The organism is Maricaulis sp. (assembly GCF_048270265.1).
Classification (GTDB): domain Bacteria; phylum Pseudomonadota; class Alphaproteobacteria; order Caulobacterales; family Maricaulaceae; genus Maricaulis.
The window spans coordinates 1-41,864 of the sequence record NZ_JBLWTD010000025.1 but is presented as its reverse complement, the minus strand read 5'-3'; the positions used below and the strand labels follow the sequence as shown (position 1 = coordinate 41,864).

The following is a 41,864-nucleotide window of genomic DNA, read 5'->3' as shown; positions in this document are numbered from 1 at the left end:
CACCGGTGGCAGTCTCAAACTCGTCGCGGGTCAATCAACTGGCCTCTTTGTTCTGGCGTTTCACATGAGCGAGCACCGCCGTCAGGGCGCCCGGGGTGACGCCTTCCAACCGCGCTGCCTGGCCAAGCGTATCCGGGCGAGAGGCGTTGAGCCGCTCACGCGCTTCATTGGACAATCCGCCAACGTCCGCATAGTCCAGATCGGCCGGAATGCGAACTGCCTCGTCGCGGCGGAAGGCGAGGATGTCGGCCTGTTGCCGGTCGAGATAACCGGCATAGACCGCATCGATCTCCATTTGCTCGGCAACGGAACCATCGAACCGGGCCAGATCCGGCCAGATGCGGGTCACATCAGCCCAATTGATATCAGGATAGGCAAGCAGGTCCGCGGCATTGCGGCGGCGGCCGTCGGAATTGACTGACAGACCGAAGCGCTGGGCCTCGTTCGGCGTAATGTCCAGCGAGGCAATCTGCTCTCTGGCCTGGTCGAGCTGGTCTTGTTTCACGTGAAACATTTCCCGGCGCTCAGCGGACGCAGCGCCGAGCTCAATCGCCTTGGGAGTCAGCCGCTGATCGGCATTGTCGGCGCGCAGGATAAGCCGGTATTCGGCGCGGGAGGTAAACATGCGATAGGGTTCGCTGACTCCACGCGTGATCAAATCGTCGATCATCACACCGATATAGGCCTCGGACCGGCTGAGAATAAAGGGCGCACTGCCAGCTGCTGACAGGGCGGCATTGAAGCCGGCCACCAGGCCCTGGGCCGCCGCCTCTTCATAGCCTGTGGTGCCATTGATCTGCCCCGCCAGCCACAAGCCCGGAACGACGCGAACCTGCAGACTCGCATCCAGCTCGCGTGGATCGACATAATCATACTCGATCGCATAGCCGAAGCGTTTGACTTCGACCTGCTCCAGTCCGGGAATGGTGCGCAGGAAGGCGTCCTGGACCGCATCAGGCATCGAGGTCGATATCCCGTTGGGATAGACCGTGTCATCATCGAGACCTTCTGGCTCGAGGAAAATCTGGTGCTCGGACCGGTCGGCGAAACGCACGACCTTGTCCTCGATGGAGGGACAATAGCGCGGGCCGCGCCCGGCGATGGAGCCGCTATAGACAGCCGATTGCTGGAGATTGTCAGCAATGATCCGATGGGTGGCCTCGGTCGTGTGGGTGATCGCGCAACTGATCTGCGGTACCGTGATCCGGTCGGTCAGAAAGGAGAAGGGCACCGGAACGTCATCCGCCGCCTGCTGATCGAGACTGTCCCACGCGATCGAGGATTTGCGCAGACGCGCCGGCGTACCGGTTTTCAGACGGCCCATCCGCAGGCCAAGTCCGTACAGGGTCTCAGCCAGGCCGATGGATGGCTTCTCATCAACACGCCCGGCCGGGATCCGCTCCTGGCCGCGATGGATCATGCCCCTCAGGAAGGTCCCCGTCGTCAGAACGACACTCCCGGCACGATAGCTCCGACCGCCCGCATCAACGACGCCGACACAGCGCCCCCCTTCCAGGATCAGATCCTCGACCGGCGCAGCCAGAATTTCCAGGTTCGGCGTATCAGCGAGGACAGCCTGCATCGCTTCACGATAGAGCTTGCGATCTGACTGGGTGCGGGGACCACGTACTGCAGGGCCCTTCGAGCGATTGAGGAGACGGAACTGAATGCCGGACGCATCCGCGACGCGGCCCATGACGCCATCGAGCGCATCAACCTCGCGGACCAGATGACCCTTGCCCAGACCACCGATAGCCGGATTGCAGGACATCTCGCCAATCGTCTCGAGCTTGTGGGTCAGCAACAGGATGCGGGCGCCAAGACGCGCCGAGGCCGAGGCCGCTTCGCAGCCAGCATGGCCGCCGCCGATAATGATGACATCCCAGGAATTCATGATCACTCATCCGTCCGCGGACCCATGTCCGTCGAAGCCGGCTACATAAGGCTCAAGGCGCCGTGAGTCGAGCCGCAGCCTCCAGTGTTTCACGTGAAACATCGTGCGGTGGCTATTTTCCGATACAGAACTGGCTGAACACCCGGTCGAGAATATCCTCGACATCAACGCGGCCCGTCAGGGATTCCAGCGCCCGCACAGCGAGCCGGGCATCTTCCCCAGCCAGCTCAGGCGCATCGGCGAGCCGTTCACGACACCGAATGAGCGCGGCCTGCGCCGCCTCAACCGCCCGCCTGTGCCGGGCGCGGCTCAGGGCCGGCATTTCGCGCGCACTCAACCGCTCGCGCACGATCGCCTCAATCCGCGCTTCCAGGGCATCAATACCGGCCCCCGTTGTGGCACTGACCCGAAAGCCACCGCTATCCTTGCCGCCCGGAGCCAGATCCAGCTTGTTCAGGACCAGAAGATCGCTGTCCTGCAATCGCCCCTCAAGATCGAGCAATTCCGCCTGCGAGCGCGCATCGGCCACGCCAATGCGCAGATCCGCATGTTCGGCCCGATCCAGCGCCCGCCGAACGCCCTCGGCCTCAATGGCATCGACCGCCTCGCGCAGACCGGCCGTATCGCTGATAACCACCGGGAAACCGGCCATTGTCAGCCGGACCTCGACAATATCACGCGTGGTGCCCGGAATATCCGTCACGATTGCCGCCTCGCGACCGGCCAGACGGTTGAGCAAGCTCGACTTGCCGGCATTTGGCGCACCGATCAGTGCAATCGAAAACCCGTTGCGGACCCGTTCGCCACGCCGCCCGTCAGCGAGGTGCGCTGCCATCGAGTCCAGCAGACCGCTCAGCGGCTGATAGGCCCGGTGCGACAGGGCATCGGGAACGTCCGCCTCGTCAGGAAAATCAATCTCGCCCTCAATCGAGGCCAGAACCGAGATCAGCGCCTCGCGCCAACCTTCATAGAGTTGTTTCAGCGAGCCCGACATCTGCGCCAGCGCCTGCGTGCGTTGACCTTCTGTTTCCGCTTCAATCAGATCCGCAAGCCCTTCAGCCTCCGTCAGGTCGAGCTTGTCGTTCTCGAAGGCGCGACGCGTAAACTCGCCGGCCTGGGCCAGAACACCGCCGGCAGCCTCAATCGACGCAATCGCGCCATCAATCACCGCGGCCCCGCCATGCAAGTGAAGCTCGACACAGTCCTCGCCGGTAAAACTGGCCGGGGCCGGAAACCAGAGCACAAGGGCCTGGTCGAACACCGCACCCTGTGCCGTGTGCAGCTTGCGCAGACTGGCCTGGCGCGGTGCCGGCAGGCCGCCGGTCAGCATCGAGCCAAGAATACGCCCGGCGTCGGGACCGGACAGGCGCACCACCGCAATCCCGGAGCGTCCGGGCGGGGTAGAGAGTGCATAAATAGTTGTTGCCACGTGCTTATTTCTTGTCGCCCGCTGTCGGGGTCACCGCCGCCTGGCGCATCAGATTCATGAAGCTATCGGTCATCTGACCACCATAGGCGCTCCACTGCCGCATCAGGGCATCAGGCTCGAGCGAGTTCATATTCTCTTCCATACGCCGGATCATCTCGTTCGAAAGGCGCTCATTGAGTGCCGTAACGTCCGGGAGACCCAGAAAGGCCCGCGCCTCGGCAGGCGTGCAATCGACTTCAACATTGACCTTCATTTCGATCTCCCAAAGTGTTCAACTCACCTTATCGCACAGAATGGAGGCGCGCCATGAGCGGGCAGGACATAGAGATCGAATCCGAAGATGGCAATTTCTCGGCCTATCTTTCAGTCCCAGCCTCGGGGTCCGGACCCGGTGTGCTGGTGCTACAGGAGATTTTCGGCGTGAATGCGGGCATGCGATCCATCGCAGACTGGCTCGCCGGGGCCGGCTTCACCGCCCTGTGTCCGGATCTGTTCTGGCGCATCGAGCCGGGCATCCAGCTCTCCAGCGAGAGCGAGTCCGGTCTTCAACGCGCTTTCGAACTGTTCGGCCTGTTCAACCATGACACCGGAATCCGGGATATCGCCACCAGCCTGGCCACGCTGCGCGCACTCGATACCTGCACCGGCAAGACCGGAGCCATCGGCTATTGCCTCGGCGGCCTGCTCGCCTACCGAACCGCGTGCCATACCGACAGCGATGCCACGGTTGGCTATTACGGCGTCAACATCCAGGAACGGCTCGAGGAAGCCGCCGGCATTTCCCACCCGCTGATGCTTCATATCGCCGGCACTGACGAATTCGTACCGCCCGAGGCCCAGGCCAGGATTCACGCCGGGCTGGGCTCAAACCCGCTGGTCACCCTGCACGACTACCCCGGCCAGCCACACGCCTTTGCGCGCCCCAATGGCGACCATAGCGATGCAGCCAGCGCCGGGCTGGCCAATCAGCGCACGCTGGATTTCCTGCACCGCTATCTCGATTGAGCCGCGGCTCATTTCCGGCCTGACGCTCAATCAGCCGAGCTGGCAATCTCCCAGCCCGGCCGGGCCGTCATGCGGCTGAAATAGGATTTCAGATTGTCCGGCGCCTCGCCGAACTGACGGATTAGCTTGAGCAGGTAAAACATGTAGGTCATCGAGATGTCGGCAGCCGTAAAACGGTCCCCGGCAAGGAATTCCCGGTCGGCGATGCCATGTTCCGAGGCGAAATCCAGCAATTTACCGGTCTCATACTTCGCCCACTGGGCCAGGTTTGCGTCCCGTTTGTCCTCGGGAAGCAATTGCGTGTGCGCCAAAAGCAGGGAAACTGGCATGATCATGCCGCTTTCGCCGAAATGCAGCCAGTGCAGGAAGCGCCCGTAATCCGCCTCATCAGGCGTCACCTCAAGCGGGCTCGGGCCGTACCGGCCGAGCAGATACTGCATGATCGCGATCGAATCGAGCACGACCTCATCACCATCCTTCAGGGCCGGAACCTTCCGCAATGGATGGATCAGGGCATAGCTCTCATCACCGGCTGGCCGCGTCGCGAACTGCACTGTGTTGAGCGCGTAGGGCAGGCCCATTTCCTCGAGCAGCCAGCGCACCCGAATCGAGCGGGTATGGGGGGCGTGGTAGAGCGTCAGATCAGGCGTGCGCGACATGAGATGGTCCTCCGGAAAACATGTCCAATCCAAACGCGAATTGCCTCACAGGCAAAGCCATCTCTTGCGCATCACTGACATGCACCGCCCTGGCCGCTGTTGAACAAACACAAAAAAGCCCGCCAGAACAATGTCCTGATGGGCTCTTTGTCATTTGATGGCAGGATCAGGTATTCATGGAATCGAAGAACTCGTCATTGGTTTTGGTCTGACGGAGTTTCTCGAGCAGGAATTCGATCGCATCCTGGGCACCCATCGGATTGAGGATGCGGCGCAGGACATACATTTTCTGCAATTGCGATTTGTCGACCAGAAGTTCCTCTTTCCGTGTGCCGGATTTGAGGATGTCGATCGCCGGGAAGACACGCTTGTCGGCGACCTTGCGGTCGAGCACGATTTCCGAATTGCCCGTACCCTTGAACTCTTCGAAGATGACCTCGTCCATGCGGCTGCCGGTATCGATCAGTGCCGTTGCGATGATGGTCAGCGAGCCGCCATGCTCGATATTCCGTGCCGCACCGAAGAAACGTTTCGGCCGTTGCAGCGCATTGGCGTCCACACCGCCCGTCAGCACCTTGCCAGAGCTCGGCACGACGGTGTTGTAGGCCCGGCCAAGGCGAGTGATGGAATCGAGCAGGATGACGACGTCACGGCCGTGTTCGACCAGGCGTTTGGCCTTTTCGATCACCATTTCGGCGACCTGGACGTGGCGCGTGGCCGGTTCATCGAAGGTTGAGGAGATCACCTCGCCCTTCACGGTACGCTGCATGTCGGTGACTTCTTCCGGCCGCTCATCGATGAGCAGAACCATCAGATAACAATCGGGGTGATTGGTCTCGATCGCGTGGGCAATATTCTGAAGCAGAACGGTTTTACCGGTCCGCGGCGGCGCAACGATCAGACCGCGCTGGCCCTTGCCGAGTGGCGCCACGATATCGATCACCCGGCCGGAACGATCCTTGACCGTCGGGTCGGCCAGCTCGATCACGAAGCGGGATTCGGGATAGAGCGGGGTGAGGTTGTCGAAATGCACCTTGTGGCGGGCGCTTTCGGGATCCTGGAAATTGATCGTGCTGATCTTCAGCAGCGCGAAATAGCGTTCGCCATCGCGGGGACTGCGGATTTCGCCCTCGACCGTATCGCCCGTACGCAGACCGAATTTGCGGATCTGGGTCGGTGAAACATAGATATCATCCGGGCCGGCCAGATAGTTCGCTTCCGGCGACCGCAGAAAACCAAATCCGTCTTGGAGAACTTCAAGCACACCGCCGCCGTGAATTTCGACACCGCGTTCAGCGAAGGCCTTCAGGATGGCAAACATCATCGCCTGCTTGCGCAGCGAGGATGCGTTCTCGATTTCAAGCGCTTCCGCGAATTCGAGCAATTCGGTCGGCTTTTTGAGCTTCAGGTCCTGCAGCGTCATGCGCTGCAGACCTTCGAGCAATGCCGGCGTGTTTGTTTGGTCGGTCATGATCAATCTGTTTTTTCAGGCAGGGGAATCCGATTCCCGGACGGGAACAGGCTGGAACAAGCAAACCGGGTGCCAAGGTATAAACATGGTCCCGAAGAGTGAGGATTGGGCAAGCGCCGTTTGGAAAGGCTGGCTTGACCGAAAAGGAGAGGATCCACGTGTGGAGTCGTGCAAGGCTTGCCACGCAGAACTGCGACCGTCAAGCGTCCGGTCGCTCCGGCGCCTAGCGCAGGGCCACCACAGCGATGACAACGATCAGGATCGCGGCCAGGAATGGCATCTCGTTGAGGATACGATAGCTGCGGTCCGGCCAGTCATTGCTGCCGTCCTGAAAACGCTTGTAGCGCAGGGCCAGGACGTGATGCAGCCCGGTCATGATCGAGACCAGAAGGAATTTCGAGAACCAGGCGAAGCTCACAAACACAGCCCAGCTCCCGGCGCGTTCGGCATTGGCCCAGACCAGGAGCAATCCGAACACCCAGACGGCAATCATCGCCGGGTTCATGATGATCTTCAACAGGCGGGTTTCCTGGAGTTTCAGGGTCGTATCCAGCTCGCCGCCGGGAATGGCGCCGCAGTGATAGACAAACAGGCGCGGCAGATAGAGCAGGCCCGCCATCCAGGCGATGACTGCCAGGATATGCAGGGCACGAAGCCAGTCATAAGCGGCGAGAATCATGACGGTTCAAACCTCGTTCAAGACGTTCGGACAGGCTGGACATGAGGCCGGGCAAAGCCGGACCCCGCCAGCAGGCGCCAGCCCCTTCGGCGATGCAAGCGCCTGTTCGATCATTGCGGCCAGCGCCTCGATGAAGCCTGGGGTCGTTCCCAGCGCGGGCACACGCGTATAGCCGGCGACCCCGCTGGCCTCTCCCAATTCGGCATATTCCTCATCGAGCTCGACCAGTGTCTCGATATGCTCGGACACGAAGGCGATCGGCGTCAGCAGGACATGCCTCGCATCGGCGCCAGCCTGGCGCACGGCATCATCGGTCGAGGGCCCGATCCATTTCATCGGCCCCACCCGGCTCTGGTAACAGACCTGCCAGTCGGGAAATTCAGGCAGCAAGGCGGCAACCGCTGCTGCGGTTTGTTCGATCTGCCACTGATAGGGATCCCCGGCCTCGATCACCTTCTCCGGCAAGCCATGGGCGGAGAACAACAGGCGGGTGTCTTGGGGTGAGCCGGCATCCTCCCAGCTCTTGCGGATGGCGTCGGCGTGGGATTTCACAAACCCGGCTTCCACCGGATAGCAACAGACCGTATGGGTTTCCGGCCCGCCTGCCTTGCGCCAGGCCCCGAGCGAAGAGCCGGTCGTCGTCGTCGAGAAATGCGGATACAGCGGCAAAAGCACGGTTTCGTCCGGCTGCCAGTCGGCAACCTCCTGCGCCACGTCTTCGGTGAACGGATGCCAGTACCGCATGGCCGGCCAGATCCGGATGTCGCGGCCAGGAAAACGTTCCGCCAGCCGCGGTTCCAGCGCCGCGATCTGTGCATGGGTTTCAGGCAAAAGCGGAGACCCGCCGCCCATCTTCGCATAATTGGCGCGCGCCGATTTAGCCCGCAGGGTCGAGATCAGCCAGGCAAGCGCCTCGCGAACCGGTGTCGGAGCGCCAATAATGGCCGGGTCGCGAAACAGATTGCGCAGAAACGGCTTTACCGCATCCGGGCCATCCGGGCCGCCCAGATTGAACAGGACGATTGCTAGTTTTTCACCCGGTCTGGCCATGGTCTGCTCCGTCACTACGCAGACTGGCGGATACGTGCCAGCAATTGCTCAACATGGGCGATCGGCACGTCAGGAGTGATACCGTGGCCGAGGTTGAAAATATGGGGATGTCCTTCCCAGGCCTTCAGCAAGCGATCGATCTCGGCGTCGAGCATGGATCCGCCAGCACGCAAGACCGACGGATCGAGATGGCCTTGAACCGGGAGGCTTTCCGGCAGCACGGAACGCGCCCATTCCGGTTGCACGGCGGTATCCAGCGCCAGCGCCGTCACCCCGGTTTCCCGGGCATAGCGGGGATACAAGGTGCCCGCACCGCGTGGAAATCCAATGATAGGCACGGTGATCCCGGCAGCCCTGACCTGATCGACAATCCGTTTCGTGGGCCGGATGATGACGCGCTCGAACAGCGGTTCGGGCAGGCCTTCGGCCCAACTGTCGAACAGCTTTAGAACCTCTGCGCCGGCATTGGCCTGCATGACGAGATATTCCGCGGTTGCATCGGCGATCCGGTCAAGCATGCCGTCAAAGGCTGCCGGATTGCTCCAGGCAGCGACACGAGTCGCATAGCGATCCTTGGATCCGCCACCTTCAACCATATAGCTCGCCACCGTCCATGGTGAGCCGGCAAAGCCGATCAGCGTCGTGTTTTCAGGCAATTGCGGTTTGACGAGACGCAGTGTCTCACCGATCGGAGCCAGAACTTCAGCGACCCGTCCCTGGTCGAGACCTTCAAACCCTGCCGGATCGAAGGGTTCAAGTTTCGGACCTTCGCCTGTCACAAACCAGACCTTGCGGCCCAGGGCGATCGGGATGAGCAGAATATCGGCGAACATGATCGCCGCATCGAAGCCGAAACGCCGGATCGGCTGAAGTGTAACCTCGGCAGCCAGTTCGGGCGTAAAGCAGAAATCGATGAAATTGGCAGCTTTCGCCCGGACCTCACGATATTCGGGCAGATAGCGTCCCGCTTGCCGCATCAGCCAGACCGGAGGTGTGGGTCGGGTCTCGCCAGCGAGAACGGCGAGAAGCGGTTTTTTGGAAGTGCGTGTCATTCCGCCTGATTAGTCTGCTCTGACGGATCATTCAATGCGGCCCTTTCACCCATATAGATATATGTTTTTTTAGAGTCGTAATTGTAGGGCCGTGAAAATCGGGGAGCTGGATGTTTCTCCAGTCATACCTGAAAACTCTATCCACGATTTGCCGGATCATTCCGTTGGACGCGCATAAGTGTTACAAATCGGTCTGAACGATAAAAAACAACAATTTAGACCGAATACATCTGTTGAATTCTGAGGGGATTATTGTTGAAATACGGCTCGAAATCACCCGTCTCAAACCGGTTTTGCACACCGTGACGGATGTGGATAGACGTGTGGGTAGTACCGGGTCATACCCGGTGAAACCCACAATCGGGGAAGCCCGGATCCAGGGCTGGGGACAATTGCCCCAGTTATTAACAAATCGTAAACGCTCTTGAGGCCGCTATCATCATGTCCACCACATCGAGGCCACGGCTGAACACATCATTCCATATCCACATGGTCTCCGATTCGACCGGTGAAACCCTGATGGAAGTGATGCGCGCCTCGGTCGCGCAGTTCGAACACACCAATCCGCTTGAGCATCTCTATGCGCTGGTGCGTTCCTCCCGGCAGCTTGATCGCGTGCTTGAAGAGATCGAAGGCTATCCCGGTGTGGTGATGTACACCATCGTCAATCCGGACTTGCGGCGCGAGCTGGAATCACGTTGCGCGGATCTCGGCGTGCCGGCGATCGCGATCCTGGATCCCATGCTGGCAACACTGAGCACCTATCTCGGCCGGGCCATGGCTAGTCGTGCCGGGGCGCAGCGGGCGCTTGATGCCGACTATTATCACCGTATGGACGCACTCAATTTCGCCATGGCGCATGATGATGGCCAGGGCGATAATTTCGAGAATGCGGACATCATCCTGCTTGGTGTCAGCCGGACATCAAAAACCCCGACCAGCATCTATCTGGCGCATCGCGGCTATCGCGCTGCCAATATTCCCCTGGTTCGCGGCGTGCCGGCCCCGGAATTTCTGTTTAAGTTGCGCAATCCCCTGATTGTCGGTCTCACGGCATCGCCGGAACGGATTGTCCAGATCCGCCGCAACCGCCTGCTGACCCTCAATGAGGACCGCTCGACCGATTATATCGATGATTTTGCGGTGCGTGACGAGATCGTCGAGGCCAAGCGCCTCTATGCCAAGCATGGCTGGCCCAATATCGATGTCACGCGGCGTTCGGTGGAAGAAACCGCCGCCAAGATCATCAACATGCTCAATGAGAAGCGAGGCCGCCAATGAGCCGCTTGATCCTGGCCTCGGGCAGTCAGATCCGCCGCCAGATCCTGCAGGACGCCGGGATCGGCTTCGCGACGATCAAGTCGGATGTCGACGAAGATCAGCTGAAAGCCGAACATTCCGGCCTGTCTCCGGCCGAAATTGCGCTATTGCTGGCCAATGCCAAGGCCGGCCAGGTCTCGGCGCAACACCCGGACGCCTTTGTACTCGGCGCTGACCAGACCATGGAGCTTGATGGTCAGTTGCTCGACAAGCTGCCGCGCCGTGATCTCGCCCGGGAACGCCTGCAGGCAATGCGGGGCCAGCCCCATCAGCTGCATGCCGGCCTCGCCCTGGTGCGGGGCGGCCAGCCGGTCTGGCAACACCAGCAGACCTCGACCCTGTGGGTCCGGGCCTTCAGCGATGATTTTCTCGATCATTACCTGGCCAAGGCCGGCGATGAATTGACCGCCAGCGTCGGTGCCTATGCGTTCGAGGGCCTGGGGGCACAATTGTTCGAGCGTGTTGATGGCGAGTTTCATGCCGTCCTGGGCTTGCCACTTGTTCCGTTGCTGGGCGCATTGCGCCAACAGGGAGTCCTGCTGTCATGAAACCGACCGGGGCTGCCCGGATCGCCGGCGTTGTCGGTGACCCGATCGCACATTCACTGTCGCCGAGCTTGATGTCGGCCTGGATCGAGGCGGCCGGAATCAACGCGGTCTATACGCCCTACCGGGTTGAGAGCGAACAGGCCGAGGCCTTCTTTCGCGTGCTTGCCCGAACCAATTGCGCCGGGCTCAATGTCACCCTGCCCCACAAGCAGACGGCCCTCGCAGCCAGTGACGATGCCAGCAAGGCCGCGCGCGCTATCGGTGCTGCCAACCTGCTGACATTCCGGGATGGCCGCATTCATGCCGACAATACGGATGCGGCGGGTTTTCTCAATGCTCTCAGGGCTGGCGGTGTCGACCCATCGCGGGGCCCCGCCCTGATCCTTGGCGCTGGCGGAGCGGCCCGCGCCATTCTCTATGCGCTCGTTGAAGCCGGTGCGCCCGAGATCCGGCTCAGCAATCGCAGCCGGGCCAATGCCACGGCCATGGCTGCTGATCTGGCGCCCGGCGTCCGGATCCATGACTGGGAGCGGCGCGATGAAGCGCTTGCCGGAGTTGCCCTCATCGTCAACGCGACTTCGCTGGGCCTGTCCGGAAGCGGGGATCTGGTTTTCGACTGGAGTCGGGCGCCCGCCGATGCCGTGGTTGCGGACAGTGTCTACAAACCGCTCGAGACCGGTTTCCTCAGGGATGCCGCGGCCCGGGGTCTGAAAACCATTCATGGCCTTGGCATGCTGATCGGCCAGGCCCGGCCAAGTTTTGAAGCTTTCTATGGCGTGTCACCACCGGAAAGCGTCGCGGCCGAAGACTATCTGGTCTCGCTGCTGGAGGCGTCACGATGATCATTATTGGCCTGACGGGCTCGATCGGCATGGGCAAATCGGCGACCGCCGAGCTGATCGGCGAAGCCGGCATCCCGGTTTTCGATTCCGACGCCAGCGTCCACGCCCTGTACGCGAAAGGCGGCAAGGCCGTGGCTCCGATTGCGGAAGCCTTTCCCGGCGTTGTGGTCGATGGCATGGTCGACCGGACGCTCCTTTCGGCCGCCCTGCACGAAGACCCGTCGGGTTTTGCCCGGCTCGAGGCGATTGTTCACCCGCTGGTGCTGGAGCAGCGTGAGGCCTTCCTGCACGAAGCCCATCGCAACGGGGCCGATCTGGTTGTCTTCGACATTCCGCTCCTGTTCGAGACCGGCGGCCACGAGCATGTTGACCATGTGCTGGTTGTCCACGCCCCGGAAGCCGAGCGCCGCGAACGGGTTCTGCGGCGGCCGGGCATGACGGAAGCGAAACTCGACGCCATAATCGCGCGGCAACTCGATGATTCGAGCAAGCTGGCGCGTGCGGATTACCGCGTCGAGACCTCGGGCGGACTTGAGGACGCCCGGCGTCAGATCGATGTCATCCTGAAAGCCATCCGCGGACAGATCGAGGAAACGGACCAATGATCCGCGAAATTGTTTTTGATACCGAGACCACCGGTCTCTACGCCAACGCAGGCGATCGCGTGACCGAGCTGGGTTGCGTCGAGGTGATCGATTTCATCCCGACCGGCAAGACCTGGCACACCTATGTCAATCCGCAGCGCTCAACGCCCAAGGAAGTGGTCGAGATCACCGGCCTGACCGACGCTTTTCTGGCCGACAAACCGCTGTTTGCCGATGTTGCCGGTGAATTCATGGAGTTTGTCGGCGATGCGGGCCTTGTGGCCCACAATGCGCCTTTCGACCGCGGCTTCATCAATATGGAGCTGGAGCGGCTTGGCCATGCCAGCTATCCGGAGGACCGTTTCAAGGATACGGCCCGCATTGCCCGCGCCAAATTCCCGGGCTCCTATGTTTCCCTCGACGCCTTGTGCAAGCGTTTCGACATCTCGCTGGAAAGCCGCGACAAGCACGGCGCCCTGATCGATGCCTTGCTGCTGGCTGAGGTCTATCTGGAACTGTCCGGTGGCCGTACGCGGGCGCTGGATCTCAGCGGCCAGGGCGAAACGGGCCCGGGCGAAGTCGTGTTTCCGGCGCGTCAGCCGCGTCCGCAGGCGCTGCGCCAGCTCCTGACAGAAACAGAGCGCGCCGCCCATGCTGCCTTCATTGAGGAGCTGGGCGAAAACGCGCTCTGGAACAAGTTGAAGATCGGCCGTAGCTGATCAATCGGGTCTAGTTGCTGGCTTCTGGGGAGCCATTGCCATTGGTGTCGGCGCCAGGCGCTGCAGCGGCCCGTTTCATGATTTGCTGGCGATAGAGGCTGGCAAAATCCACAGGGTCCAGCATCAGCGGCGGGAAGCCGCCATCGCGGGTGGCATCGGCCAGGATGCGGCGGGCGAACGGGAAGAGCAGGCGCGGGCACTCGATCAGCAGGAAGGGCTCGCGATCAGCATCGGCGATATTGGCCAGCTGGAACAGGCCGCCATAAGCCAGCTCGGTGATGAAAACGACATCATTGTTCTCGCGCGCTGCCTTGGCATTGATATTGAGGACGACCTCAAAGGTGCCTTCGCCAAGCGAACGGGCCTGCACATCAATCGCGAGATCGATCGCCGGGGCCTGGGCATTGCGCAGGGTCTCGGGCGCGCCGGGGTTTTCGAACGACAAATCCTTCACATACTGAGCAAGGATGCGCAGCTGTGGCGGCTGTGGCGGTGTGTTTTCGGCAGGCGTAGCTGGAGCGTCGGTCATGAAAATCCCCAAAGGACGGGCGTCGGTGATACGATAGCGGCCAATATGGCCACACGAAACGAGGCGCGCCGGTTAACATGCGGGCCGGACCGGAGCAAGCATGCTGGGTTTCAGCGAGAAGGCTGACGGCTGGACAAATAGCGTCTATATCTGGTCAACACTCCCTACCGACCCCGTCGAGCGGCGAAAATCACATGATTGAACTTCTACCCACCGTCATTTTCGCAGGCATCGCGATTTTCATCGCGATCCGCCTCTATTCGACCCTCGGACGTCGCGACGGCCATATGGAAGCGCCACCGGCCAGCGACCCGAATGGACGTCCATCCCTGTCCGGAGTGCCGCAGCCGCATCTGCGTCCCGCTTTCGAGGGCCGCGCCGCGGCCGGGCTCGAGGCGATTGCCGCCGTTGACCCGCGCTTCAACCCCGAGACATTCCTCACGGGTGCCCGGACCGCCTACCAGATGGTCGTCGAGGCCTTTGCCAAGGGTGATCTGGGAGCATTGCGGCCCCTGCTCGCCGACAAGGTCTATCAGCGTTATGCCGACGCGATCCAGGCCCGGACCGAGCGCAAGGAAAGCGTTCGTACCGAGATCGAGCGGATCAAGTCGGCAGAGATCGTCGAGGCCTCGCATGACGGTGCGACAGCCCGGATCAAGGTCGCCTTCGAGGCTGAAATCGCAACGGAAACCCTGGGCGATGCCGGCGAGCGTATTTCCGGGGATATCGGTACGCTGAATACGGTCCATGAAAACTGGGTGTTCGAACGGCGCACCGATACCAATAATCCGAACTGGGTGCTGACCGGTGTGGCGGCGGTATAGCCCGGCCGCACTGCTTGCCCTGCTGCTGGTCGCAGCATGCCAGCCCGCCCCGTCTCCGGCCCCCGAGCCGCCGGAAGAACCGCCTGTAGAACAAGCGCTTCCCACCGGATTGCAATTACTTCCCGCTGACTGGGACGCAATGGCCGGCTGGACCGGCGCCGATCTGCGTCCGGCGCTGGGCGCTTTCCTGCGGTCCTGCGCCCGGCTCGACAATCGCGCCGACAGCGAAGCGCTGAGCCCGCGTGCGCCCTGGGCCGGTCTTGTCGGTGACTGGCGCGCGGCCTGTACCGCGGCAGCGATGACGGGCGATTCCTCCGAGGCAGCGCAGGCGACCTTTGAAGCCTTCTTCGCCCCGGTGCGGGTGATTGCGCTGGATGAGGATGGCGAGGTGGCGGGCGAGACCGGCCTGCTGACCGGCTATTACGAACCCTATGTCGAGGTGCGCGACATGGCCGGCGGAGAATTCAGCCAGCCCTTGCGGCGGCGGCCCGGCGATATGGTCTCGGTGGATCTGGGTCTGTTTGAATCCGATCTGGCGGGGCGGCGCATTGTTGGCCGGGTGAATGACGGGTCTCTGGTGCGGTATTATAATCGCGCCGAGATCGAGGCGGATAACCGCGGCGAGATTTTCGCCTGGGGCCGCCCGATTGACGTGTTTTTCCTGCAGATCCAGGGCTCCGGCCGCCTGGTCGATCCTGAGGGTAACCAGACCCGCGCCGCCTTCTCGGCCCATAACGGCCTGCCCTATCGCTCGATCGGGCGCGAACTGATCGAACGCGGCGAGCTGGAGGCGCATGCCGCCTCGAAAGCTGGCATTGAAGCCTGGCTGATGACCCATGGGGCGGAGGCGACGGCGGAATTGTTCGCGGTCAATCCGCGCTATGTTTTCTTTGAAACACAGGAGCTTACCGACCCGTCGCTGGGACCGCGCGGTTCCTCCGGCGTGGCGCTGACGCCGATGGCCTCGATCGCGGTCGACCCGGCCTTTCATGCCTGGGGCGTGCCGGTCTGGCTGAGCGCTGATTTGCCCGATTTCCCTGCCTGGACAGGGCTGGTGGTGACCCAGGATGGCGGCGGCGCCATCAATGGCCCGCTGCGGGCGGACTTCTTCTGGGGCTGGGGTGAGGCGGAGGAACGGCGCGCCGGCACCACGCGGGCCCAGGCGCAATGGACTGTTTTGCTTCCGGTTTCCGTCGCCCAGCGCATCATTGATGCAACGCCGCCGGCCTGAGCGATGGCGCGCAAACGTTCCCTGCGGCCGGAGGAAAAGGCGATCTGGCGCAAGGTCGCCGGCTCGGTGAAGCCGATCGCGCCGGACCGGCTCGACCGGCTTGATGATCCGGAAGCTCTTGAACCTACGCAGGAAAAACCGGTGCCGGAGAGCAAGGCATCGTTGCGGCATGGCCATTTTCCCCATCCCCATACGACGCCGAAACATCCGCCCCTGCCGGTGGATCGCGGCGGTGAAAAACGGCTCCGGCGGGGCAAGGTGGAGATTGACGGGCGGTTGGACCTGCATGGTCTGACGCAGGATATCGCATTGAGAACCTTGCGGAATTTCCTCGCCATGGCCTATCGCGACGGCTATCGCACCGTGCTGGTGATCACCGGCAAGGGGTTCAAGGCGCGTGAGCGGGAGAGCGAGCCCTGGGACTATCATGACGAGCCCGGGGTCTTGCGGCGCAAACTGCCGGAATGGCTGGGAAATCCGGAATTTCGTCAGTGGGTGTCAGGGTATGCGGTCGCGCATTTGCGCCATGGCGGCGGCGGCGCCTTCTACGTCACCATGCGGCGGGTGAAGCGCTAGACCGGCGTGTGGCGCAAGCAACCCTTGGTGTGCCCCGGAGCTGCTCCGCATTCACCGTTCAGCGTCATCGGGTCTGCCACCCGGTGACCGCAGCCCCTAAGGCCGTGTGGTAGGAGTCGAATCCTGCAGCGGAACGTCTATGACGACTATATCTCCGGCGCGAAACCGCGGCCGGATTCCGGCTGGTCGCTTTTTCGAACCGGAAAAGGGGTCAGAGAATGAATTTCGACAGATCGGTATTCTTCGCCAGATTGCCGACATGCTCCGCGACATAGTCGGCGTCGATGACAATCGTCTCGCCATCGCGGTCGGAAGCGGAGAATGAAATCTCCTCGACCAGTTTTTCCATCACCGTCTGCAAACGCCGCGCGCCGATATTCTCGACCGAGGCATTGACCTCGTGCGCGAGCGAGGCGAGCGCGTCGATCGCCTCGTCAGTGAAATCGAGCGTGACGCCCTCCGTGCCCATCAGCGCGACATATTGCGTGATCAGGCTGGCTTCCGGTTCGGTGAGGATGCGTTTGAGATCGGCTTCGCTGAGCGCCTGTAGCTCGACGCGGATCGGCAGACGGCCCTGCAATTCGGGCAGCATGTCGGATGGTTTGGCCAGGTGGAAGGCGCCCGAGGCGATGAACAGGATATGGTCGGTCTTCATCACGCCATGCTTGGTGGTCACCGACGTGCCCTCGATCAACGGCAGCAGGTCGCGCTGGACGCCCTCGCGGGAAACATCGGCGCCGCGGGCATCGGAGCGGCCGACAATCTTGTCGATCTCGTCGAGGAAGACGATGCCGTCATTTTCCGCCAGCCTGATCGCATCGGCCGTGATGGCGGCATCATCGAGCAGTTTGTCGGCTTCCTCGGCCAGCAGGGGCTCATAGGCCTCCTTGACCTTCATGCGCACGGTTTTCTTCTTCTTGCCGAAACCCTTGCCCAGGATCTCGCCGAGATTGATCACGCCGGCGCCGCCACCGGGCATGCCGGGAATATCCATCATCGGCATGCCGCCGGCATCATTGAGCTCGATCTCGACATCCTTGTCGTCAAGCTCGCCATCGCGCAGGCGTTTGCGAAAGCTCTCGCGCGTCGCCGGGCTGGCACCGGGACCGACGAGTGCATCCACCACGCGTTCCTCAGCCTGGCTTTCGGCCTGGGCCTTGACGGCCTCGCGGCGATTTTCGCGCACCAGGGTGATCGCCACCTCGACCAGGTCGCGGGCGATCTGGTCGACATCGCGGCCGACATAGCCGACCTCGGTAAACTTGGTCGCTTCGACCTTGATGAAGGGCGCCCCGGCCAGCTTGGCCAGGCGGCGCGAGATCTCGGTCTTGCCGACGCCCGTGGGCCCGATCATCAGGATATTCTTCGGCATCACCTCTTCGCGCAGGCCCGGTTCAAGCTGACGCCGGCGCCAGCGATTGCGCAGGGCGATCGCGACCGCCTTCTTGGCATCGCCCTGGCCGACAATATGCCGGTCGAGCTCGGAAACAATCTCGCGGGGGGTAAATTCGGTCATGACAGGTTTCGCATTTGGCTTGGCTTCGCCCACCATGTAATCAGGCTGCAGCCGCGAAACCAGTGCTGAAAGGCATTTGCCGACATGTCAAACGCTCCGCAACGCCCCCGCTTCCACCTCGCCTTCCCCGTCGACGACCTCGACAGGGCGCGGCGCTTCTATGGCGGCATCATGGCCTGCCCCGAAGGCCGCTCAAGCGAGACCTGGGTCGATTTCGATTTCTACGGCCACCAGATCGTCGCCCACCTCGCGCCCGGGGAATGCCAGCCGGTCGCCACCGGCGGGGTGGATGGCAAGGCGGTGCCGGTGCGCCATTTCGGCCTGCTGATGGCCTGGGACGACTGGGAAGCCCTGGCCGAACGCTTCCGCGCCGCCGGCGTGGATTTCATCATCGAGCCCTATGTGCGCTTTGCGGGCGAGCCGGGGGAGCAGGGGACGTTTTTCCTGAGGGATCCGGCGGGGAATGCGCTGGAGTTCAAGTGCTTTCGGGATGAGGGGGGGATTTTTGCGCGGTGAGGGGGAGGGGGTGTGCAGAAGCGGCTACAATGGGAAGAATTTGGTGAACTTAGTCAGTCCCAAAGTAACTCTTCCCAGTGATGCTTGCCTTATCAAAACTGTGTCGAGTGAATACCGTTGCTTTCGGCCTCACAAAGCGGTTGCAGAGCCCCTGCGACGATATTGGGCTTTTGGCAGCCGCTCGATGCGCTTTGCGAGGTTAGGGCGTAAGCAGATCATTGAGTCTCGTCCAATGGTTCGAGAAGGGAGCCATTAGGTTAGGATGCAAGCCGACAATTCGTAGGGGCTCATTAAAGCCAGTGAACACCTGTTAGTTCATAGTGAAACTGGTCGTAGAGCTCTGCTTCTTGTGGGGTCAGCTTGCCATCTGCGCGAATTAGTTCATGAGCCGAAATCAGAAACCGCTCCAAGACATCGACAGGCTCTGACCGAAGGCTATCTAACGCCTCATTCATTTGGCGGGGCGTCGGTTTCAATCGCCGGTAGGTCCTTCCCAAGCGGTCACATTCCTCTAGTGAGAGATTGTCGCTTAGTTGTTCGCAATGTCGGCAAAGCACACCCAATTCATCCGGGTGCATATATCCGTCGCATCGCGATAAGCCAGCCAGAAGGATCGCATGGGGTCTCGCTCTGTCACGGGCCGCCCGCAACCTGGAAGAATCGACATCCGCCACTGGCGCCTTAGCTGTGACGTCTAGGTCCAGTGTTTCGAGCAAAAATGGTGCCGGATCGTGAACCTCTCCATCGTAGTCAATGCAGCATTGGATTCGGTCTATCCTGAATAAGCGTGGCGCGTTCCGGTGATGGCAGATAGCCCAGAGGGATGGGTCTCCGTGATCATTGTACTTCACCGAGAGGACGGAAATCGAGCGGCGTGATTCCCTGTTCTTGGTATCAACGTATTCGATCATGAAGGACTGCCCCTCGAACGCGACCTCCCTCGCAAAAGGTTGTGTTTCCTTGGCATCTTCCTCGGGGAGCACCACGGGCTGAGGCTCAAGAGCCCGGTCGCCGTTGGGCCGCCAACCAGCGTAGAATTTCCCCCAATCCATTCCCATTGCAGTCACCTCGATCTTCGGAGGCCTCACTCTAACGGGAAGTTGCTCGAAAAACACTATTCAATTGAGCGCTCTCCCGCTCGTGCGACACCCTGAGAAACCCCTTGCCAGCCAGTGGGCCACCGGGGTTCAGCGCCGTCAAGGCCGCCTTTGGCGCCGCTTCGCGGGTCTACGCCTTGACGGCGCTGAACCCCGGTGGCGGGATCTCGGCATGGGTTTTGGGTTGAGGTGTGGCGCCCGGGCAATTGTCTGGTGTTCCCTCTTTGGAAATTCAGCTAGTCTGAACCCATGAGTTGGGAAGAGATAGCTTTGCACGAATCGCCATGCGCTTGTGGCGCAGGCTTGGTCGAAACCTCGGTCGAAATGGACGACTGGAATAGGATTCGTCGATATACCCGCATTCACTGCGAGCCCTGCCGAAAGGCGCAGGAGGAAATTCAAAGTCAACGAGATGCCAACAACCGCCAGCGTGAGACATTATTGGAGGAAGCGAAGGCCATCGCCGGTGACCGCTACCTCGCAACCTGGCTCGGCCAGTTTGAGGGGCGGACCAAGAAAGATATATGGCAATGCATCACGAAGGGTGAGGGTTACCCGGTACTCCAAACGTTTTACAAGCACGTTCGGGGTGAAGGGCTGCAACGATATCTAACTCGCTGGTTTGAGGATCATATCTTGATCGCGCTGGAACAGATGAGCGTAACGGATGCAGAATTGATTGGCTTGCTCCAACGCCGCGATGCCATTCCCCAGTACCAAGAACCCCATCCTTGGCAGTAGCGGTGAGTTCGCGCTTGCGCGGCTAGAAAATGGCCACACCACCCCGCTTCCCCCGGACTTGTTCCGGGGTCTGCCGGGGTTGGATGAGTTCGCTCGATTTTTGTTGGCAGGCCCCGGAATAAATCCGGGGGAAGTTTGTGTAGGGTTCTTGGGGTGGCGCTTGTTCGAAGCGCGTCGCCACCCGGCACCAAAACCAACCACCCCTTGTCATCCCGGACGGATGCCCGGACGCGGAGCGATCCGGGCGTAGATCCGGGACCTACCCGCTGTTCCAGCTGGATGCACGGGTAGGTCCCGGCTCTGCGCCCCGCCTTCGCGGGGCATCCGGCCGGGATGACAAAGGGGGGGATTTTGGGGGCAGAGGCTCCCGATTTGTCCACCACCCCGCTTCCCCCTAGTCTCCCCCCACGCCAAGGGAGCACCAGGCATGGACCGGTTTTCATTTGTGATGGTGTTGCTGTCGATCATTGTCGGGCTCGGCGTGACCGAATTGCTGACCAATGTGGCGCGGCAGATCCGCAATCGGGCGCGGTCGCGGTTTTACTGGTTGCACAGCGTGATGGTGGCGCTGGTCTTCATCGCCCTGCTGCAGCAATGGTGGGAGGCCTGGGACCAGCGGCTGGTCGAGACGTGGAGCTTTCCGATCCTGCTTTTGATGCTGGGCGGGCCGATCGGGCTTTACATCATCTCGCATCTTCTGTTTCCCGACGATGCGGAGGGGGTGGATTACGACCGGCATTATTTCGCCAATACGCGCCAGACCTATCTGCTCGGCGCCGCCACCGTGGTGTTCGCGACGATCTACCGGCCGCTGAGCTTTGGTCACGGGCTGGTCGATATGGACAATCTGTCCTCGGCCTTCATCCTCGCCGCCTTCCTGGCGCTGGCGATCTGGAAGGCGCGGATGCTGCACCAGATCCTGGTGCCGCTCCTGTTCGCGGCGCTGGTGCTGGATGTGCTGGTGTTTCACTTCGCGCTTTAGGCGACCACGGCGGCGCGCGCGAGCCGTTTGATCTCGCTGACATAATCTTCCTGCGCCCAGCCGCAATCGATGACCAGATGCTCCCAGTTTCGCACCGAAAGCAGGGTCCAGACCAGATCCGTGGCGCGGACGGGGGCGAGACCGGGGCGTAGCCGGCGGTCGCGGGCGATGGCCTGGATGGCGGCGTCGCAGCCATGGCGCATCGCGGCCATGCGGTCAGCCCAGGCGGCGCGGGCGGCCTCGTCGGTCGCGGCCATCGCCATCAGGGCGCTGCCGACGCCATGGATCACCGGAATATAATTCCCCCAGGCCTCGATATAGGCGTCCAGACGCGCCGGCCCGCCCGTGGTGGCGCGGCTTTTGGCGAGGCGTTCGTCAATGTCCGACGCCTCGTCGATGAAGCGCGTGGTGGCGATCAAAAGCTCGGTCCGGTTGGGGAAATGCAGATAGACGGCCTGGCGGCTGACCCCGGCGGCGCGGGCAATATCGCTCATCCGCGCCGGCGTGTCGGGGCCCTGCTCCAGCAGGGTCCAGCAGGCGTTGAGGATGCGGGTTCGGGTTTCTTCACCGGCTTTGGACATGGGGCAGTTTTCCGATTCACGCTTGACACGGTGTCAAGGTAACGCATATAGCGGCGATGTAAACTTTACACGGTGTCAAGAAAGCACCCCAATCGAGGAAATCGCCATGTTCAATTCCAAACCAACCATCCGCCCCGCCGCCAGCGACGCGTCGCAGGCCGGCAAGAAGCCCGGCCTCATCCTGGTCATCGGCGGCAGCGGCAAGACCGGCCGCCGTGTCGCTGAAGGCCTGATGCGCCTGGGCCATGCCGTGCGCATCGCCTCGCGCAGCGCCGCCGCCGCCTTCGACTGGGACAAGCCGGCCGGCTGGGCCGCTGTGCTCACAGGCGTCAGCGCCGTCTATCTCACCTTCGCGCCCGATCTGGCCGTGCCCGGTGCCGGCGAGGCGATCACCGCATTTGTCGCTGCGGCGAAATCGGCGGGTGTGCGCCATATCGTGCTGCTCTCCGGCCGCGGCGAGGATGAGGCCCAGGCCAGTGAGCGCATCGTGCAGCAATCAGGCATGGACTGGACCATCGTGCGCGCCAGCTGGTTCAACCAGAATTTCACCGAGGGCGAATTCGTCCACATGGTGCGCGCCGGCGAGATCGCCCTGCCGGCCGGCGATGTGCGCGAACCCTTTGTCGATGCCAATGATATCGCCGAGGTCGCCATCGCGGCCCTGACCCGGCCGGGCCATGCCGGCGAGGTCTATGAGGTCACCGGTCCGCGCCTGCTCAGCTTTGCCGAGGTCGCCGCCGAAATCAGCCGGGCTGCGGGCCGCGAGGTGCGCTTTACCGATATCCCGCAGACGGTCTTTGTCGACGGGCTGGTCGCGGCCGGTCTGCCGGAAGTGATGGTCTGGTTGCTCGATTACCTGCTGGCCACCGTGCTCGATGGCCGCAATGCCCGGCTCGGCGATGGCGTGCAGCGCGCGCTGGGGCGGCCGCCCGTGGACTTCATCGATTTCGCCCGCGATGCCGCCCGGTCCGGCGTCTGGTCAATGGCGGCCTGAGGCTTGCGGCCCTGTCTGCAAAGGAGAACAAGATGTCGATGACCCTGATTGCCTTCGCCTGCCTCTTGCTGGCCCTGACCAGCGCCCTGGTGGCGGGTGTCCTGCTGGCCTTTTCCGATTTCGTCATGCGCGGTCTGGCCCTGGCCAGGCCCGCCGGCGGGATCGAGGCGATGCAGGGCATTAACCGCACGGTGTTGAGGTCGGTCTTCCTGACCGCCTTTGTCGGGCTGCTGCCAGCGGTCTACGCCCTGGCCGCCTACGCCCTGTTCGCCCTCGACGGGCCGGGCCAGATCCTGATCTATACGGGCGCGATGATCTATCTGATCACCGTCTTCCTGGTGACAGGCTTCGGCAATGTGCCCATGAACCGGCGCCTTGCCGGATATGATCCCGAGGCTGAGGGCGCCCGCCTCTACTGGCAGCGCTACCTGACGCGCTGGACCGGGCTCAATCACCTGCGCGTCGCCGGCTCGATCGCGACCTCGCTCTGTTTCGCCGCCGCGCCCTGGCTGCTGAGCTGAGGGCAGGCGGCCGGGCTATTTCGCCGTCAGCGTCTCGATGGTGAGGTTTTCATTGGTGTAGATGCAGACCTCGGCCGCGATCGCCATGGCCTTGCGGACGATGACTTCCGGGTCCGGCTCATAGTCGAGCAGGGCGCGGGCGGCGGAGCTGGCATAATTGCCGCCGGAGCCGACAGCGACGACGCCATGTTCCGGTTCCAGCACATCGCCGGCGCCGGTCAGCACGAAGGTGGCGGTCGTGTCGGCGACGATCAGCATGGCGTCGAGCTTGCGCAGATAGCGGTCGGTGCGCCAGTCCTTGGCAAGTTCGACGCAGGCGCGGGCCAGCTGGGAGGGATATTGCTCGAGCTTGGCTTCGAGGCGTTCGAACAGGGCGAAGGCGTCGGCGGTGGAGCCGGCGAAACCGGCCACAACCTGGCCGTCGGCAAGACGGCGGACCTTCTTGGCATTGCCCTTCATCACCGTCGGGCCGAAGGAGACCTGGCCATCACCGGCGATCACCACGGTCTTGTCCTTGCGCACGGCGAGAATGGTGGTGCCGCGCCATTGCGTGGCGTCAGTGGATGAGGGTCTGGACATCGGCGTCTCCGTCAAACTGTAGACACAGATGTGGCGGTAGCGGCCGCGCCGATCAAGCCCTCAGCCCATCAGGCCTATTCGGCAACAGCGCGCTTGGCCGAACCTTCCAGGGTGTATTCGACGAAATCGCTGGCCGGCATCGGGCGGGCAAACAGGAAGCCCTGGGCCAGCGTGGCCCCCTCGGCGCGCAGCATTTCGAACTGCTCCTGGGTCTCCACGCCCTCGGCGACGGTTTCCAGCTTCAGCGCCTTGGCCATGGCGAGAATGGTCTCGACCACGATGCAGGCGTGCGGATCGGTCGTCATGTCGCGCACGAAGCTCTGGTCGATCTTGAACACGTCGAACGGCATGCGCGTCAGATAGGAGAGCGAGGAATGGCCGGTGCCGAAATCATCGATGGCGAAATTGACGCCGCGATCACGCAGGGGCTGAACCTGGACGATGGCGCGCTCGGGATTTTCCATCGCGATGGATTCGGTGAGCTCCAGCTCGAGCAGGTGCGGCGGCAGGTCGGCATCAGCCAGCGCAGACAGAACAGACTCCGAGAAGCCCTCGCGCTCGAACTGCATGGCCGAGACATTGACCGCGACAGGGATCTCGATCCCCAGCGTGCGCCAGCGGGCCGCTTCATGACAGGCGGCGCGCAGCACCCAGTCGCCGATCTCGCCGATCAGGCCACATTCCTCGGCAGCCTCGATAAAGGCGCCCGGAGAGAGCAGGCCGGCGGTCGGATGTTGCCAGCGGACCAGCGCCTCGGCTCCGGCGACGGCGCCGGTCTTCATGTCGATCTTGGGCTGGTAGAAGACGACCAGTTGATCCTGGTGCACGGCATCGCGCAGCTCGTTTTCCAGCACCAGGCGTTCGAAGGCGGACTGGTTCATCGCCGGTTCGAAGAAACGGGCCGAGGAACCGCCATCGCGCTTGGCGTGGGCCATGGCGAGGTCGGCGTGACGCATCAGTGTTTCCGGGTCGGCACCATCCTGCGGGAAGACGGCGATCCCGATCGACACACCCAGGAAGACCTGGTGACCGGAGATCTCGAAGGGCAGGCGAATGGCATCGACCAGCTTGTTGGCGACCCGAGCGGCGTGCGCCGGGTCTTCGATCGAAGGCAGCAGAACGGTGAACTCATCACCGCCGAGACGGGCGACCAGGCTCCGCTCGGTATCGCCGCCAGCCGCAAGGTCGCAACCGCGCGCCACTTCCGACAGGCGCCGCGCCACCATTTCCAGCATGCGGTCGCCTTCGCCTATGCCCAGGCTGTCATTGACGCGCTTGAACCGGTCGAGGTCGAGGAAGAGTACGGCACCGGTGTCACCGTCCTCGACTGCCTTGCGCGAGACCCGTTCGGTCTCCTTGCGGAAGCGTTCGCGGTTGGGCAGTTCGGTGACCAGGTCGACATAGGCCAGCCGGTGAATACGTTTGAGATTGCCGTCGAGGCGCGCAAACATGCGGTTGAAGGCATTCGCCAGCACTTCCAGCTCATCGCCGGTATGCACATCAATGCGCATGTCGAGCGTCTTGGAAGAGGCGAGCCGCGCCGCGTCGGTCAGCGTCTGCACCGGTTTCAGCGCGCGGCCCACGATCAGGGCGGCCAGCGGCAGGAAAATACCCAGCGCGAAGAGGGCGATCAGGGTCTGGCGCCGAATGGCGGCATTGCGCGAACGGGTGAGTTCAACCAGCTCCTGGCGGGCAAAGACAACCCCGACCAGGCGGCGTGACTCGGTATAGACCGGCACGGCGACCTCGAGCGTCGTTGCGCCAAGGGCAGCGCGGCGATCGCCGGCGCCCAGTGCCATGACAGCGAGGTCGGAAGTGTTGAGGCGTTCGGAGGCCTCGCCCTCATTATAGGCCCGACCCAGCAATTCGCGGCGATTATTGATCGCATAGACTTCCGAGAGATTCAGGGAGGCCTTCATCTCGGTCAGGTATTGCTGGACAAAATCGACGTCATTGCTCGCCACGGCATTGGCCAGTCGATCGGCGGTTGACTGCAACCGCGCGACCGAGCTTTCGGCCAGCAGATTGCGGGTCTCCCGTTGCGCCGAGATGTTCTCGAGCGTCATCAACATCAACGTCGTGGCAAAAATCAGCATACCGGTGAGAAGCGTGAACTTCATCACCAGGGATCGCATCACTCGCGAAATCGCCTTGCGGATGGGCGCCATGTCTACCCCTGATTACAGCCCTTTCAGGCCGTACCTACACCGTCAAACACTCTGGCAAGACACAAGGTCGGCCAGTTCTCAGCGTGCAGGATGGGGGCAACCACTTGAATTGTGGTTAAAATGCCGGAGTTCTTTCATTAAGATTTGAATCGAATTCACGCGCGACCCTTATTCAAAAGGGATTCCGGCATCCTCGGCGAGTGATTTCAGACTGCATTCGGGGCGTGCACCGAAGTGAGAAATGATTTCCGCGGCACAAATCGCGCCCATTTGACCGGATTCTTCCAGGCTTCTGTCCTGGGCCAGACCGAGCAGGAAGCCGGCGGCAAACAGGTCGCCCGCGCCTGTGGTGTCAACCAAATCGGCGACCGGCTGGGCCCCGATCCTCACTGTTTCCTCGCCACGCAACAAGATGGCGCCATGCTCCCCGCGAGTCACCGCGGCGACGGCAACATCCTTGCGGCACATTTCGATCGCGGCGTCGAAGTCCTCGGTCTCGTAAAGGGCGGTGATCTCGGCCTCGTTGGCGAGCAGGATATCGATGTGGTGGGCGACGAGATGGCGGAAGGCGGCGCGGTGACGGGCGACGCAGAAAGTGTCCGACAGGGTCAGCGCCGTCTTGCGGCCCGAGGCTGCGGCGAGTTCGGCAGCGCAGACATAGGCGCGTTTTGCCTCTTCGCGATCAAACAGATAGCCCTCCAGATAGACAATGCTCGAAGCCTTCAGCGCCTCGGCACCTGCCTCGACATCCTCTTCGGTGACCAGGGCGGCAGCGCCCAGGAAGGTCGACATCGAGCGGCCGGCATCGGGGGTGACATTGATCAGGCAGCGCGCCGTCGCCGGTCCGCCAACCAGCGGGGTGGAGGCAAACTCGACACCGATGGCGCGGATATCATGGCTGAAGATGGCACCCAGCTGGTCATCGGCGACCTTGCCGATATAGGCCGCCCGGCCACCCAGGGAGGCAATCCCGGCCACCGTGTTGGCGGCGGATCCGCCGGAGGCTTCCTTGCCTGGCTGCATGCGCTCATACAGGGTCCGCGCCCGTTCCTCATCGATCAGCGTCATCGCATCTTTGGCGATGCCCTCGGCGGCGAGAAAGGCGTCGGTGGCCGGCGACAGCACGTCGACAATGGCATTTCCGACGGCAAGAACGTCAAAGCGGGTCGCGGTCATGGCGGGTCTTTCGATCGTTAGGGTTAAGCCGGCGGGGGCACCGGATCATCATTCTGGCTGCAGCCGGGTTAACCCTGCCGGCCCGGGACAGCAAGACCTGCGGGCACCCAAATCCCGGGCCGGCGCCTCGCCCAGCCGCAAAACCGGCTCCCGCCGGCGGCGCAAATGCGCTAGGAGCGCCCCATGAAACAAGTCGCCTTTCTCTCCGCCGCCTGCATGCTCCAGGACAATCCCGAAGCCCGCAAGGATTTCTGGGAACATGATCTCGAGATATCCGCCCTCGCACCAGCCTGTCTGGACGCCGGGATCGAGCTGACCACCCATATCTGGGACGATCCGGATTTCGATCCGTCGCGCTTCGACGCGGCCGTGATCGGCACCTGCTGGGACTATATGCAGCGGCCCGAAGCCTTCGAGGCGGCGCTGACGGATATCGCGGCGAAGACCCGCCTGCTCAACCCGCTCGAGATTTATCGCTGGAACCAGCGCAAGACCTATCTCAAGGATCTGGCCCAACGCGGCGCGCCGATGATCCCCACCCTGTGGGCGGATCGCGCCGACGCGGCGACGATTGCCAACGCCTTCGATGCGCTGGGCAGCGATGACATTGTCGTCAAGCCCGTGCTCGGCGCCGGCGCCTGGCGGCAGGCAAGGATCCGGCGCGGCGAGGCTCTGCCAGACCCGGAAAATCTGCCAATCGCCGAATGCATGATCCAGCCTTTTCTGCCAGCCGTGTCTCAAGAGGGCGAATACGCCTTTTTGTTCTTCGGCCGTGAATTCTCCCATTGCGCCCGCAAGTTACCGGCCAAGGGTGATTACCGCGTGCAGTCGGAATTCGGCGGGCGTGAGGAGATTCACCATCCCGGCGAGGACGAGCTGGCGCTGGCGCGGTCCGTGCTCGACTGCGTCGAGGGCGATCTGCTCTATGCGCGTATCGACATGCTGCGCGGGCTCGATGGCCAGCTGGCCCTGATCGAGCTGGAGCTGATCGAACCCTATCTCTATCCCGAACAGGGCCCCGAAATGGGCGCTGCCTTCGCGCGGGCGCTCAAGGCGCTGATTTAGCCGCGAAGCGCCATAATCTGGCCGTCAGAACCGGCTTGGATGTGCCCTGGTTCTGCAACGGGGTTGATGATGCGTGTTCTTGTCCTGGTTCTGGCCGCGCTCGGCCTCGTCTCCTGCGCCACCACATCGACCGGCACGGTCAGCGAGCCGCGCTGGACGCAAATCGAGATCGCCGAAGGCGCCTGTTACGGCTTCTGTCCGATCTACACCATCACGATCACACCCGATGACCGCTACCAGTTGATTGGAGAGCGTTTCACCCGCCATGACGGCGCGAGCAGCGGGACGCTGGCGGCCGGAAGCTTTCAGCGCATCGCCGAAATCCTGCAGACCCATGATGCCGCGTCCCTGCCCGCTGATATCACGATGAATAACCCGGCCACCTGTGGGCGCGCCATGATGTCGGACCTGCCCGATTTCCGTCTTGGCCTGACGGGTCCGGATGGCCGCCAGGATATCGTCTGGTATCCGGGCTGTGCGGACTCGCCCTATCGCGAGGCCCTGTCGCAGATCCGCGATCAGGTGCGCGAAGCCTATGATTACGAGACCCGGGTCGCGCCGAAGCGCTAATCTGGTTCGTAGCTGAGAGATTCGCGAGCTTCTTTTTCTTGTCTTCTTTTTTCGGCCCAAAATAGTCGAGTGCGGCTCCTCCACTCGTCATGAAGTCGTTTGTGGTCGGACAGCAGTTCCAGCCATTCCCGACTGGATTCAAACTCGCCAATGTGCCTCTGGGCGTAGGCCGTGAGTTTGGCCTTGGCGTGGTATCGCATCGCCGCGATTTCGTTTGTTCGTTTTTGCAATTCGCTGATGTTCATTTCGAGTCTCCTTTGTCCTTCCATTTCGAGAACCCCCATAGGTTCGCGAATGGTCCTCCCGACGACAACGCACCGAAGTGATTTCCAGCCCTGCCTAGGAATATTCAGATTTGGGCGGCGAATTTTCGAGTTTATTGACGGAAGTTCGCGCAGGTTGCTACGCCCTCTTTCCCGATAAATTGGGGAGGAATGTGCATTTTGAATTGGTGGCTCTCAGCGCAGCGCAGAATTTTTCGGCGCCGGCGTCTTGTCCTTGAAGCGGCACAGATCCGCGATCGGGCAGCGCCAGCATTCCGGCTTTCTCGCCTTGCAGATATAGCGCCCGTGCAGGATCAGCCAGTGATGCGCGCCCTTCATGTATTGGGCCGGCACGATCTTCATCAGCCGCGCCTCGACCTCTTCGGGCGTCTTGCCGGGCGCCAGTCCGGTGCGGTTGCCGACGCGGAAGATATGGGTGTCCACCGCGATGGTTTCCTCGCCGAAGGCCTCGTTGAGCACGACATTGGCGGTCTTGCGCCCGACCCCGGCCAGCGCTTCCAGTGAGGCGCGGTCATGGGGCACCTGGCCGCCATGGCGGTCGACCAGTTGCTGCGACATCAGGATGACGTTCTTGGCCTTGTTGCGGAACAGGCCGATCGTCTTGATGCGGTCGCGGACATGATCCTCGCCCAGCGCCAGCATTTTCTCCGGCGTGTCGGCTTCCTGGAACAGGAGCTTCGTCGCCTTGTTGACCCCGACATCGGTCGCCTGGGCCGACAGCGCGACGGCGACCAGCAGGGTGAAAGGGTTCACATAATCCAGCTCGGTCTTCGGATCGGGGCGGTCCTGGGCCAGGCGGGCGAAGATATCGAGCGCCTGCTCGCGGGTGAGGCCGCGCGGGGCACGTTTGACCGGTTTCCTGGCCGGCGTTTTGGCCGAAGTTTTCGTTGGCGTCTTGCTCATGGCGTCCTGTCTAGCGCAGGCCGACCAGCGGCGTCATGCCGTTTCTTGCGGTGCGCCGCCTATCGCGCCGTGGCGATCAACAGCCAGATCGCGACTCCGACCAGCAGGAGCGAGAGTGCGCGCTGGAAGATGCGGTGCCGGGCCGGGTCGTTGAGGAAACGGCGCGCACTGCCGGCCAGCACCACAATGGCGATATGGATGGCCGTGGCGATGCTGACGGAAACTACGGCCAGCAGGCCCGCCTGGACCGCAACCGGCCGGGCCGGGTCGATGAATTGCGGAAACACGGCGACATAGAAGAGCGCCGCCTTGGGATTGAGCGCATTGATCAGAAAGCCGCGGGCGAAATAGCGCACCTTGCTCTGATGCTCCGGGGTCTCCTGCCGGGCATTGGCCTGGCGCCAGCCTTCCAGGCCGAGATAGAGCAGGAAGCCCACCCCCGCCCAGCGCAGGCCCTGATACAGCCAGTCATAGCGATCGATCACGGCGCCAAGCCCCAGCGCCGCAGCTGCCGCGATCACCGTCAGGCCCAGCGCCACACCCGCAACGGCCGCGAAACCGGCGCGCCGGCCCTCACTGACGCTGAGCACGGCCAGCCAGGCCATGTTGGGGCCGGGCGTCAGCTCGATGACGAGGACGGTGAAGGCGAAGGCCGCAAGGGTGGCGAGATCTAACATGGGCCCTGATTACGCAAGCTGTGCCGATCCGTCACCTGTCCGGGTGGGTGAGTTGGGTATTGAAAGCAGGTTTGCGCGCGTGACCAAGAAATTTTCTATAGCTCCCTCCCATAGAATCGATTGGAGTTATGATCTGGAGTCCGGCAGGGTCTTTCCACAGCGTTGAAGCGTACGCGTCGATATTCACCTCGAACCACGATCGGAAAGACCATGGACGGCGAGAGCAAATGCCCGATGATGGGCGCATCCCAGAGACACACAGCGGCCGGTGCGGCCAATAATGGCGACTGGTGGCCTGAACAGCTGAACCTGCAGATCCTGCGGCAGAATTCCAGCCTGGCCAATCCGCTGGACCCGGATTTCGACTACGCCCGGGCCTTCAAGAGCCTCGATCTCAAGGCGGTCAAGAAAGACCTCTACGCCCTGATGACCGACAGCCAGGACTGGTGGCCGGCCGATTGGGGCCATTACGGTCCCTTTTTCATCCGCATGGCCTGGCACAGCGCCGGCACCTATCGCATCAGCGATGGCCGCGGCGGCGCCGGGTCCGGCTCGCAGCGCTTCGCGCCGCTCAACAGCTGGCCTGATAACGTCAATCTCGACAAGGCGCGCCGCCTGCTCTGGCCAATCAAGCAGAAATACGGCCAGAAGATTTCCTGGGCCGACCTCATGGTCCTGGCCGGCAATTGCGCCCTGGAATCCATGGGCTGCCCGACCTTCGGCTTCGCCGGTGGCCGCGTCGATATCTGGGAGCCGGAACAGGACATCTATTGGGGTCCCGAGAGCACCTGGCTCGGCGATGAGCGCTATAGCGGTGACCGCGATCTGGAAAACCCGCTCGCAGCCGTGCAGATGGGCCTGATCTACGTCAATCCGGAAGGCCCGAACGGCAATCCCGACCCGGTCGCCTCCGGCCGCGATGTCCGTGAGACCTTCGCCCGCATGGCGATGAATGATGAAGAGACCGTGGCGCTGGTCGCCGGTGGTCACACCTTCGGCAAATGCCATGGTGCCGGCGATGCTGCCCTCGTCGGTCCGGAGCCGGAAGCGGCGCCGATCGAGCAGATGGGGCTGGGCTGGAAGAGTGAATTCCGCAGCGGCAAGGGCATTGATGCGATCGGCAGCGGTATTGAAGGCGCGTGGAAAACCAATCCGACGCAGTGGGATATGGGTTATCTCAACATCCTCTTCAAATACGAGTGGGAGCTGTCGAAAAGCCCGGCCGGCGCCCATCAGTGGCATCCCAAGGATTGCGAAGAGGCCGACATGATCGTCGACGCCTTCGATCCCTCGAAGAAGCACCGGCCGATGATGACCACGGCCGATCTCTCCCTGCGCTTCGATCCCGTCTATGAGCCGATCGCGCGCCGCTATCAGCAAAACCCGCAGGAATTCGCCGACGCCTTTGCCCGCGCCTGGTTCAAGCTGACCCATCGCGATATGGGTCCGGTTTCCCGCTATCTCGGGCCGGAAGTGCCCGGCGAGGAGCTGATCTGGCAGGATCCGGTACCAACACCGCCGAAGAAGACGCTGAAGGACCGGGAAATTGCCCGGCTGAAGGCTGAAATCCTGGCGTCCGATCTGAGCGTGTCCGAACTCGTGCGCACGGCCTGGGCCTCGGCCTCGACTTTCCGCGGCTCCGACATGCGCGGCGGCGCCAATGGCGCACGCATCCGCCTCGCACCGCAAAAGGACTGGGCCGTCAACCAGCCGGCGGAGCTTGCCCGCGTGCTGCACATTCTCGAGGGCATCCAGGCGAGCTTCGGGGCCGACAAGGTCTCGCTTGCCGATCTGATCGTGCTCGGTGGCTGTGCCGGCGTCGAGGCGGCGGCCGCCAAGGCCGGGCACCGGCTGTCGGTCCCGTTCGAGCCGGGCCGCACCGATGCGAGCCAGGCCCAGACGGATGTCGAATCCTTCGAGCCGCTGGAGCCGAAATCGGATGGTTTCCGCAATTATCTCGGCGAGAAAGCCGACCGGCCGGCCGAGGAATTGCTCGTCGACAAGGCGCAACTCCTCACCCTGACAGCGCCGGAAATGACGGTCTTGCTGGGCGGGCTGCGTGTACTCGGGGCCAATGTGGGTGACAGCCAGCAGGGCGTTTTCACCGACAAGCCGGGCACGCTGAGCAATGACTTCTTCGTCAATCTGCTCGACATGGACACGCAATGGCTGCCGGTCGCCGGATCGGAGGATGCCTTCGAAGGCCGTGAACGTGCGACCGGCAAGGTGAGATGGACCGCCAGCCGTGTCGATCTCGTCTTCGGCTCCAACTCGCAATTGCGGGCCCTGGCCGAGGTCTACGCCTCGTCCGATGCCAGCGAGACCTTCGCCCGGGCCTTTGTGAAGGTCTGGACCAAGGTGATGAATCTGGATCGTTTCGATCTGCATTGATCGCGGCGGGCGCCAGGCCTGAGTGCATGAAAGGAGCGGGCCCCGCCGGGTCCGCTCCTTTTCCATTTGCGGCTGCCTGCGCCGAAACGTCACCTTCCCCGATCTTGCGAAATCCTGTTCTCTGGCGGGATGAAAACCGTCGTCGAAACCTGGCCCGCAGCAAGCGACGGCGTTCTGGAGCCTGCCGGACCGTTTACCATGGACGCTGAACTGGCGCCCAATCGTTCCCTGCCCAATCCCGCTTTCACAGTTCTGATGCTGACCCTGGCGGGCGTCTCCTTCTTTTCCGGCATTCTCTTCGTCTCGATGGGGGCCTGGCCGGTGATGCCGTTTTTCGGGCTTGATGCCCTGCTGGTCTGGTTTGCCTTTCGCACCTCCTACCGCGATGGCCGGGCGCGTGAGTGGGTTCAGGTGGGCGCGCGCGATATCGCGGTCACACGCCAGCATCCCACCGGGCATCGCCGTCACTATCGCCTGCCGACGGCGTGGGCCAATCTGCGCCATCTCAACAAGGGTGAGCATCACAGCCAGGTCGTGCTGGTGCAGCAGGGGCGTGCCCTGGTGCTGGGCGCCTTTCTGAGCCCGAAGGAGCGCGACGAGTTTGCGGCGGCGCTGGGGGCAGCGATCGAGCGGGCCCGCACCTCGCCCTTCCTGCAGCATGTCCGCGACCAGGCGCAAGAATCGGGTGGTTCGCAATCCAACCCGGCCTAAACTCCGCCCCATGACCGCTGAAATCTACACCCTCGACGCCGCCGCCCGCGATTTTGATCGCGTCTCGGCCGCCCTCGCCTTTCTCGGCGACCATTGGCAGGACCATCCCGATCTGGATGCCGCCGCCAGCGCTGCCGGCCTGTCGCCGCACCATTTCCAGCGCGTCTTCACGCGCTGGGTCGGGGTCAGTCCGAAGAAATATGTCGGGGCGCTGGCCCATGGCGCGGCCCGTGCAGCGCTTGATGAGGGGGCTTGCGTGCTCGATGCCTCATTCGAGGCCGGACTGTCGGGGCCCGGGCGGCTGCACGATCTCTTCATTGCCCATGAGGCGGTCACGCCCGGCGAGGCCCGCCGCCGCGGCGCGGGGCTGGACTTTGTCTGGGGGGCGGCGCCGACGCCGTTTGGCGAGGCGGTGTTTCTGGTCGCGCCGCGGGGCCTGTCGGCGCTGGCCTTTGCCGATCCTGATCCCGACGGCGGTTTCGCCGATCTCGAGGCGCGCTATCCGGCCGCCAATTACCGCCGCGATGACGGCGTGGCGCGCGAATGGGCGGAGCGGGTTTTCGCCGCCACGCCCGGCGAGCCGATCCCGCTGGCGCTCTACGGCACGCCCTGGCAGCGCCAGGTCTGGCGCGCCCTGCTCTCCATCCCGGCCGGGGCGACGACGACCTACAAGTCCATCGCCGATGCGGTCGGTTCAGCCAAGGCCTCGCGCGCTGTCGGCGCAGCGGTCGGCGCCAATCCGGTCTCCTGGCTGATCCCCTGTCATCGAGTCCTCGCCAGCAACGGGCTTTTGACCGGCTACCACTGGGGTGTAGACCGCAAGCGCGCCATGCTCGCCTATGAGGCTGCGAGGGGGTAAAAGGGGGCATGGAATGGACCCTCTATATTGTCGCCCTGATCATCTTCACGATCTGCGCCTCGCTGCTGTCGCGCTGGCTGGCTGCCCGTATCAACCTGACTGCGGACGCGCGCATTGAATATGCCGAGCGTCTGGAGACCAAGCCGGGCACGATCAAGGGTGTCGATGAGGCCGTGTTTGTGAAGCTCTATGTCGGGGCGCACGAGCCACGCTGGGCGCTCTACATCCCGATCGCCCTGCTGGCCGCGACCTTGTCGACGCCGCTGGTGGCGATCGCGCTGACCGCGTTCTGGCCGGTTTTCACCTCGGTGCTCGATGGCGGACCCTGGTATGATGTCGGCTATTATCCGTGGATGTTCTACATGTTCTTCGGCTTCTGTGGCCTGTGGGCGCTGTGCGCCGCCGTCGTGGCGCGCATTCACCATGCCCGCGCCCCGGAAGCCTTCCAGCCCGCCCTGGCACGCGCCCGCGGCGAGCCGCTCGATGATGTCGTCATCAAGCGCGGCCGTCCGAAATGGGCCGTCAAGGCGCGGCCCGATCCGACCCCTGAATCAAATCCGGCAGCAAAGAGCGATTAGATGGAATTCCTGCACACCATGGTCCGCGTTTCCGACGTTGACGCCAGCCTGCGCTTTTATTGCGACGGGCTCGGCCTCAAGGAAATCAGCCGTTTCGACAGCGAGTCGGGCCGTTTCACCCTGATCTTCCTCGCGACACCCGAAGACATTGCCCGCGCCGGCTATACCGGCGGACCGATCCCGACTGGTCTGCCCTGTGTCGAGCTGACCCATAACTGGGATCCGGAAACCTATGAGGGCGGCCGCAATTTCGGGCATCTCGCCTATCGCGTCGCTGATATCTACGCCACCTGTGCCCATCTCGACGCCATGGGCTATCTCATCTGCCGCCCGCCGCGCGACGGCCATATGGCTTTCGTCCGCTCACCGGATCTGATCTCGGTTGAACTGCTGCAAAAGGGCGAGAGCCTGCCGCCGCAGGAGCCCTGGGCCTCGATGGAGAATACCGGCAGCTGGTAGCTAGCCGTCCCGCTGAATATCCTCGAACCGCTTGCCGGGTTCGTCTTCGAAGCTTTCGGCGAGGACGGTGAGGCGTTCGATTCTGTCAGTGCGGAAATGGCGGAAATCATTGCGGAGTTCGCACCAGGCTGTCAGCAGCCAGACGCGTCCGAAACAGGTCAGCGCCAGCGGGCGGATGATCCGCGTCGTCGCCTCGTCATTGAGGGAATTGTAGCGCACCCGCAATTTGCGGCGGCCGGCGATGGCATTGCGCACCGGTCCGAAGGCGTCCGGGCGCACGGTCTCGTCCAGGAAGGCGGCAAACAGCGGCGCCGATTTCAACCGTTCGCGATGGGTGTCGGGCAGGGCGTGCTCGATCTTGAACAGGGCTTCAGAAGCTGCCGTGGCGAGATCGCGATCAGCGGTCGCGCGCACGAAACGCGCACCCAGCGCCAGGGCATCGAGCTGTTCATAGCTGAAGGTGATCGGGGGCAGATCAAAGCCGGGCCGCAAGACATAGCCCACGCCGGCCTCGCCATCGATCGGCGCGCCCGAGCCGATCAGATGCGCGATATCGCGGTAGATGGTCCGCTCGGAAACCTCGAACCTGCGACCCATATCCTGGGCCGTGACGGCGCCGGGCGCAGCCTGACGCAGGGCCTGGATAATCCGGATGAGACGTTCGGCACGGCGCATTGACGCCTCCTGACAAGAGTGGAGCCTTTCGGCAAACTGTCAGGGTTCGATGGCTTGATCAAGTCAGGATTGTCCAGCAATTACGGAATCACTGGCGCCATCACGTCCGTTGACGTCAGTTTGTCAGCAGACAGGTGTCAATTTGCTGTCTGTCAGCTCGTGGAAGGGGGCAATGCTCGCCACCGCCGCTTCCAGCGTCATGACATCTACTGTCAAAACCCGGTTGCCAGGCCCCGGGCCACATCGTGGTGACCGGGCGGCCGTGCCCTGTCGCACGTGAAACAGCTTACCTAGGCCTTAACGACATCCTGCATCGAATACAGGCCTGGTTTGCGGCCCTCGCCCTCTTGGCACATCCAGCGCACGGCCGCGATCGCGCCGCGGGCGAATATGCGCCGGTCGTGGGCGCGGTGGGTGATGGCGATATCTTCCAGATCGGACAGGAAGCGCACCTGGTGTTCGCCGATAATGCTGCCGCCGCGGCTGACGGCATAGCCGATGGAACCGGGCCGGCGCGGGCCGGTCACGCCTTCGCGGGCCGTGACGGCCATGGTCTCATGATTGACCCCGCGCCCCCTTGCGGCGGCGTGCCCGAGCAACAGCGCCGTTCCCGACGGTGCGTCGGCCTTAAGCCGGTGGTGGGTCTCGGAAATTTCGATATCCCAGTCCTTCGCCGGCAGGGTCGCGGCCTGCTCGACGAGCGCTTCCACAACAGCGATGCCGAGGGAGAAATTGCCGGCCATCAGGATCGGCGTCCGTTTTGAGGCCGTGGTGATGCGCTTGAGCTGCGCTGCCGTGAATCCGGTCACGCCGGTGATCAGACCGCAACTGCGTCCCTGCACGGCCATGCGCTCGGCGACGGAAACCGTCATGGCGGGCATGCTGGCATCGACCACGACGTCGCTGAGTTCAAGGGCGTCCTCGAAGGAGACGGTCGTGAGGCAGCCGGCCGGCTCGCGGTCGAGCATCTCGCCGATATCCTCGCCCAGATAGGAGGACTGGCTGCGAACAATGGCGCCGACCAGTTTCATGTCGGGCGCGTCGAGAACGGCAGCACAGATCGCGCGTCCCAGCCGCCCGGTGGATCCCAGGACTGTTACTTTGATGGCCGGCTTCAAAACACGCCTCCGTAGATGATGCGATCAGCAAATTTTTCAAACAGATAAGAGCCGAGAATCGGCAGGATCGGAATCAGGATATACAGGCTGAAGCGCAGCGTGACAGAGGTCGAGATCGGCCATTCGGGCCGTCGCTCGACCCAGACTTCGTAATCCGTGAGTCCGGCCAGCGCCGAGGCGGCCATGTCATCGCCGGCAAAGGTCCGTTCGCGCGCCTGCGCCATGTGCCGGTGCACTTCCGCCAGCTCGGCTGCCTTGGCCGCATGAACCTTGCGCTGGATCGGGCGGACCGCATTGGTCAGTGCCACCACGCCGCCCAGCACGGCCAGTGCAATCGCGGGCACGGCAATCCAGGCCTGGCGGGGGTCGGCAATGAAGAGCAGAAGCACGCCGGCCATCACCAGCCATGAGCCGGCGGCAGCCAGTCCGATACGTCCGAAAATGTCAAGTCGTTCAAGATGATAGAGGTCGATCACGACATGCCGATCGACCAGTTTGCGCATTTCCCGGCCTTCGCGCGCCAGGCTGAGACCGGCGCGCATGCCGACCGCGTAGAGCCAGGGCGAGAACAACAGGAACCACAGTCCGATCGACTGGATATATTCCAGCGGCGTGACGCCTTCTGCATGCGTCATGAAGACGTTGAAGATCAGGCCGCCGATGAAGCCGGCTATGGTCAGCATCCAGTAATAGCGGCGCCAGGAGACCGGGACGCCATCGCACAAGGCGTTCGCGGCGGCGCGGCCCTGGGGCTCCATCGCGGCCAGCAGGTTGGCGCGTTCCGTTTCCCAGCGGCGGCGGCCGATCTGGGTCAGCGCGACGCCGGTTGTCAGGATCATCGAGAGCACGAAGCCGATCCAGCTGACCGTATTCAGCTGCCAGGTCCCCGCGGCATTCACATAGCCCACATGCGGCCGGCCGGTGAGTTGGGCAATCAGCGCAAATGAGCCAAAGCTGACGATGAAAACGGCGAGCGTCGTGCCCCAGAAACCCAGCGGCGACCAACGGTAGAGCGCGGTCTCGGCCGGGATAAACCGTTCGAGATCCAGGACATGTTCGGGGGCGACTTCGCTTTCGGTCATGCGCGGTACATTAGGCTGCACCGGGCGCGTGTGTCACCTGCCCATTGAGCCGGTACCGCCCTAGGCGTTCGGCCGGCCGTCATCCGTGGTGACGTCGCTCCAGAACTGCTTCACCTTGGTGAAGAAGCCGTCGCTGTCAGGATTGCAGCCCTCGCCGGACAGGGAGCAGAACTCCTTCAGGAGTTCCTTCTGGCGTTCGCACAGATTGCGCGGGGTCTCGACGAAGAGCTCGATCACCATATCGCCGCGCGGTCCCCCGCGCAGACGGGGCATGCCCTTGCCGCGCAGGCGCATGCGGCGGCCGGTCTGGGCGCCGGCGGGGATTTTCAGTTCGGCCTTGCCGCCATCAATGGTGGGCACTTCGATCGTCGCACCGAGCGCGGCGGAGACCATGGAAGCGGGCGTGCGGCAATAGAGATTGGGGCCGTCGCGCTCGAACAATTCGTGCGGCTTGGCGGAGAGGAAGAGGTAGAGATCGCCGCGTGGACCGCCGCGTGCTCCCGCTTCGCCTTCGCCGGCGAGGCGGATACGGGTGCCATCCTCGACGCCGGCCGGAATATTGACGGTCAGGGTGCGGTTCTTGCGCACGCGGCCGACGCCATCACAATCCTGGCAGGGGGTTTTGACATACTGGCCACGGCCACCGCACTGCGGGCAGGTCTGTTCCATGGTGAACAGGCCCTGGGAGCGGCGAATACGGCCGGCGCCATGACAGGTCGGGCAGGTTTCCAGCTCGGTCCCGGGCTCATTGCCCTGGCCGTCACAGCGCTCGCAATTCATCGCCGTTGGCACGGTGATGGTGGTTTCCTTGCCGGTAAAGGCGTCTTCCAGGCTCACCTCGAGGTCGAAGCGCAGATCATTGCCGCGTGCCGGGCCGGTGTGGCTGCCGCCACGGCGTCCGCCGCCGCGCCCGAAGGCGTCGCCGAAGACCTGTTCGAAAATATCGGCAAATTCGGCCGCGCCACCGGCTCCGAACGGGCCCTGGCCGCCATAGCCGCCGCCACCGCCTTGCTCGAAGGCTGCATGGCCCATGCGGTCATAGGCGGCGCGCTTGTCAGCATCTGACAGGATGGCATAGGCCTCGCCGACTTCCTTGAACTTGGCCTCGGCGGCGTCATCGCCCGGATTGCGGTCCGGGTGAAACTCCATTGCCAGCTTGCGATAAGCGACCTTCAGGGTCTTCTCATCGGCCGTCTTGGCAACACCAAGGATTTCGTAGAAGTCACGCTTGCTCATTACATTTCACCTGGTTTCAGCACCAGCACTGCGTTCTGACGCATCTGCCCTGCCAATTCATATCCATTTCGCAAACACAGACCGGCCGCGCCCACCGTGATCCCGGCTTCGTGCCGGGTCTCAAGCAGGATCATGCGGGGCCATATGGTGCGGGGCGCATCCCCGAAAAAGGCTTCAAGGACAGTTTCCTCAAAGCCTTCGATATCCATTTTCATGACGTCGACATGGTCGACACCGGCTTCGTGCAGCGCCGCCCGCAGCGGCCGCAGGCGGATCGTCGTGCCCTGGCCTGAGGCCTCGATATGCACTTCGCCGCGATTATTGTCGGACTGGACCAGTACGGCCTCGCCCTCCTCGGCGCCCAGTGCATAGGGCAGCACGGTGACATTGCCGGCATTCGAGGCGGCTATATTGAATTCGAGCCGCCGCCGGTTTTCCTGGTCCGGTTCGATCGCGACGGCCTTGATCGAGCGCTTGCACGTCCTGGCATCAGACACTGCGGACAGGGTGTAGAAACCGGCATTGGCGCCGGCATCGACAAAGACAAAATCCTGATCGGCTGGCTTGGCGGCTATGGCGTCGCGGATGGCGGCGCGTTCGGCACTGTCCCAGGTCTTCGAGCCGGCAAAGACGCGCTTCTCGCAGCGGTTGTCGCGCATGTGCAGGCGCGCGAACTGACCGGGAAACACCTCGACATCGGCGATCTCGCGACCGCCCGACATCAGGATGCGGCGCACCACGGATTCGGCACCGCGACGCAAACCGTCCGTCGGCAGCGTCATCGCCAGTCGGCGAAGCCACTCCTCGCTGGAAGACAGGGCGAAGGCGCCATAGGGCGCGGTCATCGGATCGGGATTTGACATGGTCACGCTCTCAAGGCCGGGCCGGGATGGCACCGCACAAGCGGAACCATCCCGGATACCGGTTAACCTTAGGCGTCTTTCTTGGCGTCGTCGTCAACCTCGGAGAACTCGGCATCGACGACATCGTCATCGGCCTTCTCCTCGGTTGCGCTTTCACTGTCACCACCTTCAGCCTGCTGTGCGGCATAGATGGCTTCGCCCAGCTTCATTGAAGCCTGGACCAGCGCCTGGGTCTTCTGCTGGATGGCTTCGAGATCCTCGCCATCCTTGACTTCCTTCAGCTCGCCAAGGGCAGCTTCGATCGCTTCCTTGTCGGCGGTCGGGACCTTGTCGCCGAACTCTTCAAGCTGCTTCTCGGTCTGGTGCACCATGGCTTCGGCGCCATTCTTGGCCTCGACCAGGGCGCGGGCGGCCTTGTCGCTTTCGGCATTTGCCTCGGCGTCCTTGACCATCTGTTCGATGTCCGCGTCGGAGAGACCACCGGAAGCCTGGATGCGGATCTGCTGCTCCTTGCCGGTTGCCTTGTCCTTGGCCGAGACGTTGACGATGCCGTTGGCGTCGATGTCGAAGGTGACCTCGATCTGCGGCAGGCCGCGCGGTGCCGGTGGCAGGCCAACCAGGTCGAACTGACCCAGCAGCTTGTTGTCGGCAGCCATTTCACGCTCGCCCTGCGAGACGCGGATGGTCACGGCGGTCTGGTTGTCGTCGGCGGTCGAGAAGACCTGGGACTTCTTGGTCGGGATCGTCGTATTGCGCTCGATCAGACGGGTGAAGACACCGCCCAGCGTTTCGATACCCAGCGAGAGCGGGGTGACGTCGAGCAGGAGCACGTCCTTCACATCGCCTTGCAGCACGCCGGCCTGGATGGCGGCGCCCATGGCAACAACTTCATCCGGGTTCACACCCTTGTGCGGATCCTTGCCGAAGAAGCCTTTCACGACTTCCTGGACTTTCGGCATGCGCGTCATGCCGCCGACCAGGACGACATCATCGATATCGGCTGCGGTCAGACCGGCATCCTTGAGCGCTTTCTTGCAGGGCTCGAGGGTGCGCTTGACGAGGTCTTCAACCAGGGCTTCCAGCTTGGCGCGGGAGAGCTTGATATTCAGG

44 protein-coding genes are annotated in these 41,864 nt (G+C 62.8%); 21 read left to right on the top strand and 23 right to left on the bottom strand.

Going from position 1 to position 41,864, the window contains the following annotated elements; genetic code table 11:
- Positions 1–34: 34 nt before the first annotated feature.
- The 3 genes from mnmG to ACN0YF_RS12485 all read right to left on the bottom strand — a co-directional run bounded on the left by mnmG (position 35) and on the right by ACN0YF_RS12485 (position 3,576).
- Positions 35–1,894 carry a tRNA uridine-5-carboxymethylaminomethyl(34) synthesis enzyme MnmG gene (gene mnmG / locus ACN0YF_RS12495; protein ID WP_417494632.1) on the bottom strand — a complete coding sequence of 620 codons (1,860 nt, stop codon included), beginning with the start codon at positions 1,892–1,894 and terminating at the stop codon, positions 35–37.
- Between the two features lie 112 nt (positions 1,895–2,006).
- A complete protein-coding gene (mnmE, locus tag ACN0YF_RS12490) occupies positions 2,007–3,323 on the bottom strand; it encodes a tRNA uridine-5-carboxymethylaminomethyl(34) synthesis GTPase MnmE (RefSeq protein WP_417494631.1) in 1,317 nt (438 codons plus the stop codon).
- A 4-nt stretch (positions 3,324–3,327) separates the two neighbouring features.
- Entirely contained in the window at positions 3,328–3,576 is a 249-nt protein-coding gene (locus tag ACN0YF_RS12485; protein ID WP_417481238.1) for a DUF6489 family protein, read from the bottom strand.
- 53 nt (positions 3,577–3,629) lie between these two features.
- Here ACN0YF_RS12485 and ACN0YF_RS12480 point away from each other — a divergent pair, with 53 nt between their 5' ends.
- On the top strand, positions 3,630–4,328 hold the full coding sequence (locus ACN0YF_RS12480) for a dienelactone hydrolase family protein (protein WP_417494630.1): 699 nt from the start codon (positions 3,630–3,632) through the stop codon (positions 4,326–4,328).
- 26 nt (positions 4,329–4,354) lie between these two features.
- Here the strand turns inward: ACN0YF_RS12480 and ACN0YF_RS12475 are convergent, their stop codons facing one another.
- From ACN0YF_RS12475 to hemE, 5 genes are all read right to left on the bottom strand, one after another.
- Complete coding sequence (locus ACN0YF_RS12475) at positions 4,355–4,987, bottom strand: glutathione S-transferase family protein (protein WP_417481240.1); 633 nt, start codon at positions 4,985–4,987, stop codon at positions 4,355–4,357.
- A gap of 166 nt (positions 4,988–5,153) precedes the next feature.
- Entirely contained in the window at positions 5,154–6,458 is a 1,305-nt protein-coding gene (rho, locus tag ACN0YF_RS12470; RefSeq protein WP_417494629.1) for a transcription termination factor Rho, read from the bottom strand.
- Positions 6,459–6,681: 223 nt separating this feature from the next.
- The gene (locus tag ACN0YF_RS12465) at positions 6,682–7,137 is read right to left on the bottom strand and encodes a CopD family protein (protein ID WP_417481242.1); all 456 of its coding nucleotides are present in this window, start codon (positions 7,135–7,137) and stop codon (positions 6,682–6,684) included.
- 6 nt (positions 7,138–7,143) lie between these two features.
- Positions 7,144–8,187, bottom strand: coding sequence for a ferrochelatase (gene hemH, locus ACN0YF_RS12460; protein WP_417494628.1), 1,044 nt, complete (start codon positions 8,185–8,187; stop codon positions 7,144–7,146).
- A gap of 14 nt (positions 8,188–8,201) precedes the next feature.
- Positions 8,202–9,239 (bottom strand): uroporphyrinogen decarboxylase, encoded by a 1,038-nt coding sequence (hemE, locus tag ACN0YF_RS12455; protein ID WP_417481244.1) that lies wholly within the window; start codon positions 9,237–9,239, stop codon positions 8,202–8,204.
- Between the two features lie 441 nt (positions 9,240–9,680).
- Here hemE and ACN0YF_RS12450 point away from each other — a divergent pair, with 441 nt between their 5' ends.
- Genes ACN0YF_RS12450 through dnaQ form a run of 5 tightly spaced genes read left to right on the top strand, consistent with a single transcriptional unit; the run spans position 9,681 to position 13,252 of the window.
- A complete protein-coding gene (locus tag ACN0YF_RS12450) occupies positions 9,681–10,520 on the top strand; it encodes a pyruvate, water dikinase regulatory protein (RefSeq protein WP_417481245.1) in 840 nt (279 codons plus the stop codon).
- Complete coding sequence (locus ACN0YF_RS12445; RefSeq protein WP_417494627.1) at positions 10,517–11,107, top strand: Maf family protein; 591 nt, start codon at positions 10,517–10,519, stop codon at positions 11,105–11,107. The genes ACN0YF_RS12450 and ACN0YF_RS12445 overlap by 4 nt, the downstream gene beginning before the upstream one ends.
- Positions 11,104–11,949 (top strand): shikimate dehydrogenase family protein, encoded by an 846-nt coding sequence (locus ACN0YF_RS12440; protein WP_417494626.1) that lies wholly within the window; start codon positions 11,104–11,106, stop codon positions 11,947–11,949. Before ACN0YF_RS12445 ends, ACN0YF_RS12440 begins: the two co-directional genes overlap by 4 nt.
- Positions 11,946–12,554, top strand: coding sequence for a dephospho-CoA kinase (coaE, locus tag ACN0YF_RS12435; RefSeq protein WP_417494624.1), 609 nt, complete (start codon positions 11,946–11,948; stop codon positions 12,552–12,554). Before ACN0YF_RS12440 ends, coaE begins: the two co-directional genes overlap by 4 nt.
- Positions 12,551–13,252: a DNA polymerase III subunit epsilon gene (gene dnaQ, locus ACN0YF_RS12430; protein ID WP_417494623.1), complete on the top strand. Its 702-nt coding sequence runs from the start codon at positions 12,551–12,553 to the stop codon at positions 13,250–13,252. The genes coaE and dnaQ overlap by 4 nt, the downstream gene beginning before the upstream one ends.
- Before the next feature lie 10 nt (positions 13,253–13,262).
- Here the strand turns inward: dnaQ and secB are convergent, their stop codons facing one another.
- Positions 13,263–13,781, bottom strand: a complete 519-nt coding sequence (secB, locus tag ACN0YF_RS12425) for a protein-export chaperone SecB (protein WP_417481250.1) — start codon at positions 13,779–13,781, stop codon at positions 13,263–13,265.
- A 194-nt stretch (positions 13,782–13,975) separates the two neighbouring features.
- On the opposite strand from secB, the gene ACN0YF_RS12420 reads away from it, so the two are divergent.
- From ACN0YF_RS12420 to ACN0YF_RS12410, 3 genes are all read left to right on the top strand, one after another.
- Positions 13,976–14,605, top strand: a complete 630-nt coding sequence (locus tag ACN0YF_RS12420; RefSeq protein WP_417481251.1) for a Tim44/TimA family putative adaptor protein — start codon at positions 13,976–13,978, stop codon at positions 14,603–14,605.
- Positions 14,606–14,744: 139 nt separating this feature from the next.
- A complete protein-coding gene (locus ACN0YF_RS12415) occupies positions 14,745–15,836 on the top strand; it encodes a murein transglycosylase A (RefSeq protein ID WP_417494622.1) in 1,092 nt (363 codons plus the stop codon).
- A gap of 3 nt (positions 15,837–15,839) precedes the next feature.
- Positions 15,840–16,412: a Smr/MutS family protein gene (locus ACN0YF_RS12410; RefSeq protein ID WP_417494621.1), complete on the top strand. Its 573-nt coding sequence runs from the start codon at positions 15,840–15,842 to the stop codon at positions 16,410–16,412.
- A gap of 211 nt (positions 16,413–16,623) precedes the next feature.
- On the opposite strand, the gene hslU is transcribed toward ACN0YF_RS12410, so the two are convergent.
- The gene (gene hslU, locus ACN0YF_RS12405; protein WP_417494620.1) at positions 16,624–17,928 is read right to left on the bottom strand and encodes an ATP-dependent protease ATPase subunit HslU; all 1,305 of its coding nucleotides are present in this window, start codon (positions 17,926–17,928) and stop codon (positions 16,624–16,626) included.
- Between the two features lie 84 nt (positions 17,929–18,012).
- On the opposite strand from hslU, the gene ACN0YF_RS12400 reads away from it, so the two are divergent.
- The 3 genes from ACN0YF_RS12400 to ACN0YF_RS12390 all read left to right on the top strand — a co-directional run bounded on the left by ACN0YF_RS12400 (position 18,013) and on the right by ACN0YF_RS12390 (position 21,264).
- Positions 18,013–18,444, top strand: coding sequence for a VOC family protein (locus ACN0YF_RS12400; RefSeq protein WP_417494619.1), 432 nt, complete (start codon positions 18,013–18,015; stop codon positions 18,442–18,444).
- 1,346 nt (positions 18,445–19,790) lie between these two features.
- Positions 19,791–20,282: a hypothetical protein gene (locus ACN0YF_RS12395; RefSeq protein WP_417494618.1), complete on the top strand. Its 492-nt coding sequence runs from the start codon at positions 19,791–19,793 to the stop codon at positions 20,280–20,282.
- A 427-nt stretch (positions 20,283–20,709) separates the two neighbouring features.
- On the top strand, positions 20,710–21,264 hold the full coding sequence (locus tag ACN0YF_RS12390; RefSeq protein WP_417494617.1) for a hypothetical protein: 555 nt from the start codon (positions 20,710–20,712) through the stop codon (positions 21,262–21,264).
- Here the strand turns inward: ACN0YF_RS12390 and ACN0YF_RS12385 are convergent.
- Positions 21,261–21,845: a TetR/AcrR family transcriptional regulator gene (locus ACN0YF_RS12385; protein ID WP_417494616.1), complete on the bottom strand. Its 585-nt coding sequence runs from the start codon at positions 21,843–21,845 to the stop codon at positions 21,261–21,263. The genes ACN0YF_RS12390 and ACN0YF_RS12385 overlap by 4 nt on opposite strands.
- 106 nt (positions 21,846–21,951) lie before the next feature.
- Between ACN0YF_RS12385 and ACN0YF_RS12380 the strand changes: the two genes are divergently transcribed.
- Positions 21,952–22,839 (top strand): NAD(P)H-binding protein, encoded by an 888-nt coding sequence (locus ACN0YF_RS12380; RefSeq protein ID WP_417494615.1) that lies wholly within the window; start codon positions 21,952–21,954, stop codon positions 22,837–22,839.
- 32 nt (positions 22,840–22,871) lie between these two features.
- The gene (locus tag ACN0YF_RS12375) at positions 22,872–23,360 is read left to right on the top strand and encodes a DUF1772 domain-containing protein (RefSeq protein ID WP_417494614.1); all 489 of its coding nucleotides are present in this window, start codon (positions 22,872–22,874) and stop codon (positions 23,358–23,360) included.
- A gap of 15 nt (positions 23,361–23,375) precedes the next feature.
- On the opposite strand, the gene hslV is transcribed toward ACN0YF_RS12375, so the two are convergent.
- From hslV to ACN0YF_RS12360, 3 genes are all read right to left on the bottom strand, one after another.
- Entirely contained in the window at positions 23,376–23,939 is a 564-nt protein-coding gene (gene hslV, locus ACN0YF_RS12370; RefSeq protein ID WP_417494613.1) for an ATP-dependent protease subunit HslV, read from the bottom strand.
- Positions 23,940–24,013: 74 nt separating this feature from the next.
- Positions 24,014–26,107: a putative bifunctional diguanylate cyclase/phosphodiesterase gene (locus tag ACN0YF_RS12365; RefSeq protein ID WP_417494612.1), complete on the bottom strand. Its 2,094-nt coding sequence runs from the start codon at positions 26,105–26,107 to the stop codon at positions 24,014–24,016.
- A gap of 168 nt (positions 26,108–26,275) precedes the next feature.
- Complete coding sequence (locus ACN0YF_RS12360; RefSeq protein WP_417481260.1) at positions 26,276–27,283, bottom strand: adenosine kinase; 1,008 nt, start codon at positions 27,281–27,283, stop codon at positions 26,276–26,278.
- Between the two features lie 183 nt (positions 27,284–27,466).
- Between ACN0YF_RS12360 and ACN0YF_RS12355 the strand changes: the two genes are divergently transcribed.
- Together ACN0YF_RS12355 and ACN0YF_RS12350 are read left to right on the top strand one after the other, a co-directional pair.
- Positions 27,467–28,348 (top strand): ATP-grasp domain-containing protein, encoded by an 882-nt coding sequence (locus ACN0YF_RS12355; RefSeq protein WP_417494611.1) that lies wholly within the window; start codon positions 27,467–27,469, stop codon positions 28,346–28,348.
- A 66-nt stretch (positions 28,349–28,414) separates the two neighbouring features.
- Positions 28,415–28,918: a DUF6438 domain-containing protein gene (locus ACN0YF_RS12350; protein ID WP_417494610.1), complete on the top strand. Its 504-nt coding sequence runs from the start codon at positions 28,415–28,417 to the stop codon at positions 28,916–28,918.
- Here ACN0YF_RS12350 and ACN0YF_RS12345 read toward each other — a convergent pair.
- From ACN0YF_RS12345 to ACN0YF_RS12335, 3 genes are all read right to left on the bottom strand, one after another.
- Positions 28,915–29,163 (bottom strand): hypothetical protein, encoded by a 249-nt coding sequence (locus ACN0YF_RS12345; protein WP_417494609.1) that lies wholly within the window; start codon positions 29,161–29,163, stop codon positions 28,915–28,917. The two genes, ACN0YF_RS12350 and ACN0YF_RS12345, sit on opposite strands and share 4 nt — an antisense overlap.
- A 213-nt stretch (positions 29,164–29,376) precedes the next feature.
- Positions 29,377–30,105, bottom strand: a complete 729-nt coding sequence (gene nth / locus ACN0YF_RS12340) for an endonuclease III (RefSeq protein ID WP_417494608.1) — start codon at positions 30,103–30,105, stop codon at positions 29,377–29,379.
- Between the two features lie 59 nt (positions 30,106–30,164).
- Entirely contained in the window at positions 30,165–30,782 is a 618-nt protein-coding gene (locus ACN0YF_RS12335; RefSeq protein ID WP_417494607.1) for a LysE family translocator, read from the bottom strand.
- Between the two features lie 210 nt (positions 30,783–30,992).
- Here ACN0YF_RS12335 and katG point away from each other — a divergent pair, with 210 nt between their 5' ends.
- From katG to ACN0YF_RS12310, 5 genes are all read left to right on the top strand, one after another.
- A complete protein-coding gene (gene katG, locus ACN0YF_RS12330) occupies positions 30,993–33,173 on the top strand; it encodes a catalase/peroxidase HPI (RefSeq protein ID WP_417494606.1) in 2,181 nt (726 codons plus the stop codon).
- Between the two features lie 129 nt (positions 33,174–33,302).
- A complete protein-coding gene (locus ACN0YF_RS12325) occupies positions 33,303–33,884 on the top strand; it encodes a DUF2244 domain-containing protein (RefSeq protein ID WP_417494605.1) in 582 nt (193 codons plus the stop codon).
- A gap of 10 nt (positions 33,885–33,894) precedes the next feature.
- A complete protein-coding gene (locus tag ACN0YF_RS12320; protein ID WP_417481267.1) occupies positions 33,895–34,743 on the top strand; it encodes a methylated-DNA--[protein]-cysteine S-methyltransferase in 849 nt (282 codons plus the stop codon).
- Between the two features lie 8 nt (positions 34,744–34,751).
- A complete protein-coding gene (locus ACN0YF_RS12315; RefSeq protein ID WP_417481268.1) occupies positions 34,752–35,321 on the top strand; it encodes a hypothetical protein in 570 nt (189 codons plus the stop codon).
- Positions 35,322–35,780 (top strand): VOC family protein, encoded by a 459-nt coding sequence (locus ACN0YF_RS12310; RefSeq protein WP_417494604.1) that lies wholly within the window; start codon positions 35,322–35,324, stop codon positions 35,778–35,780.
- On the opposite strand, the gene ACN0YF_RS12305 is transcribed toward ACN0YF_RS12310, so the two are convergent.
- The 6 genes from ACN0YF_RS12305 to ACN0YF_RS12280 form a co-directional block, all read right to left on the bottom strand.
- Entirely contained in the window at positions 35,781–36,455 is a 675-nt protein-coding gene (locus tag ACN0YF_RS12305; protein ID WP_417494603.1) for a helix-turn-helix transcriptional regulator, read from the bottom strand.
- 290 nt (positions 36,456–36,745) lie between these two features.
- The gene (dapB, locus tag ACN0YF_RS12300) at positions 36,746–37,573 is read right to left on the bottom strand and encodes a 4-hydroxy-tetrahydrodipicolinate reductase (protein WP_417494602.1); all 828 of its coding nucleotides are present in this window, start codon (positions 37,571–37,573) and stop codon (positions 36,746–36,748) included.
- Positions 37,570–38,655: a hypothetical protein gene (locus ACN0YF_RS12295; RefSeq protein WP_417481272.1), complete on the bottom strand. Its 1,086-nt coding sequence runs from the start codon at positions 38,653–38,655 to the stop codon at positions 37,570–37,572. Before ACN0YF_RS12295 ends, dapB begins: the two co-directional genes overlap by 4 nt.
- Before the next feature lie 60 nt (positions 38,656–38,715).
- Entirely contained in the window at positions 38,716–39,891 is a 1,176-nt protein-coding gene (gene dnaJ / locus ACN0YF_RS12290; RefSeq protein WP_417481273.1) for a molecular chaperone DnaJ, read from the bottom strand.
- Positions 39,891–40,754, bottom strand: coding sequence for an FkbM family methyltransferase (locus ACN0YF_RS12285; protein WP_417481274.1), 864 nt, complete (start codon positions 40,752–40,754; stop codon positions 39,891–39,893). The genes dnaJ and ACN0YF_RS12285 overlap by 1 nt, the downstream gene beginning before the upstream one ends.
- Before the next feature lie 68 nt (positions 40,755–40,822).
- The coding region (locus ACN0YF_RS12280; RefSeq protein WP_417494601.1) for an Hsp70 family protein at positions 40,823–41,864 on the bottom strand (1,042 nt) is incomplete at its 5' end.

What these genes read in the sequence shown, in the direction of transcription:
- mnmG (WP_417494632.1), bottom strand. Translation starts at nt 1,894, where the DNA reads ATGAATTCCTGGGATGTCATCATTATCGGCGGCGGCCATGCTGGCTGC.
- ACN0YF_RS12485 (WP_417481238.1), bottom strand. Translation starts at nt 3,576, where the DNA reads ATGAAGGTCAATGTTGAAGTCGATTGCACGCCTGCCGAGGCGCGGGCC.
- ACN0YF_RS12480 (WP_417494630.1), top strand. Translation starts at nt 3,630, where the DNA reads ATGAGCGGGCAGGACATAGAGATCGAATCCGAAGATGGCAATTTCTCG.
- ACN0YF_RS12475 (WP_417481240.1), bottom strand. Translation starts at nt 4,987, where the DNA reads ATGTCGCGCACGCCTGATCTGACGCTCTACCACGCCCCCCATACCCGC.
- rho (WP_417494629.1), bottom strand. Translation starts at nt 6,458, where the DNA reads ATGACCGACCAAACAAACACGCCGGCATTGCTCGAAGGTCTGCAGCGC.
- ACN0YF_RS12465 (WP_417481242.1), bottom strand. Translation starts at nt 7,137, where the DNA reads ATGATTCTCGCCGCTTATGACTGGCTTCGTGCCCTGCATATCCTGGCA.
- hemH (WP_417494628.1), bottom strand. Translation starts at nt 8,187, where the DNA reads ATGGCCAGACCGGGTGAAAAACTAGCAATCGTCCTGTTCAATCTGGGC.
- hemE (WP_417481244.1), bottom strand. Translation starts at nt 9,239, where the DNA reads ATGACACGCACTTCCAAAAAACCGCTTCTCGCCGTTCTCGCTGGCGAG.
- ACN0YF_RS12450 (WP_417481245.1), top strand. Translation starts at nt 9,681, where the DNA reads ATGTCCACCACATCGAGGCCACGGCTGAACACATCATTCCATATCCAC.
- ACN0YF_RS12445 (WP_417494627.1), top strand. Translation starts at nt 10,517, where the DNA reads ATGAGCCGCTTGATCCTGGCCTCGGGCAGTCAGATCCGCCGCCAGATC.
- ACN0YF_RS12440 (WP_417494626.1), top strand. Translation starts at nt 11,104, where the DNA reads ATGAAACCGACCGGGGCTGCCCGGATCGCCGGCGTTGTCGGTGACCCG.
- coaE (WP_417494624.1), top strand. Translation starts at nt 11,946, where the DNA reads ATGATCATTATTGGCCTGACGGGCTCGATCGGCATGGGCAAATCGGCG.
- dnaQ (WP_417494623.1), top strand. Translation starts at nt 12,551, where the DNA reads ATGATCCGCGAAATTGTTTTTGATACCGAGACCACCGGTCTCTACGCC.
- secB (WP_417481250.1), bottom strand. Translation starts at nt 13,781, where the DNA reads ATGACCGACGCTCCAGCTACGCCTGCCGAAAACACACCGCCACAGCCG.
- ACN0YF_RS12420 (WP_417481251.1), top strand. Translation starts at nt 13,976, where the DNA reads ATGATTGAACTTCTACCCACCGTCATTTTCGCAGGCATCGCGATTTTC.
- ACN0YF_RS12415 (WP_417494622.1), top strand. Translation starts at nt 14,745, where the DNA reads ATGGCCGGCTGGACCGGCGCCGATCTGCGTCCGGCGCTGGGCGCTTTC.
- ACN0YF_RS12410 (WP_417494621.1), top strand. Translation starts at nt 15,840, where the DNA reads ATGGCGCGCAAACGTTCCCTGCGGCCGGAGGAAAAGGCGATCTGGCGC.
- hslU (WP_417494620.1), bottom strand. Translation starts at nt 17,928, where the DNA reads ATGACCGAATTTACCCCCCGCGAGATTGTTTCCGAGCTCGACCGGCAT.
- ACN0YF_RS12400 (WP_417494619.1), top strand. Translation starts at nt 18,013, where the DNA reads ATGTCAAACGCTCCGCAACGCCCCCGCTTCCACCTCGCCTTCCCCGTC.
- ACN0YF_RS12395 (WP_417494618.1), top strand. Translation starts at nt 19,791, where the DNA reads ATGAGTTGGGAAGAGATAGCTTTGCACGAATCGCCATGCGCTTGTGGC.
- ACN0YF_RS12390 (WP_417494617.1), top strand. Translation starts at nt 20,710, where the DNA reads ATGGACCGGTTTTCATTTGTGATGGTGTTGCTGTCGATCATTGTCGGG.
- ACN0YF_RS12385 (WP_417494616.1), bottom strand. Translation starts at nt 21,845, where the DNA reads ATGTCCAAAGCCGGTGAAGAAACCCGAACCCGCATCCTCAACGCCTGC.
- ACN0YF_RS12380 (WP_417494615.1), top strand. Translation starts at nt 21,952, where the DNA reads ATGTTCAATTCCAAACCAACCATCCGCCCCGCCGCCAGCGACGCGTCG.
- ACN0YF_RS12375 (WP_417494614.1), top strand. Translation starts at nt 22,872, where the DNA reads ATGTCGATGACCCTGATTGCCTTCGCCTGCCTCTTGCTGGCCCTGACC.
- hslV (WP_417494613.1), bottom strand. Translation starts at nt 23,939, where the DNA reads ATGTCCAGACCCTCATCCACTGACGCCACGCAATGGCGCGGCACCACC.
- ACN0YF_RS12365 (WP_417494612.1), bottom strand. Translation starts at nt 26,107, where the DNA reads ATGGCGCCCATCCGCAAGGCGATTTCGCGAGTGATGCGATCCCTGGTG.
- ACN0YF_RS12360 (WP_417481260.1), bottom strand. Translation starts at nt 27,283, where the DNA reads ATGACCGCGACCCGCTTTGACGTTCTTGCCGTCGGAAATGCCATTGTC.
- ACN0YF_RS12355 (WP_417494611.1), top strand. Translation starts at nt 27,467, where the DNA reads ATGAAACAAGTCGCCTTTCTCTCCGCCGCCTGCATGCTCCAGGACAAT.
- ACN0YF_RS12350 (WP_417494610.1), top strand. Translation starts at nt 28,415, where the DNA reads ATGATGCGTGTTCTTGTCCTGGTTCTGGCCGCGCTCGGCCTCGTCTCC.
- ACN0YF_RS12345 (WP_417494609.1), bottom strand. Translation starts at nt 29,163, where the DNA reads ATGAACATCAGCGAATTGCAAAAACGAACAAACGAAATCGCGGCGATG.
- nth (WP_417494608.1), bottom strand. Translation starts at nt 30,105, where the DNA reads ATGAGCAAGACGCCAACGAAAACTTCGGCCAAAACGCCGGCCAGGAAA.
- ACN0YF_RS12335 (WP_417494607.1), bottom strand. Translation starts at nt 30,782, where the DNA reads ATGTTAGATCTCGCCACCCTTGCGGCCTTCGCCTTCACCGTCCTCGTC.
- katG (WP_417494606.1), top strand. Translation starts at nt 30,993, where the DNA reads ATGGACGGCGAGAGCAAATGCCCGATGATGGGCGCATCCCAGAGACAC.
- ACN0YF_RS12325 (WP_417494605.1), top strand. Translation starts at nt 33,303, where the DNA reads ATGAAAACCGTCGTCGAAACCTGGCCCGCAGCAAGCGACGGCGTTCTG.
- ACN0YF_RS12320 (WP_417481267.1), top strand. Translation starts at nt 33,895, where the DNA reads ATGACCGCTGAAATCTACACCCTCGACGCCGCCGCCCGCGATTTTGAT.
- ACN0YF_RS12315 (WP_417481268.1), top strand. Translation starts at nt 34,752, where the DNA reads ATGGAATGGACCCTCTATATTGTCGCCCTGATCATCTTCACGATCTGC.
- ACN0YF_RS12310 (WP_417494604.1), top strand. Translation starts at nt 35,322, where the DNA reads ATGGAATTCCTGCACACCATGGTCCGCGTTTCCGACGTTGACGCCAGC.
- ACN0YF_RS12305 (WP_417494603.1), bottom strand. Translation starts at nt 36,455, where the DNA reads ATGCGCCGTGCCGAACGTCTCATCCGGATTATCCAGGCCCTGCGTCAG.
- ACN0YF_RS12295 (WP_417481272.1), bottom strand. Translation starts at nt 38,655, where the DNA reads ATGACCGAAAGCGAAGTCGCCCCCGAACATGTCCTGGATCTCGAACGG.
- dnaJ (WP_417481273.1), bottom strand. Translation starts at nt 39,891, where the DNA reads ATGAGCAAGCGTGACTTCTACGAAATCCTTGGTGTTGCCAAGACGGCC.
- ACN0YF_RS12285 (WP_417481274.1), bottom strand. Translation starts at nt 40,754, where the DNA reads ATGTCAAATCCCGATCCGATGACCGCGCCCTATGGCGCCTTCGCCCTG.